This is a genomic window from Bradyrhizobium sp. LeoA1Lang, assembly GCF_055413685.1.
Window position 1 is genome coordinate 1 of record NZ_JBVAPG010000050.1, and the last position, 52,381, is coordinate 52,381.

67 protein-coding genes and 1 pseudogene are annotated in these 52,381 nt (G+C 64.3%); 16 read left to right on the plus strand and 52 right to left on the minus strand.

All coding sequences use genetic code 11. The features are described 5' to 3' along the window. Positions 1-124: 124 nt before the first annotated feature. The 3 genes from ACZYOF_RS18450 to ACZYOF_RS18460 form a co-directional block, all read right to left on the minus strand. Positions 125-655, minus strand: coding sequence for a dihydrofolate reductase family protein (locus ACZYOF_RS18450; protein ID WP_463716631.1), 531 nt, complete (start codon positions 653-655; stop codon positions 125-127). 310 nt (positions 656-965) lie between these two features. Next, positions 966-1,394, minus strand: coding sequence for a hypothetical protein (locus ACZYOF_RS18455; protein WP_394570207.1), 429 nt, complete (start codon positions 1,392-1,394; stop codon positions 966-968). A 187-nt stretch (positions 1,395-1,581) separates the two neighbouring features. Further along, positions 1,582-2,247 carry an O-methyltransferase gene (locus tag ACZYOF_RS18460; RefSeq protein WP_463716632.1) on the minus strand — a complete coding sequence of 222 codons (666 nt, stop codon included), beginning with the start codon at positions 2,245-2,247 and terminating at the stop codon, positions 1,582-1,584. 93 nt (positions 2,248-2,340) lie between these two features. Between ACZYOF_RS18460 and ACZYOF_RS18465 the strand changes: the two genes are divergently transcribed. Beyond that, a complete protein-coding gene (locus ACZYOF_RS18465; RefSeq protein WP_463716633.1) occupies positions 2,341-2,973 on the plus strand; it encodes a TetR/AcrR family transcriptional regulator in 633 nt (210 codons plus the stop codon). 77 nt (positions 2,974-3,050) lie between these two features. Here ACZYOF_RS18465 and ACZYOF_RS18470 read toward each other — a convergent pair whose 3' ends face one another. From ACZYOF_RS18470 to ACZYOF_RS18505, 8 genes are all read right to left on the minus strand, one after another. Next, positions 3,051-3,317 (minus strand): hypothetical protein, encoded by a 267-nt coding sequence (locus tag ACZYOF_RS18470; protein ID WP_130579610.1) that lies wholly within the window; start codon positions 3,315-3,317, stop codon positions 3,051-3,053. Between the two features lie 1,350 nt (positions 3,318-4,667). Further along, positions 4,668-6,152 (minus strand): Asp-tRNA(Asn)/Glu-tRNA(Gln) amidotransferase subunit GatB, encoded by a 1,485-nt coding sequence (gatB, locus tag ACZYOF_RS18475; protein WP_130579609.1) that lies wholly within the window; start codon positions 6,150-6,152, stop codon positions 4,668-4,670. Positions 6,153-6,275: 123 nt separating this feature from the next. Then, positions 6,276-7,673, minus strand: coding sequence for a patatin-like phospholipase family protein (locus ACZYOF_RS18480; protein WP_394569415.1), 1,398 nt, complete (start codon positions 7,671-7,673; stop codon positions 6,276-6,278). 266 nt (positions 7,674-7,939) lie between these two features. After that, positions 7,940-8,218 (minus strand): hypothetical protein, encoded by a 279-nt coding sequence (locus tag ACZYOF_RS18485; protein ID WP_463716634.1) that lies wholly within the window; start codon positions 8,216-8,218, stop codon positions 7,940-7,942. A gap of 1 nt (position 8,219) precedes the next feature. Beyond that, on the minus strand, positions 8,220-9,695 hold the full coding sequence (gene gatA, locus ACZYOF_RS18490; protein WP_282530779.1) for an Asp-tRNA(Asn)/Glu-tRNA(Gln) amidotransferase subunit GatA: 1,476 nt from the start codon (positions 9,693-9,695) through the stop codon (positions 8,220-8,222). Beyond that, positions 9,696-9,908, minus strand: a complete 213-nt coding sequence (locus tag ACZYOF_RS18495; protein ID WP_028166674.1) for a hypothetical protein — start codon at positions 9,906-9,908, stop codon at positions 9,696-9,698. A gap of 32 nt (positions 9,909-9,940) precedes the next feature. Beyond that, positions 9,941-10,228: an Asp-tRNA(Asn)/Glu-tRNA(Gln) amidotransferase subunit GatC gene (gatC, locus tag ACZYOF_RS18500; RefSeq protein WP_028166675.1), complete on the minus strand. Its 288-nt coding sequence runs from the start codon at positions 10,226-10,228 to the stop codon at positions 9,941-9,943. 214 nt (positions 10,229-10,442) lie between these two features. Further along, a complete protein-coding gene (locus tag ACZYOF_RS18505) occupies positions 10,443-11,519 on the minus strand; it encodes an NAD(P)H-dependent flavin oxidoreductase (protein WP_463716635.1) in 1,077 nt (358 codons plus the stop codon). Positions 11,520-11,852: 333 nt separating this feature from the next. Here ACZYOF_RS18505 and ACZYOF_RS18510 point away from each other — a divergent pair, with 333 nt between their 5' ends. From ACZYOF_RS18510 to ACZYOF_RS18525, 4 genes are all read left to right on the plus strand, one after another. Beyond that, a complete protein-coding gene (locus ACZYOF_RS18510) occupies positions 11,853-12,743 on the plus strand; it encodes a LysR family transcriptional regulator (RefSeq protein ID WP_282530780.1) in 891 nt (296 codons plus the stop codon). 189 nt (positions 12,744-12,932) lie between these two features. Beyond that, complete coding sequence (locus ACZYOF_RS18515; protein ID WP_130579603.1) at positions 12,933-13,868, plus strand: cyclase family protein; 936 nt, start codon at positions 12,933-12,935, stop codon at positions 13,866-13,868. A 218-nt stretch (positions 13,869-14,086) separates the two neighbouring features. Continuing rightward, positions 14,087-14,569, plus strand: a complete 483-nt coding sequence (gene ruvX, locus ACZYOF_RS18520) for a Holliday junction resolvase RuvX (RefSeq protein ID WP_463716636.1) — start codon at positions 14,087-14,089, stop codon at positions 14,567-14,569. A 3-nt stretch (positions 14,570-14,572) separates the two neighbouring features. After that, positions 14,573-15,505 carry an AEC family transporter gene (locus ACZYOF_RS18525; protein ID WP_463716637.1) on the plus strand — a complete coding sequence of 311 codons (933 nt, stop codon included), beginning with the start codon at positions 14,573-14,575 and terminating at the stop codon, positions 15,503-15,505. Here the strand turns inward: ACZYOF_RS18525 and ACZYOF_RS18530 are convergent. The 4 genes from ACZYOF_RS18530 to ACZYOF_RS18545 all read right to left on the minus strand — a co-directional run bounded on the left by ACZYOF_RS18530 (position 15,502) and on the right by ACZYOF_RS18545 (position 19,715). Further along, positions 15,502-16,260 (minus strand): lysostaphin resistance A-like protein, encoded by a 759-nt coding sequence (locus tag ACZYOF_RS18530; RefSeq protein ID WP_463716638.1) that lies wholly within the window; start codon positions 16,258-16,260, stop codon positions 15,502-15,504. The two genes, ACZYOF_RS18525 and ACZYOF_RS18530, sit on opposite strands and share 4 nt — an antisense overlap. An 88-nt stretch (positions 16,261-16,348) precedes the next feature. Further along, a complete protein-coding gene (locus tag ACZYOF_RS18535; protein WP_463716639.1) occupies positions 16,349-17,122 on the minus strand; it encodes a lysostaphin resistance A-like protein in 774 nt (257 codons plus the stop codon). 77 nt (positions 17,123-17,199) lie between these two features. Beyond that, positions 17,200-18,846, minus strand: coding sequence for an acyl-CoA dehydrogenase family protein (locus ACZYOF_RS18540; protein WP_463716640.1), 1,647 nt, complete (start codon positions 18,844-18,846; stop codon positions 17,200-17,202). A gap of 122 nt (positions 18,847-18,968) precedes the next feature. Further along, positions 18,969-19,715 (minus strand): M15 family metallopeptidase, encoded by a 747-nt coding sequence (locus ACZYOF_RS18545; RefSeq protein ID WP_463716641.1) that lies wholly within the window; start codon positions 19,713-19,715, stop codon positions 18,969-18,971. A 268-nt stretch (positions 19,716-19,983) separates the two neighbouring features. On the opposite strand from ACZYOF_RS18545, the gene ACZYOF_RS18550 reads away from it, so the two are divergent. From ACZYOF_RS18550 to ACZYOF_RS18565, 4 genes are all read left to right on the plus strand, one after another. Beyond that, positions 19,984-20,937, plus strand: coding sequence for an aspartate carbamoyltransferase catalytic subunit (locus ACZYOF_RS18550; protein ID WP_130579598.1), 954 nt, complete (start codon positions 19,984-19,986; stop codon positions 20,935-20,937). 4 nt (positions 20,938-20,941) lie between these two features. Further along, entirely contained in the window at positions 20,942-22,243 is a 1,302-nt protein-coding gene (locus ACZYOF_RS18555; RefSeq protein WP_463716642.1) for a dihydroorotase, read from the plus strand. 20 nt (positions 22,244-22,263) lie between these two features. Further along, positions 22,264-22,860 carry a glycerol-3-phosphate 1-O-acyltransferase PlsY gene (gene plsY, locus ACZYOF_RS18560; RefSeq protein ID WP_463716643.1) on the plus strand — a complete coding sequence of 199 codons (597 nt, stop codon included), beginning with the start codon at positions 22,264-22,266 and terminating at the stop codon, positions 22,858-22,860. Positions 22,861-23,015: 155 nt separating this feature from the next. Next, a complete protein-coding gene (locus tag ACZYOF_RS18565; RefSeq protein WP_463716644.1) occupies positions 23,016-24,227 on the plus strand; it encodes a patatin-like phospholipase family protein in 1,212 nt (403 codons plus the stop codon). Here ACZYOF_RS18565 and ACZYOF_RS18570 read toward each other — a convergent pair. Then, complete coding sequence (locus tag ACZYOF_RS18570) at positions 24,222-25,463, minus strand: amidase (RefSeq protein ID WP_463716683.1); 1,242 nt, start codon at positions 25,461-25,463, stop codon at positions 24,222-24,224. The genes ACZYOF_RS18565 and ACZYOF_RS18570 overlap by 6 nt on opposite strands. A gap of 115 nt (positions 25,464-25,578) precedes the next feature. On the opposite strand from ACZYOF_RS18570, the gene dprA reads away from it, so the two are divergent. Then, positions 25,579-26,694, plus strand: coding sequence for a DNA-processing protein DprA (gene dprA / locus ACZYOF_RS18575; protein WP_463716645.1), 1,116 nt, complete (start codon positions 25,579-25,581; stop codon positions 26,692-26,694). 113 nt (positions 26,695-26,807) lie between these two features. Here dprA and ACZYOF_RS18580 read toward each other — a convergent pair whose 3' ends face one another. Then, the gene (locus ACZYOF_RS18580; RefSeq protein WP_130579592.1) at positions 26,808-27,209 is read right to left on the minus strand and encodes a winged helix-turn-helix transcriptional regulator; all 402 of its coding nucleotides are present in this window, start codon (positions 27,207-27,209) and stop codon (positions 26,808-26,810) included. Between the two features lie 100 nt (positions 27,210-27,309). Here ACZYOF_RS18580 and ACZYOF_RS18585 point away from each other — a divergent pair, with 100 nt between their 5' ends. Continuing rightward, complete coding sequence (locus ACZYOF_RS18585; RefSeq protein WP_282530788.1) at positions 27,310-27,918, plus strand: FMN-dependent NADH-azoreductase; 609 nt, start codon at positions 27,310-27,312, stop codon at positions 27,916-27,918. A gap of 49 nt (positions 27,919-27,967) precedes the next feature. Here ACZYOF_RS18585 and ACZYOF_RS18590 read toward each other — a convergent pair whose 3' ends face one another. Continuing rightward, on the minus strand, positions 27,968-28,126 hold the full coding sequence (locus ACZYOF_RS18590) for a hypothetical protein (protein WP_282530789.1): 159 nt from the start codon (positions 28,124-28,126) through the stop codon (positions 27,968-27,970). A gap of 166 nt (positions 28,127-28,292) precedes the next feature. Further along, complete coding sequence (locus ACZYOF_RS18595; RefSeq protein WP_463716646.1) at positions 28,293-29,081, minus strand: SDR family NAD(P)-dependent oxidoreductase; 789 nt, start codon at positions 29,079-29,081, stop codon at positions 28,293-28,295. Between the two features lie 104 nt (positions 29,082-29,185). Here ACZYOF_RS18595 and ACZYOF_RS18600 point away from each other — a divergent pair, with 104 nt between their 5' ends. Continuing rightward, complete coding sequence (locus ACZYOF_RS18600) at positions 29,186-29,659, plus strand: winged helix-turn-helix transcriptional regulator (protein ID WP_463716647.1); 474 nt, start codon at positions 29,186-29,188, stop codon at positions 29,657-29,659. Between the two features lie 491 nt (positions 29,660-30,150). Here the strand turns inward: ACZYOF_RS18600 and ACZYOF_RS18605 are convergent, their stop codons facing one another. From ACZYOF_RS18605 to ACZYOF_RS18760, 32 genes are all read right to left on the minus strand, one after another. Continuing rightward, the gene (locus ACZYOF_RS18605; protein ID WP_463716648.1) at positions 30,151-31,038 is read right to left on the minus strand and encodes a DNA adenine methylase; all 888 of its coding nucleotides are present in this window, start codon (positions 31,036-31,038) and stop codon (positions 30,151-30,153) included. 181 nt (positions 31,039-31,219) lie between these two features. Next, a complete protein-coding gene (locus ACZYOF_RS18610; RefSeq protein ID WP_463716649.1) occupies positions 31,220-31,987 on the minus strand; it encodes a phage head morphogenesis protein in 768 nt (255 codons plus the stop codon). Further along, the gene (locus ACZYOF_RS18615) at positions 31,980-33,617 is read right to left on the minus strand and encodes a DUF935 domain-containing protein (RefSeq protein ID WP_463716650.1); all 1,638 of its coding nucleotides are present in this window, start codon (positions 33,615-33,617) and stop codon (positions 31,980-31,982) included. Before ACZYOF_RS18615 ends, ACZYOF_RS18610 begins: the two co-directional genes overlap by 8 nt. Beyond that, positions 33,610-33,828, minus strand: a complete 219-nt coding sequence (locus tag ACZYOF_RS18620; RefSeq protein ID WP_463716651.1) for a ClpX C4-type zinc finger protein — start codon at positions 33,826-33,828, stop codon at positions 33,610-33,612. The genes ACZYOF_RS18615 and ACZYOF_RS18620 overlap by 8 nt, the downstream gene beginning before the upstream one ends. Continuing rightward, positions 33,825-35,453: a terminase large subunit domain-containing protein gene (locus tag ACZYOF_RS18625; RefSeq protein ID WP_463716652.1), complete on the minus strand. Its 1,629-nt coding sequence runs from the start codon at positions 35,451-35,453 to the stop codon at positions 33,825-33,827. The genes ACZYOF_RS18620 and ACZYOF_RS18625 overlap by 4 nt, the downstream gene beginning before the upstream one ends. A 106-nt stretch (positions 35,454-35,559) precedes the next feature. Further along, complete coding sequence (locus ACZYOF_RS18630) at positions 35,560-36,045, minus strand: hypothetical protein (RefSeq protein ID WP_463716653.1); 486 nt, start codon at positions 36,043-36,045, stop codon at positions 35,560-35,562. Continuing rightward, a complete protein-coding gene (locus tag ACZYOF_RS18635) occupies positions 36,042-36,482 on the minus strand; it encodes a hypothetical protein (RefSeq protein WP_463716654.1) in 441 nt (146 codons plus the stop codon). Before ACZYOF_RS18635 ends, ACZYOF_RS18630 begins: the two co-directional genes overlap by 4 nt. A 259-nt stretch (positions 36,483-36,741) precedes the next feature. After that, positions 36,742-37,371 carry a phage protein Gp27 family protein gene (locus ACZYOF_RS18640; RefSeq protein ID WP_463716655.1) on the minus strand — a complete coding sequence of 210 codons (630 nt, stop codon included), beginning with the start codon at positions 37,369-37,371 and terminating at the stop codon, positions 36,742-36,744. 6 nt (positions 37,372-37,377) lie between these two features. Further along, a complete protein-coding gene (locus tag ACZYOF_RS18645; RefSeq protein ID WP_463716656.1) occupies positions 37,378-37,674 on the minus strand; it encodes a VpaChn25_0724 family phage protein in 297 nt (98 codons plus the stop codon). Next, entirely contained in the window at positions 37,674-38,027 is a 354-nt protein-coding gene (locus ACZYOF_RS18650) for a DUF2730 family protein (protein ID WP_463716657.1), read from the minus strand. The genes ACZYOF_RS18645 and ACZYOF_RS18650 overlap by 1 nt, the downstream gene beginning before the upstream one ends. Positions 38,028-38,165: 138 nt before the next feature. Then, a complete protein-coding gene (locus ACZYOF_RS18655) occupies positions 38,166-38,726 on the minus strand; it encodes a hypothetical protein (protein WP_463716658.1) in 561 nt (186 codons plus the stop codon). Next, positions 38,723-39,607 (minus strand): glycoside hydrolase family 108 protein, encoded by an 885-nt coding sequence (locus ACZYOF_RS18660; RefSeq protein ID WP_463716659.1) that lies wholly within the window; start codon positions 39,605-39,607, stop codon positions 38,723-38,725. The genes ACZYOF_RS18655 and ACZYOF_RS18660 overlap by 4 nt, the downstream gene beginning before the upstream one ends. A 73-nt stretch (positions 39,608-39,680) precedes the next feature. Continuing rightward, positions 39,681-39,923 (minus strand): hypothetical protein, encoded by a 243-nt coding sequence (locus ACZYOF_RS18665; RefSeq protein WP_463716660.1) that lies wholly within the window; start codon positions 39,921-39,923, stop codon positions 39,681-39,683. 67 nt (positions 39,924-39,990) lie between these two features. Continuing rightward, positions 39,991-40,416: a helix-turn-helix domain-containing protein gene (locus tag ACZYOF_RS18670; RefSeq protein WP_463716661.1), complete on the minus strand. Its 426-nt coding sequence runs from the start codon at positions 40,414-40,416 to the stop codon at positions 39,991-39,993. Continuing rightward, positions 40,413-40,670, minus strand: coding sequence for a hypothetical protein (locus ACZYOF_RS18675; protein WP_463716662.1), 258 nt, complete (start codon positions 40,668-40,670; stop codon positions 40,413-40,415). The genes ACZYOF_RS18670 and ACZYOF_RS18675 overlap by 4 nt, the downstream gene beginning before the upstream one ends. Then, positions 40,667-40,834: a hypothetical protein gene (locus ACZYOF_RS18680; RefSeq protein ID WP_463716663.1), complete on the minus strand. Its 168-nt coding sequence runs from the start codon at positions 40,832-40,834 to the stop codon at positions 40,667-40,669. The genes ACZYOF_RS18675 and ACZYOF_RS18680 overlap by 4 nt, the downstream gene beginning before the upstream one ends. Further along, the gene (locus ACZYOF_RS18685) at positions 40,831-41,319 is read right to left on the minus strand and encodes a GcrA family cell cycle regulator (RefSeq protein ID WP_463716664.1); all 489 of its coding nucleotides are present in this window, start codon (positions 41,317-41,319) and stop codon (positions 40,831-40,833) included. The genes ACZYOF_RS18680 and ACZYOF_RS18685 overlap by 4 nt, the downstream gene beginning before the upstream one ends. Next, positions 41,316-42,011 carry a regulatory protein GemA gene (locus tag ACZYOF_RS18690; RefSeq protein WP_463716665.1) on the minus strand — a complete coding sequence of 232 codons (696 nt, stop codon included), beginning with the start codon at positions 42,009-42,011 and terminating at the stop codon, positions 41,316-41,318. Before ACZYOF_RS18690 ends, ACZYOF_RS18685 begins: the two co-directional genes overlap by 4 nt. A gap of 2 nt (positions 42,012-42,013) precedes the next feature. Further along, the gene (locus ACZYOF_RS18695) at positions 42,014-42,487 is read right to left on the minus strand and encodes a helix-turn-helix domain-containing protein (RefSeq protein WP_463716666.1); all 474 of its coding nucleotides are present in this window, start codon (positions 42,485-42,487) and stop codon (positions 42,014-42,016) included. After that, the gene (locus ACZYOF_RS18700) at positions 42,484-42,852 is read right to left on the minus strand and encodes a LexA family protein (protein WP_463716667.1); all 369 of its coding nucleotides are present in this window, start codon (positions 42,850-42,852) and stop codon (positions 42,484-42,486) included. Before ACZYOF_RS18700 ends, ACZYOF_RS18695 begins: the two co-directional genes overlap by 4 nt. Next, complete coding sequence (locus ACZYOF_RS18705) at positions 42,849-43,415, minus strand: host-nuclease inhibitor Gam family protein (protein ID WP_463716668.1); 567 nt, start codon at positions 43,413-43,415, stop codon at positions 42,849-42,851. Before ACZYOF_RS18705 ends, ACZYOF_RS18700 begins: the two co-directional genes overlap by 4 nt. Positions 43,416-43,417: 2 nt before the next feature. Beyond that, entirely contained in the window at positions 43,418-43,771 is a 354-nt protein-coding gene (locus ACZYOF_RS18710) for a hypothetical protein (RefSeq protein ID WP_394569803.1), read from the minus strand. Then, a complete protein-coding gene (locus ACZYOF_RS18715; RefSeq protein ID WP_463716669.1) occupies positions 43,768-44,031 on the minus strand; it encodes a hypothetical protein in 264 nt (87 codons plus the stop codon). Before ACZYOF_RS18715 ends, ACZYOF_RS18710 begins: the two co-directional genes overlap by 4 nt. Continuing rightward, the gene (locus ACZYOF_RS18720; RefSeq protein ID WP_463716670.1) at positions 44,024-44,401 is read right to left on the minus strand and encodes a transcriptional regulator; all 378 of its coding nucleotides are present in this window, start codon (positions 44,399-44,401) and stop codon (positions 44,024-44,026) included. The genes ACZYOF_RS18715 and ACZYOF_RS18720 overlap by 8 nt, the downstream gene beginning before the upstream one ends. Further along, entirely contained in the window at positions 44,398-45,021 is a 624-nt protein-coding gene (locus tag ACZYOF_RS18725) for a hypothetical protein (RefSeq protein WP_463716671.1), read from the minus strand. Before ACZYOF_RS18725 ends, ACZYOF_RS18720 begins: the two co-directional genes overlap by 4 nt. 3 nt (positions 45,022-45,024) lie before the next feature. Continuing rightward, on the minus strand, positions 45,025-45,804 hold the full coding sequence (locus tag ACZYOF_RS18730; RefSeq protein ID WP_463716672.1) for an AAA family ATPase: 780 nt from the start codon (positions 45,802-45,804) through the stop codon (positions 45,025-45,027). Positions 45,805-45,829: 25 nt separating this feature from the next. After that, complete coding sequence (locus tag ACZYOF_RS18735) at positions 45,830-47,962, minus strand: transposase (RefSeq protein ID WP_463716673.1); 2,133 nt, start codon at positions 47,960-47,962, stop codon at positions 45,830-45,832. 2 nt (positions 47,963-47,964) lie between these two features. Then, the gene (locus ACZYOF_RS18740) at positions 47,965-48,240 is read right to left on the minus strand and encodes a hypothetical protein (protein ID WP_463716674.1); all 276 of its coding nucleotides are present in this window, start codon (positions 48,238-48,240) and stop codon (positions 47,965-47,967) included. Continuing rightward, complete coding sequence (locus ACZYOF_RS18745; RefSeq protein WP_463716675.1) at positions 48,237-48,683, minus strand: hypothetical protein; 447 nt, start codon at positions 48,681-48,683, stop codon at positions 48,237-48,239. The genes ACZYOF_RS18740 and ACZYOF_RS18745 overlap by 4 nt, the downstream gene beginning before the upstream one ends. Next, positions 48,680-48,940, minus strand: a complete 261-nt coding sequence (locus ACZYOF_RS18750) for a hypothetical protein (RefSeq protein ID WP_463716676.1) — start codon at positions 48,938-48,940, stop codon at positions 48,680-48,682. The genes ACZYOF_RS18745 and ACZYOF_RS18750 overlap by 4 nt, the downstream gene beginning before the upstream one ends. After that, the gene (locus ACZYOF_RS18755; RefSeq protein WP_463716677.1) at positions 48,930-49,163 is read right to left on the minus strand and encodes a hypothetical protein; all 234 of its coding nucleotides are present in this window, start codon (positions 49,161-49,163) and stop codon (positions 48,930-48,932) included. Before ACZYOF_RS18755 ends, ACZYOF_RS18750 begins: the two co-directional genes overlap by 11 nt. Continuing rightward, positions 49,160-49,471: a helix-turn-helix domain-containing protein gene (locus ACZYOF_RS18760; protein ID WP_463716678.1), complete on the minus strand. Its 312-nt coding sequence runs from the start codon at positions 49,469-49,471 to the stop codon at positions 49,160-49,162. The genes ACZYOF_RS18755 and ACZYOF_RS18760 overlap by 4 nt, the downstream gene beginning before the upstream one ends. 209 nt (positions 49,472-49,680) lie before the next feature. On the opposite strand from ACZYOF_RS18760, the gene ACZYOF_RS18765 reads away from it, so the two are divergent. The 4 genes from ACZYOF_RS18765 to ACZYOF_RS18780 all read left to right on the plus strand — a co-directional run bounded on the left by ACZYOF_RS18765 (position 49,681) and on the right by ACZYOF_RS18780 (position 51,865). Beyond that, a complete protein-coding gene (locus ACZYOF_RS18765) occupies positions 49,681-50,376 on the plus strand; it encodes a S24 family peptidase (protein ID WP_463716679.1) in 696 nt (231 codons plus the stop codon). 22 nt (positions 50,377-50,398) lie between these two features. Further along, the gene (locus ACZYOF_RS18770; protein ID WP_463716680.1) at positions 50,399-50,872 is read left to right on the plus strand and encodes a hypothetical protein; all 474 of its coding nucleotides are present in this window, start codon (positions 50,399-50,401) and stop codon (positions 50,870-50,872) included. A 232-nt stretch (positions 50,873-51,104) separates the two neighbouring features. Next, a complete protein-coding gene (locus ACZYOF_RS18775) occupies positions 51,105-51,548 on the plus strand; it encodes a hypothetical protein (protein ID WP_463716681.1) in 444 nt (147 codons plus the stop codon). A gap of 137 nt (positions 51,549-51,685) precedes the next feature. Beyond that, the gene (locus ACZYOF_RS18780) at positions 51,686-51,865 is read left to right on the plus strand and encodes a hypothetical protein (protein WP_463716682.1); all 180 of its coding nucleotides are present in this window, start codon (positions 51,686-51,688) and stop codon (positions 51,863-51,865) included. Between the two features lie 406 nt (positions 51,866-52,271). On the opposite strand, the pseudogene ACZYOF_RS18785 reads toward ACZYOF_RS18780, so the two are convergent. After that, positions 52,272-52,381: pseudogene (locus ACZYOF_RS18785) on the minus strand (IS5/IS1182 family transposase); the annotation flags it as partial.

Consider the following 52,381-nt stretch of genomic DNA (forward strand, 5'->3'; position numbering starts at 1 on the left):
TGATCTCCCGAAGCGACGCCGCCCACAACGCAAGCGTCTCCTCAATCGACGCTGCCTGCGTCCACGATCTTCGAATCATGGTTGCCCATGGATTCAGAAACCCACTAAAAAAACAACTGTAATGCTAAGCAGGAACGTATGTCAGCCTGACCGTGTCCTCGCCAACGAGATCGGTGGAAACAAGGCGGAGCGGCGGTCGGGGACCGGCGAAGAATGGCTTGCCGCGACCAAGCACGATGGGGTGGAAGTAGAGTCGATACTCATCGATAAGACCAAGGTCGGTTAGGCTTTGTGCTAGGTCCGGGCCGGAAACTGTAATCTCTCCAACAAGCCGAGCCTTCAGGCCACGTATCACCGCCTCGATGTTATCCTCGACAAGTGTGGCGTTGGGGCCGACTGAGTTCAACGAGCGCGACACGACCCACTTCGGTTGGCGCCGCCACGCCGCCGCGAACTCGTGATGCTCCGCATTCCACTCAGGACGGTCTTCGTCCCAATAACGCATAACCTCGTACATGCGGCGACCGTACACACTGCCGGTCAGGTCGCGCACGTGCTCTATCCAGTGACGAAAGAGTGCGGGACTTGGCGCAAATTCCTGGTGATCGACATAACCGTCCAAGGACTGGTTCATTCCGAAGACGATCTTTGCCATGCTGCCAAATCTCCATCCCAAGATCTTCACGATAGTATGAACAGAGTGATGCAGAAAGTGGAGTTGGCCGCAAACTGCGTGCCGCGTTGTCGATGCCGGTAAGATATGTGATCGGACAGAGCGGCTACATCCTGTATGCAGAAATCAATTCTGATTACACCCGCCGACCCGAGCCGGAGAACTGCTGCCCGCGCTCAAGAAGGCGGCGAACGTCTCCGCTTAAGATCGTTCGTGCAGGGCGCCGGCGCCGGCATCACGCTGCAGGTGCCCTCGCCGTCTGGCTAACGTGCGGCCCCTCCCGCTCGGCTTTTTACTTGCGATACTGCGCCGGAGGCTGCGGATTGTTCGCCGGATTGGTGTCGTGCTTGGAAAGTCGCGTGATCAGCTTGCCGCCGACAAGGGGCTGCAAGTCTGCTTCCAGCGCGTCAGCGAGCGGCTTGGCATAGACTTCATTACCGTCAACATAGAGCGTGAACGACTTGACGTATTTCGCCTGCTTTTCAGGATCCTCGATCGTCGCTTTGGTCCATGCGTAAAGCGGATAGTTTTCGGTGCCCCGCTTCTCAGCTTCAGCCACATAGTCGGCGAAGGCATCGAACTGAGACTTCATCGTCGCATGATGTCTGGCGAGGATGTCCGCCAGCGGCTTGATTGCCGGATTGTCGGGATCGCGCCGCGCCACTCCGGCAAGCTCGTCGCCGAGATAGATCCGCACCTGGAATTCCCATTGCTTGTTCATCGTTGGCTTCCCCGAGGCCGTCACGAGCTCGCCTCGTCGGCTATCTAAACAGATGTACGCTACGGACCATCGGCCAAGCTCCCGACCAATCGCCCTTGATGCGACGCCGTCCTCTCGCGGTCCAGACAAAAGTGGTTGAATACCTTCGTAGAAATCGCCAAGCGGGATGCATCTCCGCAAACACCGGTCAGCCGATCCGCATCGAAAGCTCGACGTCCCCACCGAATGGCGTGGACATGTAACCGTTCGCGGGCGAGCGAACATGCGCCAGGTAGTCAGGGCTGCAGTCGGCGTTGTCGGCGACGATGAAGGCGCCCGGCCTGAGACGGCTTTCCACCAGGCTCAGTATCTCGGGATAGAGCGCCTTGGCGCCGTCGAGCAGCAGCAGGTCGATCGTTTCGGGGAGATCGACGCTCAGCGTCTGCAAGGCATCTCCTTCTCGGATCTCCACGAGGTCGATGAGACCGCCGGCGGTCAGATTGTCGCGGGCCCGTGCGGCCTTGGACGGCTCGAACTCGCTGGAGATCAGGCGGCCACCGCCATTGTCCCGCAGCGCTGCGGCGAGATGCAGTGTCGAGATGCCGAACGAAGTCCCGAACTCGACGATCACCCGCGCGCCGCAGCCTCGCGCCAGCATGTAGAGCAACGTGCCGGTTTCTCGCGAGACCGCGAGCGGAAAATCTTTCAGGCGGCCGTAGAAGTCGCGGTAATCGGTCTTGCTTCGCATCAGGCGCGAATGCTCCTCGCTGGAGAGATCGGCCACTGCAGGATTGGCCGCGGGCGAAGCCGCATCGGCCTCTTCGAATAAGCGATCCAGCAAGGGAGCAAGCGGGATGGTGGTCAGGGTGGTCATTCAGGTCTCCGCTCTCGGATGAGCGCGTTCTTGCGCCGGATCAGAAATACGACTAATCCCTCGCATTTCCTATTCGCATTGCCAGGCCACTCCATGACCGATCGGCGAAGTACCCGGATTTCCTCACGAAAACAGCCCAAGCAGGCGCGCTCGGCGGAGCTCGTCGCCGCGATTTTGGATGCTGCTGTTCAGGTTTTGGCGAAGGAAGGCGCGCAGCGCTTCACCACGGCGCGCGTGGCCGAGAAGGCCGGAGTCAGTATCGGATCGCTGTATCAGTATTTCCCGAACAAGGCGGCGATCCTCTTCCGACTGCAGAGCGATGAATGGCGGCAGACGACCGACGTGCTGCGCGGAATCCTTGAAGACGACCGGAGACCGCCGCTCGAACGGCTGCGCACCCTGGTCCACGCCTTCATCCGCTCGGAGTGTGATGAAGCCGCGATGCGTGTGGCGCTCAATGACGCCGCCCCTCTCTATCGCGATGCGCCCGAAGCGCAGCAAGCGATGGCGTCGGGCGAGCGCATTGTCCAGGTCTTCATGCAGGAGGCGCTGCCCGAGGCATCAGAAGCAACTCGCGCGTTGGCTGGCGACCTGATCACGACGACGCTGACCGAGGTGGGCAAGCAGTTCTCGGAGACCCCTCGCTCGCCCACAGAGATCGAAGCCTATGGCGACGCCATGGCCGATATGTTCTGCGCGTACCTTAAAGATCTCGGGCACTGCTGAGATCGGCGGCAGAGCCGATCGCAACGGACCGATCAGCGCCGCGGCCAAGGATGATCGCGGCGACGAGCTCCGCCGGCTTAGTGCGCCGTCATCCAGGCGCGGGCTTCGCGCTGCGCCGCGGCGATCTCGGCTTCCGTCATCTGCTCGGCGATCTCGCGCCGCATCACCATGGCATCCGTACGGCCCTTCAGGGCGGCAAGGTTGAACCACTTGTGCGCCGCGACCAGGTTGACCACGCCGGAACGGCCGCTCGCCCAGTAGAGACCACGCTCGAACAGCACGTCCGAGATCGCGGTCGCGTCCACCGGAATGGCCGTCTCCAGATTGATATGTCCCTGAAACATTCTCGTAGCTCCCCTTTTTTGTTGTTGGCCGCTCTCCCCCGAGCGCGGCCCCCGTCCACATCTAACGCCTTACTTCCCCAACGCCGTTTGCCGGCTTGTTGAGGGAGATCATGACGGGCAAATTTGAAAAGCAGTTTAAGTATCGCGATGAACGGGGTGTAAACGCGGGGGGCGCGGCGAGTTCCCGAAATCCGAGAAGTGCCTGCAGCACAATGGTTTATGCGCAATGGTGAAGTCTGGTTTACCCTGGCGGTTGGCGGAACGATAACCATCGCGCGCAAACGCCAACTGGACGCGGCAGCACCGCCGCCCGCCATACGGCAGCGGAAGCCAACCGGTCGTCATGTGGGAGAGATCAGGCAATAAAAAAGCCGGCACCAAACGGCCGGCTATTGGAACGAGGGCGTCGGCGAACACGTCAGGATCAGATCTCACGATGGGCCTTGGGCCCTGTGAAATTGCGGAGCCGAATAGAGGTCCGCACCGAACGAAGAAACCTGTTTCTTCTGCCGGATCGACTTCGAAGGGCAAGCCCTTCTTATAAGGCGATCCAGCCGTTTGACCTGATGTCTCGCCGACACCCTCTTTCGTCAACCGGATCCGCCTGAGTGGATTGCTCCAAGGAAGCAGATCGTCCGAAGGTCCGGGTGACGGGCCGGCGTCAATCCGCCGGCATCCTCTCTCGGGCGAGAGTTACTTCTTCTTCTTCGCGACCTTCTTGGTCTTCTTCGCAGTCTTCTTCACTGCGCTCTTCGCCTTCTTCGCCTTCTTAGCTTTCTTCGCCATGTTGCCCTCCAATATCGTGAGATGGCTATACTTCGCTGCGTGCACTCGGGAATCGAGATGCACTGCATCCCGAATACACCAACACATCGAAAAAAACAGCGTCCAGCTTAAGGAAGTGTTGATGTTACGAGGCGCGAGAAGTATGCGCGCGCCAAGCGCAAGCGCGACGTTGCGCTGACGCGGTGATGCAGGAAATGCAGAGTCGATCGACATCGACACTCATCGCGAATGCAGAAAGTGCCTGTGCCACAGGCATTTCTTGAATTCTCGTTTCTTCGCGCATGATGCGACGGAGATGTCGGCGCAACTCACGAGGCCTGCCGAGAAGGCGTTGCGCAGGCGTTGAGACGCCAATTCCGGCTACAAAAAAAATTTCGTGGGTAAGCCGTATCGGCGGCATCTCCGCCCGCCGAAACGGCCTTTTCGGACGAATCTCGGCCGACCGATTCGGTGGAGGGACGATCCCGACGCGGTGATTGAAGGCGTGAGAAGCGAGCCGCGGACGCCTTCGCGCATCGCACAGAGCGCCTGCTGCGATGCCGTTCGCGTCCGCGAGCGATGCGTTCAGAGGCCGAGCTTCGACTTCAGGAGATCGTTCACAGCCTGCGGGTTGGCCTTGCCGCCAGACGACTTCATCACCTGTCCGACGAACCAGCCGATCATCTGCGGCTTCGCTTTCGCCTGCGCCACCTTGTCCGGATTGGCGGCGACGATGTCGTCGACCACCTTCTCGATCGCGCCGAGGTCAGTGACCTGCTTCATGCCGCGCGCTTCGACGAGCGCACGGGGATCGCCGCCTTCCTGCCAGACGATCTCGAACAGGTCCTTGGCGATCTTGCCGGAAATCGTCCCCTCGCCGATCAGGTCGATGATCGCGGCAAGCTGCTCGGAGGAGACGGGCGAGCCCGTAATATCCCGGCCTTCCTTGTTGAGGCGCCCGAACAGTTCGTTGATCACCCAGTTGGCCGCGAGCTTGCCGTCGCGCGCACGGTCGGCGAGGCGGGCAAGCACCGTCTCATAGAACTCCGCGCTCTCGCGCTCGGCGACCAGCACGCCGGCGTCATAGGGCGACAGCGCGAAGTCGGAGATGAAGCGCGCCTTTTTCTGATCGGGCAGCTCGGGCAGCTCGGTCTTCAGCTCGTCGACGAACGCCTGGCTGAACTCCAGCGGCAACAGGTCGGGATCGGGAAAATAACGATAGTCGTGCGCCTCTTCCTTGGAGCGCATCGAGCGCGTTTCGCCCTTGCCCGGATCGAATAGCCGCGTCTCCTGGTCGATGCTGCCGCCGTCCTCGAGGATCTCGATCTGGCGCCGCGCCTCATACTCGATCGCCTGGCCGATGAAGTTGATCGAGTTCATGTTCTTGATCTCGCAGCGGGTGCCGAGCGGGCCGCCCGGCTTGCGCACGGAGACGTTGACGTCGGCGCGCAAGCTTCCCTTCTCCATGTCGCCGTCGCAGGTGCCGAGATAGCGCAGGATCGAGCGCAGCTTGGCGACGTAAGCCTTGGCCTGCTCGGCATCTCGGATGTCGGGCTTGGAGACGATCTCCATCAGCGCGACGCCGGAGCGATTGAGGTCGACATAGGACATCGTCGGCGACTGGTCGTGCAGCGACTTGCCGGCGTCCTGCTCCAGATGCAGCCGCTCGATGCCGACGGTGACGCTGCGGCCGCCTTCGAGCTCGACCAGCACCTCGCCCTCGCCCACGATCGGCGACTTGTACTGGCTGATCTGGTAGCCCTGCGGCAGGTCGGGATAGAAATAATTCTTGCGGTCGAACACCGAGCGCAGGTTGATCCTGGCATTCAGCCCGAGCCCGGTGCGCACTGCCTGCCGCACGCATTCCCCGTTGATCACGGGCAGCATGCCCGGCATCGCCGCGTCCACCAGCGAGACATGGCTGTTCGGCTCGCCGCCGAACGCGGTCGAGGCGCCCGAGAACAGCTTTGAATTGGAGACGACCTGGGCATGGATCTCCATGCCGATCACCATCTCCCAGTCGCCGGTCGCGCCCTTGATGAGCTTGTGTGATGTGACAGGTGCGTTCATTGGTCTCGGTTTCCGGACAATTGATATCTGGGACGGCTTTGGGCTTCGCGCAACGGACCGCGGCAGTCAAGCCGGAGAGCATGATCCGGAAAAGATCATGCTCAAACAAAGGGATTCGGGTGGTCAAAGCCCGCGTCGAAACGCCTGGTAGGACTTGCTCAGGCGGAGTGCGTCGGCCCCGCCCGCGATCAAGAGGTCGACCTGTTCCGGCGGCAGCGCGAACCGCGTCGGGATCGCGTTCAGGATGCCGGCGCGCTCTTCGCCCAACTGATCGAAGCCGAGCCGCTCGACATAGATGTGGACGTCACCGCATTGCCAGTTGCCGCCGACGCCAAGGCGGGCGCGATCGGCCGCCGACAGTCCGCACCGCCACCGCTTCAGCTTGCCCGACCATTCGGTGGCAAGCCCCGAGAATGCCGCGTAGCTCGAGCGCACGCTGGCATCGATGGCGGTGTCGGCCGCCGCCGCAACCAGCTCCGCCCCGCTCGGGCCTTCGAGGCGCTGCGCGAAATCGCCGGATATGCCGCGCCCGGCATCGACCACCATGAACAGGATCCGCTGGAGCTTCACCGCCTGCCGCTCCGTCAACGGCTGGTACGGCCGCTCCGCTGCCAACAGCCCGATGGTGAGACCGGACAGGCCAAAATTGTCGACGAGCCCGCCGTCCAGCAGCTTCACGTAGCGCATGGAGCCGTCGCGGTAGCGCGCATTGGCCTCGGCGAACGAGCGCAGCAATGGCTGCGCGTTCGGGTCGCGCCGCACGCGTTCGAGCCAGGCCGGCAGCGGCTTCGAGCAGCCGCCGGGATAGGTCTCCAACACGATCGGCGCGAACGCGAGCGGCACCGCGGCCGATGCGGCAACCGCTTCGGACACACGGTAGGAGCGGATGTCGCTGCACAGTGCGTCAAAGGAGGTCTTTCCGAACACGAACGGCGTGCGGTTATAGATGTCGGAGGCGTTGATCCAGACCTTTGGCCGCCGGTCCTCGCGCAGCGCATCGAACCGCGCGCCGTCGAACAGGTTCTGGTCCAGCCACTCGGTGAGCTGGCTGTTGTTGACGCCACCGGCGAGCGCACGGCCGATATTGCCGAGCGAGACATTGGTCCTCAGCCCCTCCTCCGCATTCCGCAACAGGAAGCGTTCGCGGAAATCGTCGAGCGCGGCGCGCTTCTTCAGACCGAAATAGGCGGCGGTGATCGAGCCGCCGGACACGCCGGAGACGAAGTCGACACGATCGAGCAGGGTCTTCGCTTGGTTAGAACCGCCGTGAGAGCGATCGAGCTCCTTGAGCACGCCGAACGAGAAGGCCGCCGCGCGCGTGCCGCCGCCCGAGAAGGACAGCGCGACCAGCACGTCGTCGTCATAGCTTGGGATGTCGCGCCCGAGATTGCTGTCGGCGAGCGCATTGGCAAGCGGCACGTTGCTCGGCAGGTTGTAGACGGTTGCGCATCCGGCAAGCGCCACCGCAAAACTGGCCGCCAGTATCGTCGACAGCCACGCCCCTATGCCCGATCTACGCACAAACACCCTCTTGCCGCGCCCCCGCCACGCTTCCCTATCGCGGGCAATCTGGGCGCCCGCGTGGCGCGCAAAGACAGGGCCAATGTCCATCCGGGCGAATTGAATTGCGGTCAAGTAAAGAAACCGCGTCAAAATGAACCACGAAAGCCTTCACAACTTGGAGAGGTTAGAGCGTTTTCGAGCGAAGTGGACACCGGTTCGCGTAGCAATCAAGTTTACGCAGATTGCGTAGACTTATCTGCGCAGAAAACGCGTCAAACAACAATCTAGAGCAGCGCAGAGACGATCCGCTCCCACTCGGCATCGAGGGCATCCTTGGCCACCGGTTGGCCCGCCCGGCGGTACCAGTAGCCGGCATTGCCGACATCGCCCTCGACGCGATGTAGATAGGCGTGCACCCAGGCGGCCTCGGCGGTGCTTTCGTCCTGCACGATGCGGTGCGCCTTGTCCCAATTGCCTTTCGCCGCCCACCACAGCGCCGCCAGCGGCGGCGACAGCGAAGGCTCCGGCGCGGCGTCGTTGAGGCTGGTGCGGAAATCGGCCATCTCACCACCACCTCGGCGGCGTAGAGCGTCCGGCCGCCTGCTCGATCACTTCGCCGAGCGAGAACAGCGTCTCTTCATCGAAGGCGCGCCCGATCAGTTGCAGCCCGAGCGGCAAGCCCTGCGCATCCTTGCCGGCGGGGACCGCGATGCCGGGCAGGCCTGCCATGTTCACGGTCACCGTGAAGATGTCGTTGAGATACATCTCGACCGGGTCAGTGCCGCCCTTCTCGCCGACGCCGAACGCCGCCGACGGCGTTGCCGGCGTCAAGATCGCGTTCACGCCCTTGACGAAGCAGTCCTCGAAGTCGTTCTTGATCAGCGTGCGCACCTTCTGCGCGCGCAGGTAATAGGCGTCGTAATAGCCGGCCGAGAGCACATAGGTGCCGATCATGACGCGGCGCCGTACCTCATCGCCAAACCCTTCGGCGCGGGTGCTTTCATACATCTCGCCGATGCTGCGGCCGGGCACGCGCAGGCCGTAGCGAACACCGTCGTAGCGCGCCAGGTTCGACGAGGCTTCCGCCGGCGCCACGATATAGTACGCCGGCAGTGCGTATTTGGTGTGCGGCAGCGACACCTCGACCAGCTCGGCGCCGGCGGCCTTCAGCCATGCCGCACCGTCACTCCAGAGCTTCTCGATCTCCGCCGGCATGCCGTCGAGACGGTACTCCTTGGGGATACCGATCTTCATCCCCTTCACCGACTTGCCGATCGCAGCCTCGTAATCGGGCACGCCAATGTTGACCGAGGTGGTGTCCTTCGGATCATGCCCCGCCATCGAGCGCATCAGGATCGCGGAATCGCGCACCGTGCGCGCGATCGGGCCGGCCTGGTCGAGCGAGGACGCGAATGCGACGATGCCCCAGCGCGAGCAGCGGCCATAGGTCGGCTTCACGCCGACGGTTGCGGTGAACGCGGCCGGCTGGCGGATCGAGCCGCCGGTGTCGGTCGCGGTCGCGCCCATGCAGAGCAATGCGGCGACGGCGGACGCCGAGCCGCCGGAGGAGCCGCCCGGCACCAGATGCGTGTTGGAGCCCTCGCGCCGCCACGGATTGACCACCGGGCCGAAGCACGAGGTCTCGTTCGACGAGCCCATCGCGAACTCGTCATTGTTGAGCTTGCCGAGCAGGATCGCGCCGTCGCGCCAGAGCTGCGAGGTCACGGTCGATTCGTAAGGCGGCACGAAATTGCCGAGGATCTTCGAGCACGCCGTGGTGCGGATATCGCGCGTCGCGAACAGGTCCTTGATGCCGAGCGGGATGCCGGCGAGCGGACCGCCATCGCCCTTGCCGATCTGCTCGTCGGCGGCTTTGGCCATCTCGCGTGCGCGGTCGGGCGTCTCCAGCACATAGGCGTTGAGCACGCGCGCCGCTTCGATCGCGGCAAGATGCGCGTCGGTGAGCTCGCGTGCGGTGAAGGATTTGCTCGCCAGGCCCTCGCGGGCCTCGGCGATCGTCAGCGATGTCAAATCGGTCATCTATTTATTGATCGGGCTGCAGAAGAACGGAGACAGGGTCTTGTCGTCGGCGGGGTCGTCCTTTTTGGCGCGCGCCTTGTCGGCGGCCTCGAGCTGATCCAGCACGGTTTGCATCACCGCATTCGGATCGGCGGCCTTGCCCTGCCGCTCCATCACGTCGAGATAGTTCATGTAGGCCTGATAGGCTTTTTCATCGTCGCAGAGCAGACACATCGGACTTCCCGCAAAACAACAGAGAGAGGAGCTTACTCGACGACCTTCGGCACCAGGAAGAAGTGATTCTCGGTGGCCGGCGCATTGCGGACGATATCATCCGCAATCTCGCCGTCATTGACCACGTCGGCACGCTTCTTCATCTCCATCGGAGTGACCGAGGTCATCGGTTCGACGCCCTCGACATTCACCTCCGAAAGCTGCTCGACGAAGGCGAGCATCGCGTTCAGCTCGCCCTGCAGATGGGGAACTTCAGCCTCGGAGACCGCGATCCGCGCAAGCTGCGCGATGCGGCGGACGGTCGTGGCGTCGACTGACATTATATATGGCCTTTGGGCAGCAACATCAGCCCGCCGTATAGCAGACGCCGGTTTTGCGCCGCAACCCGCAGGGAACGTAGCCGTCTCTCCAATGAGAGAGCCCCGTAGCCCGGGTGGAGCGTCAGCGTAACCCGGGGCCGCCCGTAAATATTGATGCAGGTGTCCCGGGTTGCGCGTTCCGCTCCACCCGGGCTACGAAGCAAGCGATGTGGCGCTAGCGGGCCAATTTGCCCATCCGCGCCAGTGCCTCGCCGGCCAGCGTCCGGGTCAGCTCGGCCGCCGGCATTTCGCGGCCCAATGGCAGCGCCTGCCCGGCCCACATATTGGTGAAATCGACCCTGCCGAGTTTTTCGGCAGCCATCTTCAACGGCGCCAGCGCGGTTGCGGCATGCGGAAAGGCCGGCGCATCCGGCGAGATTGGCCCGATCTCTGACATCACGCGGTTGGCGACCCCGCGCGCCGGCCGCCCCGTCATCACATTGGTGATCACGGTGGAATCGTCTCTCGCCTGCGCCAGCGTGGCACGCGCCGCCGGGCCCACCCTGGATTCCGGGCAGCGCAGATAGGCACTGCCGATCTGCACGCCCGAGGCGCCCAGCGCGAACGCCGCCGCGATCCCGCGTCCGTCCGCGATGCCGCCGGCCGCGATCACCGGCACCTTCACCGCATCGACCACCTGCGGCACCAGCGCGAAGATGCCGGGCTGCTCGGCAATATTGTCGGTCAGGAACATGCCGCGATGGCCGCCCGCCTCCGCGCCTTGCGCGATGATGACATCGGCGCCGTGCTCCTCGAGCCAGACCGCTTCCTTCACGATCGTCGCCGACGACATCACGATCGCGCCCGCTTCCTTGACGCGCCTGAGCAGCCGCTCCTCCGGCAGACCAAAATGGAAGCTGACGACTTCCAATTTCAATTCCTCGACCATCTCGCACATCGCATCATCGAACGGCGCGCGATTGGCGGCGTTGACGGGCGCCGCGGAATCCAGCCCAAGCTCCTTGTAGTACGCCGCAAGCCGCGCCTTCCAACGCGCCTCGTGCTGCGGATCCGGATCGTCCGGCTGGTGGCAGAAGAAGTTCATGTTGATCGGCGCGGAGACACGCTGGCGGATGATGTTGACCTGCTCGCGCGCCTTCTCCGCCGTGAGCATCGCGCAGGGCAATGAGCCGAGCGCGCCGCCTTGCGCGGCTGCGATCACGAGATCTGCATCCATCACGCCGGCCATCGGCGCCAGTACGATCGGAAACTCGGTCTTGAACAAATCGATAATTCGGCAGTCCGGCCACATGATTCAACTCTCTCGTTGGCTCGTTGCTAGTAACCTTCTCCCACAACGGGAAAAGACGAGATGCGCCGAATGAGGGGTTCTCTCCACGGGCGCACGTGTTCGTGGAGAGAACCCCTCACCCAAGCGAATTCGGTCGCAGCCGCCAGAGATGCCCTCTCCCACAAGGGGCGAGGGCGCATCAACCGGCAGCATCGAGCCACGATCAATTCAGCGCGAAAGCGTTTATTGCCCGAAAACCCCCATCTCGACAGTCAGATTAGGCAGCGCTACCATTCTCTCGAAATGAATACTTGAGAACGCTGCCATCTCAATAATGAAACGCAGGCTGCGATCATGGAACTCACCGACCTCCAGACCTTTGCAACTGTCGCCCGTCTCGGCGGCATCACCCGCGCCGCCGATGAGCTGCACACCGTGCAGTCCAACGTCACCCAGAGGATCAAGGCGCTCGAAGCCGAGATCGGCACCGCGCTGTTCGAGCGGCACAGCCGCGGCATGACGCTGACCGGCGCGGGGCGACGGCTGCTCCCGTATGCGCAACGAATGGCCGCGCTCTCACGCGAAGCGATGCTCGCCGCGCGCGATGATGGCGAGCCGAAGGGACCGCTGGCGATCGGCTCCATGGAGACGACAGCCGCCGTCCGCCTGCCCGTGCTGCTTGCCGAATTCCATCGCCGCTTCCCCGCGGTGCGACTGACCCTGAAGACCGCGACCACGACCGATCTCGTCACTGCCGTGCTTGATGGCACGCTGGACGGCGCCTTCGTGGCCGGTCCGATCGATCACGCCGAGCTCACCTCCACCCTCGCCTTCCGCGAAGAACTGGTGCTGGTCACCGCGCGCCGCTGGGCCAACCTCGCCGCCTTGCGTGCGGGCACGTCGGAATCCGGACCGACCGCGCTGGTGTTCCGCACCGGCTGCACCTATCGGCAGCGGCTCGAGCAGATCTTCACCGACTTGGGCTGGCCGTCGGCCGCACGCTTCGAGCTCGGCACGCTCGACGGCATGGTCGGCTGCGTCGCCGCCGACATGGGCGTGACGCTGTTGCCGCGCGTCGTCGTCGAGCGCAACGCGTTGCATGCCAGCGTCAGCATCCACGCGCTCGATCCATCCTATGCGCGCGCCGAAACGATCTTCATCCAGCGCCGCAGCGCCCATCAATATAGCGCTCTGCAGAGTTTTGCCGCCTGTCTCGACAAGGACGATCAGGTCATCGCGGCCTGACCGCTCGTTCCGCTCCGCGAAATCCGGAAAGCCTTATTTCTGTGACGGAGCCATCACAGGTTTCGCGCGTGCGGGCACCCGTATGGTGCGGGCCCGCCATCAAAAATTTTTGGATCGTGCCCCGCGTCTACGTTAGTATGTGGCGCTTTCTACCAACAACCATAACGTCAACATCTGGGAGGGACTGCGATGCGCACCGCATTCGTGTTGTGCTGTTCTGTTGCTTTGTTGGTTACGGTCGGAACGGCAAGCGCACAAGACTGGACCAAGTCGAAATGGGGGCCGAACGACGAGATCGGCGCCGCCAACTACATGACGCCAGAACTCGTCGTCAAAGCCGCATCATTGGTGAAGACCGGCAAGACCTACGCGCTCGGCATTCCCGTCGATACCAAGACGCCGGCCTATCCGCCGCGCAGCTTCAAGATCACCATCGTTCAGCCCGGACAGGCCGGCAGCTCCGGCATCGGTCCGAACAAGGCGACCTACAATGACGATATCATCGATACCTGGGTCGGCATCGGCAGCCAGCTCGACGGGCTCGGCCATCTCGGCATCGAGCACGTCTACTACAACGGCAACAAGCTCGCCGATTTTGCCGATCCTACGGGCTTGAAGAAGCTCGGCATCGAGAAGGTGCCGCCGATGGTCGCCCGCGGCGTGCTGCTCGACATGGCCGCCTATTACAACACCGACGTGGTCAAGGAGGGCACCGCCTTCAACGTCAAGGAGATCGAGGAAGTCGCGAAGAAACAGGGCGTCGAGATCCGCCAGGGCGACGTCGTGATCTTCCACACCGGCTGGCTTAGCCTGATCGGCAAGGACGACAAGCGCTATTCCGCGGGCGAACCCGGCCTCGGGGTCGAGGGCGCCAATTATCTCACCGGCAAGGGCGTGGTGGCCGTCGGTGCCGACACCTGGGCCGTCGAGACCATCCCGTTCGAAAGCCCCAACGTGTTCGAGGTGCACCAGATCCTGCTTGCCAAGAACGGCACCTACATCCTGGAGAACATGGACACCGCCGAGCTCGCCAAGGACAAGGGGTATGAGTTCCTGTTCGTGCTCGGTCAGCCGCGCTGGCGCGGCGGCGTACAGAGCATGATCAACCCCATCGCGATCCGCTGACATCAGCCGCGAACGCGCTTCCACCTCTCTCCGCTGGGGAGAGGTGGCCCCGTAGCCCGGGTGGAGCGGAGCGCAACCCGGGGGCATTTGCGTCAGCGTCGGCGAGCGTTCCCGGGTTACGCTGCGCTTCACCCGGGCTACCGATCTTCGCCTTCCCGCTGGGGGGAGGTGAAGGGCGGCTTTGCCTCCGCAGGGCACCACGTGTTAATCGCATCCTCATGCCCGCCCCTGTCCTCCCCCTGATCGAAGCTGTCGCGCACTGGCCTGAACGTGGCGCGTTGATCGGGCTCGATCTTGGAACGAAGACCATCGGCGTCGCCGTCTCCGATCCCGATCGCCGGCTGGCTACTGGCGTCGAGACCATCCAGCGCAAGGCGTTCAAGGCCGACGCGGCACGGTTGATGGCGATCGCCGGCGAGCGCAACGCGGTCGGCTTCGTGCTTGGGCTTCCCATCAACATGGACGGCAGCGAGGGGCCGCGGGCGCAATCGACCCGCGCCTTTGCCCGCAACCTCTCCAACCTGACCACGCTCGCGATCGGGCTCTGGGATGAACGGCTCTCGACGGCGGCGGTCGAACGCGAATTGATCGGCATGGATGTCAGCCGCGCCAGGCGCGCTGAAGTGATCGACGAGCACGCCGCGATCTTCATCCTGCAGGGCGCGCTGGATCGGCTGGCAAAATTGCGGGGCGAGCGCTGAAGCATGGCCGTCGTCATCGCGGCGCTGTTGCCGACATTCCTCTTGATCGTGCTCGGCTTCATCCTGAAGCGGACGCTACTCAAGCCGGAGACGCAATGGCACGGCCTGGAACGGCTGACCTATTACGTGCTGTTCCCGGTGCTTTTGATCCAGACGCTGGTGAAGGCCGACCTGACAAAGGTGCCGATCGGCGGCGTCGGTGGCGCGCTGTTCCTCTCGGCGCTGGCGATGTCGCTACTGTGCCTCGCACTTCGCCCGCTGCTAGCACGCAGCGGCGTCGACGGCCCCGCCTTCACCTCGGTGTTCCAGGGCGCCACCCGCTGGCAGACCTATGTTGCGCTCGCGGTGTCAGGCAGCCTCTACGGCGAGATCGGGCTCGCCCTCGCCTCCGTCGCGATGGTCGCGATCATCCCGCTGGTCAATGTGTTCAGCGTCTCCGTGCTCGCACACTACGCCGCGCCGCAAAAGCAATCGGCCGGCACCATCGTCATGACGGTGGTGAAAAACCCGCTGATCTGGGCCTGCGTCGTCGGGCTCCTCTTGAACGTGACCCACTTCCCGCTGCCAAAGCTCTGGCACGACGTCGCCGACGCGCTCGGCCGTTCCTCGCTTGCGATCGGCCTGCTCGTCACCGGCGCCGGCCTGCACCTCGAAGGCATGTTCCGTCCGAGCCTCGCCGCCAGCGTCACGGTGTTTCTGAAGCTGATCGCCATGCCCACGATCGCCGTGGCGCTCGGCCTCGCGTTCGGCCTTTCCGGCCCGAGCCTCGTGATCGTCGCCGTCGGCTCGGCGGTACCCACTTCCTCTTCGGCCTATGTGCTCGCCCGCCAGATGGGCGGCGACGCACCGCTGCTGGCGCAGATCATCACGCTGCAGACGATATTGGCGGCGATCACAATGCCCGTTATCATCGCGCTCGCGGCAAGCGGGCTTTAGATATAAGGCCCTATCAGGAAGAAGTAGACGGTGTTCATGGCTGAATGAAGCACCACCGTCAGCCAGGTTGAATTGCTGCGCCAACGAAGGTGGCCAAGCACAAGGCCCACGACGAAGATCTCCAGCCGTCCAAACCAATCATATTGAGTGTGGTACACGGCCCATACCGCGGAGGTCAGCACGATGGCCCCGATCGGACCAAGAAACGATTGCGACCAGCCACGGAACATGAAGCCGCGGAAGACAAACTCTTCGAGTATCGGCCCTGCAATGCAGCTGCCGATCAGCAAGGCGAGCAAACCGCTCGCGTCTCCGACGACGAGAAGCGGAGCAGCCGTAGGGTCTTGTGGGACGTCTTGGCCAACAGCATATGCGACGAAACTTTCGGCTACTAAGACCATCGTCACAATGGCCACGCCGCGCCACAGTTCGTCCGCACTCGGCCACTTCAACGCAAGATATTCCGCGAAATCTCTGCGGATCATTCGGATCGCAATCCACAACACGGCGACGGTAGCCGGAGCTGCCGCGATTGTGCCGGCGCCTTGCCAGCGCCCCTGCATCCACACCGCCTCAAATTGAGCTGGCGATAAGCCCGTCGTCCCCCCGTCCGTGGCCAGCATGATGCTGATGGTTAATTGCCCTGCCAGAACGAACACGCCGGCAGCGATCAGACTGACGAACGTCGTCTCCATGAAGTCCCACGTTCGCGGCGAGACCGAGGCCGGCGATTTGGCATTTTCGAAGTCCGACATATCGATTTTTTCCGCGACAACGTCGCAGCGTGGGCTAAGCCTCTACCTAGCATGCCCGGCGATCATCCTGCCAGTAGGGTGCGAGCAGCTACGACTGCCCCGTCAGCCACAACGTCTGCAGCGTCGCCGCCAGATTGTTCAGCCCGTGCAGCACGATGGTGAGCCAGGTCGAATCAAAACGGTAGCGCAGATAGCCGAACACGAGCCCGATCGAAAACACCTCGCTCAGGAAGAACCAGTCATATTGCAGATGCAGCACCGTCCAGACGAGCGACGACAGCAGGATCGCGCCTCCAGGCCGCAGGGCCGTTTCGGACCAGCCGCGATAGAGGAAGCCGCGGGCGAAAAGCTCCTCTGATACCGGCGCGGCAATACAAAACGCGATGACGAGCAGCCAAAGCGCGCCTTCGGCCTGCGCCGACTTCAACACCTCGCCCATGAAGCCCGGCGAGGATTCCCGGCCGACCACGCGCGAGACCAACTCCCACACGCCAGCCAATAACGCCAGCGCGGCCACGCCGATGGCGAAGTTCTTCCAGGAGGTCCAGTGCAGCGCGAGGTAATCGGCGAACGAAATCCGGGTCGGACGGATCGCGATCCAGAGCGCCAGCAGCGCCCCTGGCAGTCCCGTGGTGACCGAGAGCGCAATCGTCCATCCACCGCCCAGAACTTGGATGGCGGACGCGATATCGGGCGCCTCCCGTTTCAGCATGAAATAGATGACGACGGCGAGCTGCCCGAGAAACAAGCCGCCGAACACGAACAATCCCCAGAGCGTCGTACCCCAGAATTTCCACACCCGCGGCGGCAGCGGCGGTGGAGCGGTGGCGGGCGGCGGATTTTCGGAACTGAGGACATCCATCAGCTAGCTCTCGATCGAGGTGGCACGAGAGGCGTGGATGCCCGGGTCAAGCCCGGGCATGACGAGATGTGCGGCATTCAATGCGGCAGCGCCCGCTCCAGCAGCGCGCGCATATCGCTCTCGGCAAGCTCCACCGCGCCGTACATGCCGGCGTGCGTGGTGGCGAGCCGCGTCGCCGCGAACAGTTCGGCGTGACGCGGCATCACGCCATTGAGCGCGGCGCTCGCGGCCAGCAACGCCAGCTTTTCGACAGCGAGCCGCGCAACGCGCTCGCTGTCGGGTCTGCGGAACGCCTTGCCGATGAAAGCCACCGCCTCGCCCGCACCTGATAGCCCGTGGGTCTCCGCGGCCAATTCCTGCAGGATGGCCGCTGCAGCGTCGGCCTCGCGCGAGAGCGCGCGCAGCACGTCAAGGCACATCACATTGCCCGAGCCTTCCCAGATCGCATTGACCGGCGCCTCCCGGTAATGCCGCGCCAGGATGCCCTCCTCGACATAGCCGTTGCCGCCGAGACACTCCATCGCCTCGTAGAGGAAGCCGGGTGCGCTTTTGCAGGTCCAGTATTTGATCGCGGGCGTGAGCAGCCGCATATAGGCCGCCTCCTTGGCGTCATCGGGCGTGCGGTCGAACGCGCGGCATAGGCGCATCACCAGCGCGATCGAAGCCTCGACATGCAGCGCCATGTCCGACAGCACCGCCTGCATCAGCGGCTGATCGGCGAGATGCTTCTGGAACACGCTGCGATGGCGCGCGTGATGCAGCGCATGCGCAAGCCCCGAGCGCATCAGCCCGGCGGAGGCGATCGCGCAATCCTGCCGGGTCAGTTGCACCATCTGGATGATGGTACGGATACCCTTGCCCTCCTCGCCGATCCGCTCGGCATAGGCGCCGTGGAATTCCACCTCCGACGACGCATTGGAGCGATTGCCGAGCTTGTCCTTCAGGCGCTGGAAGTGGATGGCATTGACCGATCCGTCAGGCGCAAAGCGCGGCATGAAGAAGCAGCTCAGGCCCTCCTCGGCCTGCGCCAGCACCAGGAACGCGTCGCACATCGGCGCCGACATGAACCATTTGTGCCCGGTGATGCGATACGCATCGCCATCGCGCGCCGCGCGCGTTATGTTGGCGCGCACGTCGGTGCCGCCCTGCTTCTCGGTCATGCCCATGCCGAGCGTCATGCCGCGCTTCTCCCACCAGGGCATGAAGCTCGGATCATAGGAGCGCGTGGCGATCACCGGCATCGTCCTCGCCAGGAGATCCGGCTGCGAGGCCAGCGGGGCGACGGCGGCGCGGGTCATCGTGATCGGGCAGAGATGCCCGGTCTCGACCTGCGCGGCGATATAGAATTTCGCTGCGCGCACCACCTCCGCCGCCCCGCCCGCGGGCTTGCCGTCCGTGGTCCAGGTCGAGTTGTGCACGCCGGCATGCGCGCTGTGCGCCATCAGTTCGTGATAGGCCGGATGAAACTCGACCACATCGCGCCGGTTGCCGCGGGAGTCGAAGGTGCGCAGTTTCGGCGTATTCTCATTGGCGATGCGGCCCCGCTCCGCCATCGCAGACGAGCCCCAATGCTTGCCGAATTGTGCCAGCTCGCCCTGCGCCGAGCCGCCGCCATTGGCGGCCACCGCCGCCACCAGCGGCTTGTCGAGTGTGAACAGATCGACGTCCTCGAACGGTGGCGACTGGTTGAAGACCTCGTGGGTCGAGAAGGTGGGCTGGGTCATGGCGCTTCCTGAAAGCCGGAACTAAAGCATGATCCGGAAAAGTGGACACCGGTTTTCCGAAAAGATCATGCTCAAACAAGGAGCTAAAGCGGGATGACGATTCGAAGAAAAGTCATCACGCTTTAGCGGCGCGGCGGAATCGGGAAATCATAGGCCTGACCACCCGCGCCGGGCAGCGAAAAATGCCACCACTCCTTGGAATAGTTGACAAAGCCCTGTCGCGCCATCGCTGCGACGAGCATCCTGCGCCACCGCCGCTGCGCCTGATTGATCGAGGGTGCGGCGGTATGCGCCTTGACGTCGGAGCAGTCATAGCCCGTGCCCATGTCGACGCTGCCTTCCGGGGCCCGCTTTTCTGCTGAGGCCGTGCAGTCGGCATAATCTCTTGCGGGATCGAACTTGCCGGAATTGTCGGCGGCAAGATCGACCAGCGTCAGGTCGAGCGCGGCCCCGGTCGAATGGCCGGAGCGGGTGGCGATGTAGCCGAGCCGGAACAGATCGACCTTCCTGAACGCCGGATTGTAGCGCTTGCCGGCGGCCGTCTCCTTGCCATCCCTGGACCACGCAACCATGTCGGCGACCGCCCGCGCCGGCCGATAGCAATCGAACATCTTCAGCGACAGCTTTTGTCCCGCGAGTTCCCGCTGCACGGCCTTCAGCCTGAGCCCGACGTCGCGCTTCACCACGCACTCGCGCGCGCCGTAGCCCCTGAGCGGCCGGCCGACAAAATTGTTCGAGCCGGCATAGCGGATGTCCTGGATGATCGTCGGATCGATGTCGCGCAGGAACACGAAGCCGCCGGGCAATTGCTGCGCGCGGGCTACCGAAACCGAGGTGGCCGCCACGAGCGCAATCACAACAATTTTCACGATTGTCGCCCCATCGTCATGGCCGGGCTTGCCCGTCTTCGCTATCGCTTCGCCGTGCTTACACCAGAGTGCCCGGCGAAGCCTCGGCGTAGCCGGGTCCCGGCCATCCACGTCTTGTTCCGGAAGATGGAGCAAAGCAAGACGTGGATGCCCGGGACAAGCCCGGGCATGACGGCGAAAGATGCAGCGGCATCTAGCCGGGGATAACTCATCCGCCCCCTATTCCCGCTTGCCCCGCCGGCCATCCCCGCCTATAGCTCTGGCTTTAATGACCCCATCATTGAAATCGACCTTTGTCCTCGGTCACCGGCACTTGCTGGGCATCGAGGGGCTTTCCGCTGCCGACATCACCGGGCTGCTCGACCTGTCCGAGGAATATGTCGAGCTCAACCGCCAGGTGGACAAGAAACGCGCATCCTTGCGCGGCCGCACCCAGGTCAACCTGTTCTTCGAGGCTTCGACCCGCACGCAATCCTCCTTCGAGATCGCGGGAAAAAGGCTGGGCGCCGACGTCATGAACATGTCGGTGTCCTCGTCCTCGATGCGCAAGGGCGAGACCTTGATGGACACCGCAGTGACGCTGAACGCGATGCATCCGGACATCCTGGTGGTGCGCCACCACGCCTCCGGCGCCGTGGAACTGCTGGCGCGCAAAGTTGACGGTTCCGTGATCAATGCCGGCGACGGCGCGCACGAGCATCCGACCCAGGCCCTGCTCGACGCGCTGACGATCCGCCGCAACAAGGGCCGGATCGAGGGGCTCGTGATCGCGATCTGCGGCGATGTCATGCATTCCCGCGTCGCGCGTTCCAACATCCTCCTGCTCAACACGATGGGCGCCCGCGTCCGCGTGGTCGCGCCCTCGACGCTTCTGCCGCGCGGCATCGAGCGGATGGGGGTCGAAGTGGCCCGTGACATGCGCGAGGGGCTTGACGGTGCCGACATCGTGATGATGCTGCGCCTGCAGCGCGAGCGCATGAACGGCTCCTTCGTGCCGTCGTCGGGCGAATATTTCCAGTATTTCGGCCTCGACCAGAAGAAGCTGTCCTACGCCAAACCAGATGCGCTGGTGATGCATCCGGGGCCGATGAACCGCGGCGTCGAAATCGACTCGGCCGTGGCCGACGGCGCGCAGTCGGTCATCCGCGAACAAGTCGAAATGGGAGTGGCAGTGCGCATGGCGGTGCTCGAAGCGCTCGCCCGCAACCTGCCGAACGCGTGAGATCATGCTGACCGATCGTCGCCCAATCCTGCTTGCCAATGCCCGCGTCGTCGATCCCTCCCGCGATCTCGACGGGCCCGCCGACGTCCTGATCGCCGACGGCATGATCCGCGACTCCAAGCGCGGCATCGGCACAGCCGGCGTCCCTGAAGGCACCGACATCGTCAATTGCGCCGGCAAGATCGTGGCTCCCGGCCTGATCGACATGCGCGCCTTTGTCGGCGAGCCCGGTGCGAACCATCGCGAAACCTTTGCGTCGGCGAGTCTTGCCGCGGCCGCCGGCGGCATCACCACCATCATCTGCCAGCCGAACACCTCGCCGGTGATCGACAATTCGGCGACCGTCGATTTCGTGATGCGCCGCGCCCGCGACACTGCGATCGTCAACATCCATCCGATGGCGGCGCTGACCAAGGGCCTGCGCGGCGAGGAGATGACCGAGATCGGCCTCCTCAAAGCCGCCGGCGCGGTCGCCTTCACCGATGGCGACAAGAGCGTCACCAACGCGCAGGTGATGCGCCGCGCGCTGACCTACGCGCGCGACTTCGACGCGCTGATCGTGCATCACACCGAGGATCCCGACCTCGTCGGCGAAGGCGTGATGAACGAGGGCGAGTTCGCGACGAGGCTGGGGCTTGCCGGCATCCCGAACGCCGCCGAGTCGATCATGCTCGAGCGCGACGTGCGGCTCGCGGCGCTGACCGGCGGGCGCTATCACGCAGCCTCCCTCTCCACGGCGGAGTCGCTCGAGATCCTCAAACGCGCCCGCGATTCCGGTGCCGACGTCTCCGCCTCAGTCTCGATCAACCATGTCACGCTGAACGAGAACGACATCGGGCCTTACAGGACGTTCCTGAAACTGTCGCCGCCACTCCGCACCGAGGACGACCGCCAGGCATTGGTCGCCGCGCTGGCCTCCGGTCTCATCGACGTCATCATGTCCGACCACAATCCGCAGGACGTCGAGGTCAAGCGCCTGCCGTTCGCCGAGGCCGCTTTCGGCGCGGTCGGGCTGCAGACCATGCTGCCAGCGGGCCTGCGTTTGATCCATAATGGCGAGATGGACTTCAAGACCTTGATCCGCGCGATGTCGACCCGACCCGCCGAACTGCTGGGCCTGCCCGGCGGCTCGCTGCGCGCCGGTTCGCCGGCCGACGTGATCGTGATCGATCCGGAGACGCCCTGGGTGCTCGATCCCGTCGACCTCAAATCGCTGTGCAAGAACACGCCCTTCGACGAGGCCCGCTTCTCCGGCCGCGTCGTGCGCACCATTGTCAGCGGCCGGACGGTGTATGAACATGTCTAACACCCGCGGGAGCGCCGGCCATGTCCTCTGACGCCTTCCTGATCGTCGCCTTCCTGATCGGCTATCTGTTCGGCTCGGTCCCGTTCGGCCTGGTCCTGACGAAGATCGCCGGCACGCAGGATCTGCGCTCGATCGGCTCCGGCAATATCGGCGCCACCAACGTGCTGCGCACCGGGCACAAGGGGCTTGCCGCCGCAACGCTGATCTTCGACATGCTGAAGGGCACGGCCGCGGTTGTGCTGTCGGGCTATCTCGGCGGCCCGAATGCGGCGATGGTGGCCGGGCTCGGCGCCTTCCTCGGCCATCTCTACCCGGTCTGGCTCGGATTCAAGGGCGGCAAGGGTGTTGCCACCTATATCGGCGTGCTGATCGGCCTGTTCTGGCCGGCTGCGGCCGTCTATGGCGCGGTCTGGCTCGCGACCGCCTTCACCACGCGCTATTCGTCGCTGTCGGCACTGGTGGCCGCCGTCGTCACCCCGATCTTCCTATGGTGGTTCGGCCACGCCGCACTCGCCGCGCTCGCCGCGGTGCTGGCGCTCATGCTGTTCTACACCCATCGCGAGAACATCAAGCGGCTGCGGGCGGGAACCGAGGGACGGATCGGCCAAAAGGCCTAGAATTCGCCATCAACCTGTTGAGGGCAGGTCACATCTGTTCGAAATTCTCGGGCGGTACTGGCGAACAGTGACCCAGGCTGTCATCCTGCGAGTCAACAAACGGCGTCATACGGTTGCGTCAGATAGACGGGATCGAACAGGATGGAATCGACGGAATGAGCGCGTCGTGTCCGGTGAGCACGTCCAGTGCGAGCGCCCTGCTCGCTGCCTCCGATATCTGGTCATTCTCCGACGACACGCCGAGTGCCGTCAGTTCAGCAGCCAAATCCAACGCTGAAACCGAGCGGCGTGCCGCCCCGCCACTGCCGGACGCCATCCTGAATATGCAGTCGGCGCGGGCCGATCTGCCGGCGCGCGCGCCGGTCGATAAGCCGAAAAAGACGGATGCGGGCGAATCGCTCGTCTGGCCCCCTCGAAAATTATCGCTGGCGCTGCAAGGCGGCGGCACCTTTGCCGCCTTCACCTGGGGCGCGCTCGAGCGGCTGCTGGAAGAACCAGATTGCGCGTTCGACACCATCAGCGGCGCCAGCGCCGGCGCCGTCAACGCAGCGTTGTTCGCTTGCGGCCTGGTGGAAGGTGGCCGCGAAGGCGCGCGCGCCGCACTCAAGCGGTTCTGGATGCGGATGATGCATGAGGCCTCGTTCCGCTCGCTGATGCTGGTCGGAGGATTCTCGCCGGCCGGACGGTCGGTCGCGTTCGGGCCGACGCTGCGGTCCGGCCAGTTCGATCCATTCGATCTCGATCCGCTGCGTCAGGCGCTGGCAAGAGACATCGATTTCACCGCGCTGCAGAGCCCCGCCTGCCCGAAACTTCTGGTGGCGGCGACGCGCGTCCGCGACGGCCGGCAGCAGGTCTTTGGCAATGCCGAGATCACCGCCGACGTGCTGCTCGCCTCGACCTGCCCGCCATTGATCCATTGCGCAGTCGAAATCGACGGCGAGTCCTATTGGGACGGCGGCTTTGGCGCCAATCCCCCGCTGGTCCGATTGGTGCAGGAATCCGAGACCTCCAACGTGCTGGTCGTCCAAGTCACGCCGGCGCGCGACAGCTATGTCCCGATCACGCCCGCCGCGATCGATCGCCGCCTCGACCAGATCACCGCCAATTCCGTGCTCAATGCCGAGATCGCGGCGCTGGAATGGGCGCGTCCCGCGGCGGCACCCTCGCTGCGGCTGTTCCGGATTGCGGCGGAAGACGAGATCGACGGGCTCGCCCAGCGCAGCGCCACCGATCTCGGCCCGGGTTTTATCCGCCTCTTGCATCGGAGCGGCCGCAAGGCTGCCGAACGTTTCCTGGCGCAGGACGCCGGCTCCACGCGGATCGAGACGCCGCGCAAGTCACCCGTCGCCGAACCCGCGCTGCTATAGTTTCGCCAGCGCCATTTCGACAAAGCGCGCAGCCGCCAGCGCCTTGGCATCGGCGCCGAACGGCGCGATCACCTGCACGCCAACAGGCAAATTGCCCTCGGCGACATAAGCGGGCACGTTGACGCAAGGAACGCCCATCAGCGTCCACAGCCGGTTGTAGCGGGGATCGCCGGTCGACGAGAGCCCCTTCGGCGCGGCGCCGGGCGCCGACAGGGTCAGCAGCACGTCGACATCCCCAAACGACTCAGTGAGCGCCTGCCGCGCGCGGCCGGCGATGTCGATCGCGTCGTCATATTGAGCCGCGGTCACATCCTTGCTCTCGTCGAGCCGGCCGCGCAGCAATGGCGGCATCGCGTCATAGTTCTCGCGATATTCCCAGGCGAACGACCGATGCGCTTCAAAATCCTGTACCACCGGATGAATGCGCCAGGCCTCCGCGACGATCTCAGACAATGGCAGCGCACGAACCGAAGCGCCGGCGCGCTCGGCCGCCTGCCCCGCGATCCGTAATGCCTCCGCGCCTGACGCATCAGGTGCACCGGCAAAGTCCTGCGTCACGATGCCGATCCGCGGCGTTGCGATCGTGTCCGGCAACCGCAGCGCCGGCCGGCCCGTCATCGCCGCCAGCGCCACCGCGAGGTCGCTTACGCCAGCCGCGAACAGGCCGACAGTATCGAGCGTCCAGGAGAAGCATTTGACGCCGACGGTCGGCAGTAGCCGGTAGGACGGCTTGATCGCAGCGACGCCGCAAAACGACGCCGGCCGGATCACCGAGCCTGCCGTCTGCGTCCCCAGCGCCAGCGGAATCATCCCGGCTGCGACGGCAGCGGCCGATCCGGCTGACGATCCGCCCGGCGTGTGGCCATGATTGCGTGGATTGAGCGTCGCCGTCGGATCGTTCGCGGCAAACGCCGTCGTCGTGGTCTTGCCGACGACGGTGGCGCCGGCCTGCTTCAGCATCATCACGACAGACGCATCGGCGCGCGGGCGATGTCCCCGGTAGATCGCCGCCCCCATCTCGGTCGGAAAATCCGCGGTGTCGATGATGTCCTTGATCCCGACCGCAATCCCGTGCAGCGGCCCCGACGCCTGCGCACGCGGCTTCTCCGCTCGCGACACGAAGGCACCGATCGTTTTCTCCTCCGCATCGATCGCCGCGAGCGATTGGGCGAGCGCTGCGTCAGGCGAGAGTTCGCCCTGCTCGATGCGACGGGTGAGTTCGGCAAGCGAGATCATCGGGAATTTCCTCCCCTCGTTGGTCGGATTGGTTTTAAGGACCGCCTCGCGATCGGGCAAGGCGCCCATCGCCGGGACCGTTGCCTGCGCGCTCCGGTTGTTCCATGTTGGCGCCATGCACGACCGGACGCCCAAGCACGAACTCACCGATTCCGAACGCCTCGACCGCCTGCGGCTGATCCGCTCGGAGAATGTCGGGCCGCGCACTTTTCGCTCGCTCCTCAACCATTTCGGCGACGCGCACACCGCGCTGGAGCACCTTCCTGAGATGGCGCGCCGTGGCGGCGGTGGCGGTGCGGGACGCATCTGCACGGTCGAGGAGGCAAAGGCCGAGCTTGCAGCCTGCAAGAAGCACGGCGTCAGCCTGGTCGCGCCGGGCGAGGCCTCCTATCCGGCGCGACTTGCCACGATCGATGACGCGCCGCCGCTATTGGCCGTGCGCGGCGCGCTTGACGTGCTGGCGCGGCCGATGATCGCAATCGTCGGCTCGCGCAACGCCTCAGGTGCCGGGTTGAAATTCGCCAGTACCCTCGCCCACGATCTCGGCGATGCCGGCTTCGTCGTGATTTCCGGCCTTGCCCGCGGCATCGACCAGGCCGCCCATCGCGCCACCGTCGAGACCGGCACAGTCGCGGTGCTCGCCGGCGGCCATGACAGGATCTATCCGCCCGAGCATGAGGACCTGCTCGCGGCCTTGCTCGAACAAGGTGCTGCGATCTCCGAAATGCCGCTCGGCCACGTCCCGCGCGCCCGCGACTTCCCGCGCCGCAATCGCCTGATCTCGGGTGCGGCGCTCGGCGTCGTCATCGTCGAAGCCGCGCACCGCTCGGGTTCGCTGATCACCGCGCGCATGGCGGCAGAACAGGGCCGCGAAGTCTTCGCCGTGCCTGGCTCCCCGCTCGATCCGCGCGCCGCCGGCACCAACGATCTGATCAAGCAGGGCGCGGCGCTCGTGACCAGCGCGAGCGACATCATCAACGCGGTCCAGCCGATCATGGAGCAGCCGCTCGCGCTCGCTGCACGCGAAAGCGACGACGAGCCGCTTGATTTCGACACCGACCCGAGCGAGCGCGAACGCATCGTCGCGTTGCTCGGCCCGAGCCCGGTCAGCCTGGACGACCTGATCCGGATGTCGGGCCTGTCAGCCACCATCGTTCGCACGGTGCTGCTGGAGCTTGAGCTCGCCAGCCGCCTCGAACGCCACGGCGGTGGATTGGTGTCGCTGGTCTGAAGCGACCTCTCGTAGCCCGGGTGGAGCGCAGCGCAACCCGGGACCGCTCTCACCGTTGACACAGATGCCCCGGGTTACGCTTGCGCTTCACCCGGGCTACGAATTCAATCTCTTCATCCGCGATCGTTCCGCGCATCGAACTCGCCTCGCGCGCGCTCGATCTCGGGCAAATGCTCGAACGCCCACTGGCCGAGCGCCTGCACCGGCTTCGCCAGCCCGCGGCCGAGATCGGTCAGCTCATAGTCGACCCGCGGCGGAATGGTCGGAAACACGGTGCGCGTGACGAGCCCGTCGCGCTCCAGCCCGCGCAGCGTCAGGGTCAGCATCCGCTGCGAGATGCCACCGATCGTACGCTTGAGCTCGTTGAACCGGCGTGGGCCGTTGCCGAGCAGCATGATGACGAGCACGCTCCATTTGTCGCCGACCCGCGCCAGCACCGAGGCCACGCCACGGCAGTCGCCGCTGGTATGCGGAATCGGTTCCAGGACAGGCACATGGATGTGCTCGGGTTTCACTGATGTGCTCCGGTTAGAAAAATGTGCGTTCTTGCGGGTTTTTGCCACGGTCACTCATATAGCGCCAGTTACAAACCTATACCAAAGGGTGACACCAACCATGAAACTCCTGCATCTCGACTCCAGCGTGCTGGGCCCCCACTCCGTCAGCCGTCAGGTCTCCGCCGCCATCGTCGACCGGCTGCGCAAGACCCATCCCGGCATCGACGTCGCCTATCGCGACCTGACGACGACACCGCTCGCGCATCTCTCAGGTTCCCATCTGGCCGCAAGCCAGGGCGCCGCTCCGGATGCCTCGCTGCAGCCGGACATCGCCGCGGGCCAGCAGATGCTGGAGGAGTTTCTCGCCGCCGACATCGTCGTGCTCGGCGCGCCCATGTACAATTTCACCATCCCGAGCCAGCTCAAGGCCTGGATCGATCGCATCCTGGTTGCCGGCAAGACGTTCAAGTACGGCGCCGCCGGCGTCGAGGGCCTCGCCGGCAACAAGCGCGTCATCGTCGCGATCTCGCGCGGCGGCTTCTACGGCCCGGGCACGCCAGCCGCCGTCGGCGAGCATCTGGAGACCTATTTGCGCTGGGTGTTCGGCTTCATCGGAATCACGAAGCCCGAATTCATCTCCGCCGACGGAATCCAGGTCGGGCCGGAGCATCGGGAAAAGGCTGTCTCAGGCGCGCTGCAAGCCGCTGGTAATCTCACCGCGGCGTAACGACATCGATCTACACCATGGCCAGCGTCCACCGGCCATGGTGTCGCAGCTAATGCCAGACGCCCTGCACCTCGCAAATCACGGCGACGAACGAAATCAGCATGCCGATCCCGCAAAACAGCGCGATTGAAGCAAATTGCGCGTCGGCTGAATCCTGCGGGACGCGCGAAAGTGGGGCAGAGCGACGGGTGCGGATGACTGTCGGCATTGCTGCTCTCCAGTTCCAATAAGCCAAGGAAGGTCCCTGCCTATAAGACTGTCTTGGCAGCACGACGAAGGTTCAACGACTCATGCCCGGCCCGGTGAGACAAGGCGTCACGTGAACCGGCACCGCCGGCGGCAACGGCTTGCCGTCGCTCTGACCGGATCGCCACTCACTGCCGCGGGCTCTGCCCCCGATAGATCGGAGCGCCGGCGGGCAAAGCAGTTGCGCCGCCATCGACGAACAGTTCCTGCCCCTGGATGTGGGCGGAATCGTCGGAAGCCAGGAACAGCACCGTTTTCGAGATGTGGTCGGGTTCGCCGAGCCCGCGCAGTGGCGTCGATCTGGCGATGCGCGCCTCGAAGGCCTTTTCTGCTTCAGGCGTTGCCGTCGCCGCACCCCAGATCGGCGTGCGGATGGCGCCGGGCGAGATGACATTGACGCGGATGTTGCGGGGCGACAGTTCGGAAGCCATCACGCGCGCCATCGCGCGCACGCCGCCCTTGCTGGCGGCATAGGCCGAATAGCCTGGATTTCCCTGCACCGAGATCACGGAGCCGTTGAGGATGACCGAAGCGCCGTCATTGAGATGCGGCAGGGCCGCCTGCACCGTGAAGAACACGCCCGTCAGATTGGTGCGGATCACCTGCTCGAACGCCGCGAGCGTCGTACCACCGAGCGGGGTTTGACCGGGAATGCCGGCATTGGCGAAGACGATATCGAGCTTGCCGAACTTCTTCGCGGCCTGCGCGACTGCAGCTTCCATTGCCGCGACATCGGTGGCATCGGCGACGATCGCGAGCGCATTCGGTCCCAGTTCCTGCGCGACAGCTTCCAGCGTCGCCTGGTTTCGCCCGGTTATGGCAACCTTGGCGCCTTCCTGAACGAACAGACGTGCGGTCGCAAGACCGATGCCGCTGTTGCCTCCTGTGATCAATGCCGTCTTGTTCGCCAGTCTCACGATAGCCTCCAGTGGTTGCATTATTAAACTTCATTGGACAACTAGGCGATCTGGTTTTATAATGCAACTACACAAGCCTGTGATGCATTTCGGCGGAGATCTTGATGGTGAAGCGGACAAGCCTTGAGGGCGCGGAATGCCCGATCGCGCGCTCGCTGGATGTGCTGGGCGACTGGTGGTCGCTCTTGATCATCCGCGATGCACTGCTGGGCCACCGCCGCTTCGGCGAATTCCAGAAGAGCCTGGGGCTCGCGAGGAACATCCTCACCGTGCGACTGCGCGCGCTGGTGGACCAGGGCATCCTGGAACTGGCGCCCGCCTCCGACGGCAGCGCCTATCAGGAATATGTACTGACCCCAAAGGGTTTTGGGGTCTTCCCGATCCTGGTGGCGCTCCGGCAGTGGAGCGAGGAATTCGACGATCATCCGGAAGAGATCGGCACCACCATGGTCGACCGCGAGAACAGCAAGCCGGTGAAGAAACTCGCGCTCTGTTCGCAGGACGGCCGGCGGCTCTCGTTCGCCGACATCACCCTGAAGCGCGGCGCGCCCAAGCGCGCAAAACGTGCTGGGGCGTAGCTCCGTCATTGCGAGCGGAGCGAAGCAATCGCATTCCTCCGCTTGCGCCGCTATGGATTGCTTCGCTTCGCTCGCAATGACGATGTGGCTACTTTGGGTGCGACATAACAACCCGACGGGCAAATCACCGAAAGTCTGTCCAGCCCTCGCAGAAAAAACATTCCGCTTTCGCCGTCGGGCAAATCAGTGATTTAACTCCGCGCGTCTCACCCAGATGATGTGACGCGCAGTTTCTAGTGACACCTCCGGGAATATCCGGGATCAGCCGGGCAATTCCGGGAAGTGCTTGGAACGGCGGGGCTTTTCTGCACTTCGGCGGGCGGCGGCGTCGGCGGCTCCGCGCAGGATCAAATGTCACCCTTGGCGGCGGCGCTGGGCGACATCGTCGAAATATCCGGGAAATCCATGGGCGACGCTGGGAGAATCCGAACGGAACCGGCCCGGCGGCTGCCGGGATTCGGATTCGGGCGAATTGCGCAGAAATGCCCATTTTATCGGGGTTTCTTCGCAATGACGCGGCGGCGGGGCGGCCGGGAATCCGAAATCGAATCCGAATCCGAACCGTGCCGTTTGTGCGGTCCCGTGATGATCAGTTCGCGGGCCGGCCGGGCGTTGGTCGACCTCGCGACGGAGTACGTCAGCCGCACCGGCCGAAGGCGGAAGCCGGTGAAGGTGCGACGGATCTCCGGGACGTCGTTTATCGACAGGATGAAGCGGCCTTTTACGCCCCTTAAAACCTCCGCCATCCGCGCATAATCCGACCGCTGAAACACGCCTGTGCCGTAGTCGGCCTCGCCGCCGAAATACGGCGGATCGAGATAGAACAGCGTGCCCTCGCGGTCGTAGCGAGCGATGAAATCCGCCCACGGCAGGCACTCGATCACGACGCCGGCGAGCCGATCGTGCAGCTCGTCCAGCATCGGCATCAGCTTGGCGACGTTGAAGCGACCGCCCGCCGGATCGACGCCGAAGTTGCGCCCCGCAACCTTGCCGCCGAAGGCGGTGCGCTGCAGATAGAGGAAGCGCGCGGCGCGCTCCAGGTCGGTGAGCGTCGCCGGATTCGATGCCTTCAACCGCTCGAACTCCTGCCGTCCCGTGAGCTGCCATCTCAGCATATCCATGAACGGCACGTAGTGGCGCTGCAGGATGCGAAAGAACGTCGCCACGTCGCCCGAGATATCGTTGATGATCTCGCCCTTGGACGCGCGCCGCCGACGCAGGAAGACGCCGCCCATGCCGACGAACGGCTCTGCATAGGTCTCGTGCGGGATGCGGTCGATGCACTCAATGATCGTCTTTGCAAGCTGCTTTTTTCCACCGATATAACCTGCTGCAGGGCGCACCGGCGCCACTGGCCTGTAGAGAACTCCCTTACCCATCTACTCAAGATACTCCGGCCTGCCTACCGTCGCGGCGCTGTGCATTCCCTTGCGTAGCCAGCGGCGGGTCGGCGAGAACCTTACCTTCGTCGAGCGGGTCCCTCAGCCAAGATAGGCCCGCGGTTAGCAGCGTCAGCGCGCTGCTGCCCCCGCCACTGTCAGCGGGAGCGATCTCGTCAATTCAGTACGCGTCCTCCGCTACGGGTTGCTCGCCTGGGCGATAGGCGAAGCCGGGATCGATGCCTTCGGGCACCTCGATCGTGCGACCGTCGACGATGTACGCCACCGTCTTAATCTGCGGCGCGGTGCCGAGCTTGTAGCCGTAGCGCTTCAGATCATCGTCGGAGAGCGATTCAACCCAGCAATGGCAGAACCAGCCGTTCGGCGGAAAATGCGTCTGCCACCATGGATCGTCGGCGAGCAAGACCAGGCCGTCCCAGGCCTGGTGCTCCGGCCGCGGGTTCTGCTGGCCCGGCAGATGTTTGTACATCAGGTACGGGCGGCGCGCCTTGACGCGCTGGATCTGCTCCCAGCGGCCGGCGCTGTAGGCCATGCTGACGTTGGTGTCGAAGATGACGGCGCTGCGCCAGTTGCGCGACCCGTTGTAGCTCCAGCCGTGATCTTCGACGATGCGATCGAAGTCGCGGCGGAAGTCTTCCAGCGTGGTGCCTTCGGAGATCGCTTTGTCGACGGCCTCATGGAAGTCCGCGACCAGGTCGTTCGTCGTGGCGCCGGCGACGGTGAAGGCGATCGAGTGCTGCTGTTGCCACAGATCGAGCCAACTCCACGACGGCACATCCAGCTTGCGCCGCAGGAAGTCGATCGCTTCGACGGGTTTGACGCTGAATGCGGACACGTCGACCGCCTGCAGCGCCGCGCGAGAGACACCGCAGCATCCGCAGGTGCGGAAGTTGAGATCGCGTGGCAGTCGCAGCGTCGGCTTATGCATCGGCGTCGGCGATATCGGCGCGGCCGGCGAGCTTGGCCATCACCAGCGCGAGCTGCATCGCGCGGGTGAGATTGTCACGATCCAGCTTCAGTCGATCGAGATGGGCGCGGACGTCCTCGATCGACGTCGCGCTCTGCAGCGCGGTGCGGATCTCGGCGATGATCTCGTTCATCGCCGGCTGCGCGAGCTGCTCGGCCGCGGCGGCGAGCTGGGCGATCTGGTCGGCGGTACGCCGGCCCGATCGACGCGCCTGCAGTGCGCGACCAATTTGTGGATTCGGCAAATTGCCGGTCGGATCGGTACCATCGCCGCGTGCCGGATCGCCGAACGGCGACGGCACGCGTGCCGGTGCAACCAGCAATTCCTCTTCCGGCTTCGGCTCTGGCAGGCCAAGCTTCTGGCGCATCACGGCAGCGCCAACCTTCAGGCCCATGGGCACGAGCTTGACGACGCCTTCGATCGTCTGGGTGACGTCCTCTTGCTCCTCGCGGCCGATCCTGATCCGCGGATAGGCCTTCTGTGGGCCAAATTCGAGCTGGATCCACGGCTGGATCAGATCGCGGTTGAGAATCGCCGACATCGCCTTGGCATCGGCGCGCTCGATGTCCTCCTGCACCTGCCGGTGCTCTTGACCGACCGCATGGCCGCCCGCGATCGCGTCTGTGGTCGCGGTCTGGCCGAGGACGGCCTTGCTCATCTGCTGATCGAGCCAGTCCGCGCGCTTCTGGTAGAGATCGGAGCCAGAGCCGACGTTCTTGCTCTCGACGAACTCGATCAGCATCGACTCCGGGATGATCGCGGCGCAGTCTCCGGCGATATTCGCCACCGCGCGAAACAGCGTATCCTTGTCGGCGTCGGAGGAGCCCGCCGGATATTTGCCGACGCGCACCGGCTGGCCGAACGTCTGCGAGAAGATCGCCCAATCGCGTTGCGTGAACGCCTTGAACATCCACCACCATGCCGCCAGCCGCGCGATGCCGGAGCGGATCGGCAGGCCGCTCTTGGCGCGGATGACGGAGGTGATGAACTTGAACGCCGGGAACGGCGATTCGCCTGACGCATTGAGCAACGTCGCAGTGCCGAGCGAATCGTAGCTGCCGATGATCAGCGGTGTCTCGCCATCGTTGCGGTCGAAGCGGAACCAACGCTGGTCGCGCCGCACCAGCCGCTTGGGCTGCCATTGGCCCTCGCTCGTGTCCCAAACAATCTCGGTGAAGCTGATGCCCTTGCCGATGGCATCAAGCATGTCGAAGATCTCGTCTTCCAGCTCATCACGCTTCAGCCATGCGCGCACCGTCTCGGCCTGCGCCTTCGCCGCCTCGGTCTCGTCGGCGGCGTCAACCTGGACCGTGAGCTGCGAGACGCTGCGCTTCCGTGTGCCGAGCACGCCGGCATAATGCAGGTCGCGCTCCTCAATCTGCTCGGCCAGCTCGAAGAAGCGCAGCGGATCGGCGTTGTCGGCCGCGCGCAGGATGTTGGCGAGACGGATTGGGTTGAGGCCGTCGCCGGGATAGCCAGAGATCGGCGAGCGCACGCCGGTGACGGACGGCCCGGCGATCTCACGCGTCAAGGTTTCGCGGACAATGGGCCGGCCGTACTGATCGACCAATGACGAAACTCGATCAGCCATGCGAGCGCTCCAGTTTCAGTGGCGTCGGGATACAGAACGCACAGCGCACCGCCTCGGCCACCATCGCGTCATCGCGGCGCTTTTGCGCGATCTGCTCTGCGGCCGTCTCGACGCAGACGTCGCAGATGAACACGAGCACGGGACCCGCGAGCATGATCTCCACCTCGTGATTTCCGATGCCGCAAAACGAGCAATAGACGCGATCGCTCACACGCTCCCCCTCAATCCAGTGCCGAGCGGCTGGCGCCACCAGGCGCGGCCTTCGTCCTCGTCGCCAAAGATGCTGCCGGTCCGGCCTGCCGCATCCGTCGACGCCGAGCGGTAGGCGAACTCGACGCCGCCGGATCTCGTCTGCGCATAGGCGAGCACGAGCGACACCGCGAAGTCACCATGGCGTTTCTTCCCGTCGCTGCCTTCGGTCTTGGCGGCCGGGATTTGCGGGATGCCGCGCACTGTGGTGACCAGCGCGAGATCATCAAGAAGATCGGCATCCTTCGGAACGAACAGCGAGTTGTCCTCGAAGGCCGCCTTCATCGGCGGGAAGTTTTCGAGGTACCACTGCGCGGACATCTTGACCTGTTCGACGCGCAGGCTGCCGTATTTCTGCGCCGCGACTTCGGCGAGATAGGCGCCATTGCCAGTCGCATCCATCTTGCCGCCGATGAAGCGCGGCAAGCCATCGCAGACATAGAACAGCACCTGCCGCTGCTGTTCGAACGGAACGTTCCGCATCTCGACCACGAATGGCACGGTGCGCTTCAGCGTTTTTCCGATCTCGATCGGCGTGATGATCGAGAGGTCGGACACGCGGCCGAAGTCCTGACCGAAGGCGTGCTGGCGATCCTTGTCGAGGCCCTTCAACGCGGCTTGAAGGTTGTCTTTGCACCACGCGGCAATGTCACTCTCGCGCTGTTCTTTCGGCAGGAACGTGAACTCCGCGTTGCGCTCCAGCCGGAACACCTTGAGGTCGCCGAGCATGCGGCCCTCGATCAACGGCCGCGGCAGATAGGCGCCGCCGCCCTGTGACGGGACACAGAACAGCTCTTCGTCCGCGTGTTCGCCATAGAAGGAGATGATGCTGCCGCGCCACTCCGCTTCCGCTTCGACTGACCACGGCTTCTTGGTAACCAGCGCGATGCGTTGGTAGAGGCCGTCATGGAGAGCCTCGTCCAGCGTGCAGCGGATGACGTGAAAAGGATTACGACCGCCACGCGCGTCCTCGATCAGCTTGTTGAAGTGGTTGTCGGCGCCGAGATGCGTCGAGATCACGAGCACCTTGCCGCCCCACATCAGCAGGGCCAGCGCCGCCTTCATCACGCCGTCGAGATCGTCATGGAACGCCGCTTCGTCGATGATGACGTAGCCCTGCCGGCCGCGTAGCGAGCGCGGGCGAGACGCCAGCGCCACGATCTCGAAGCCGGACGCGAAGCGAATGCGGAATGCCTGGATGCCTTTCTCGGCATTGTCGTCGTCGAAGACAAATTCTTCGATCTGGCTGGCGGCCTCGCTGAAGTTGCGCGCCCACATGCCGCAGACGTCGATGAACTCGCGCGCCATATCGAGGTTGAAGCCGATATAGAACGTATCCATCCCGCCGGCGGAACGTGCCGCAGCGGATGTCAGCACGGCATCGGCTGCGACGCCCCAGGTCGCGCCGATGCGGCGGGACTTTTCGACGATGGTGACCGGGTGGACCGCCGTCGATCGCAATATCCGCTTCTGGTAGCCAAGCAGGATGTCGTCGATGCCGCCGAAATTCAGCGCCAGCTCGGCGCCGGAGGCGATGCCGGCACGGCGGATCTCGATCCATTCCTGTTCAGAGAGCTGGTGCGACATCAGAACGCTCGCACGCCGGCATAAGGCCAGATGCCGGCAATGGTTTGTGCCGCGACCAGGACCATGGTGATGGCGGTCACGATCAGGCCGATGTTGAGGATCGTTCTCATGCCGGCGCGAGCTCCGGCTTGAGCACCCGCGCGACAAAGCGGCAGATGCGATCGGCGGACTGACCGCGGACGCCGTCCCACTCACCGGAGAAGTCCGGCCCTTCGTGGCGCGTACCGGTGTGGAAGCTCACCTGTCCGGTCGGCAGCTCGACATAGATTATGTGATGGTGCGGATCTCCGCGTCGCCGCAGCTCATCATCTATTCCCCAGCCCCAGTTCAGCCCGAGCAATTGATTGGCGTGCTGCACGTGCAAGGCGCGCGCAAGATTGCCAATACTCCAATCCTTTCTGTCGTAGGCGGCCGTCTTGTGGCCGAGACCTTTTCGATAGGCCTTGGCGCGTTCGGAACATTTGCAGGCGCGAAACAGGTTGACGCCGATCACTCCGATCGAACCGAGCCGGTCCAGCTCGGCATAGAGCGCCTTGGTGGCGTCGCCGTTCGAGCCCTGGTAGATGCGGATGACGTCGGCGATGTCGGTCATGACCAGTTCCAGAAGCCCTGTGCACCGGATGCCGGAATCGGCTCCGCGAACGCTTGGACGTCCGACATCGGCCACGCGTACATCTGCTGATCGAGACGATCGCTGTCAGCCACGATATCCTTGAAGAGATCGAACGAGCGCTGCGGCGGCCCCATGACGACGGTGCCGAGAGCAACGCCGAGCGGTGCCATATGAAGGACCGCATCACGGCCTCTCGCTTTGAGAGCAGCCATCATTTGGCTGACCAAAGGTTTTGCGACCTTCGGATCGAGAGCACTTTCGCCTTTGTCGATCCGGTACAGCACGTCTTCCAATTCGCTCAGGCTTGGACGTCTGGACCCGGCATGGACAACGATGCGCTGCCCGACAAGCCGAGCGAGGTGCGGCTTGTCCGTGAAACTCCAACGGCGGAACTCATAGGGCTTCGCGCCGATCATGATCAGCGATGCCCATGGCTGCCAGATCGTCAGCGCCTTGGTGCCGGGCGGGAGCCCGACGCTGTTGCGGCCAGCTTCTGCAGCCTGCACGACACGGACAGCTTCGCGGTGATTGTCGCTTAGCCGGCCGGTCGATCGATAGGATTCATACACCCCATCCTGCAACGGCTTCGGTACCATCCGCCAATGGCGCGCGCACATGAAGACGTGAGATGGCACCTGCATTTGGCAGTTGGCGACCGGACATTGGTGACCCACGCTAAGCTTCCTTCTGCTGCAGCGGCGGCTCGATGCCGAGGATCTTCGCCTTGATGGCGGCGACGGTGTCGTTGGTGAGGCCCTTCACCTTCGCGACCTCGTCGACGGCCTTCGCGGCACGGGTGTTCAGCTCCACCTCGATCTTGCGGCGGCCATCGGCGCTGATGCGCTTGGCTTCCTCGGCGTGCTTGAGCGCGCGCGAGGTCATCATCAGCATTTCGGCGGTTCCGCCATCGGCCGATAGCTCGCCGGCATTGGTGAGCATTTCCGCGATCAGGGCCTTGAGGGTTTCTGCGACCATCAGCGTCAGCGAGTTGTCGCCTTCTTCGTCCAACTTCGGTGCGATGACGGCGGCGATCTCGCGGGTCTCCTCGAGGCGGCGGCCGAGGATGGCGATCTTGATGGCGGTGCGGTTGAACGCCGAGCGCGAGATCACGGGCGGTTCGGCCGCGGCGTCATGGGCCAGTGAAGCCGCGCTTAAACGCCCGTTGAAGCCGTCGAGGATTTCGAGCTGCGAGAGCTTGCGCTCCTTCAGTTGCTCGAAGGCCCAGACCTTGGCTTCATCCGCCCAATCCGGAAGCCGGTCGATCTCCGACAGCCGGCCGCGGCGGGTCTTGTGCGAACCGGCCATGGCTCATCAGCTTTCCGGCGGCGACGGACGCTTGACGCCTTCAATCACCAGGCGCCGTTCCACGTGCTCGATGCCTTTCGGCTCCAAGGTCGCGACGACAACGCTGCCGACGGCGTTCTTTTTGACGGCGCCGACATTGGCGAGGTAATTCAGCTCCTCGCGAATCCACTCGCGCGACCTGGCAATGCCGAAGCTTTCCAGCACCGGCTGCAACAACGAGTCGCTCGCCGAATAGTTCGACTGCGCATGCAGCTCGCGCAGGATGATAAGACGGGATTCTTCCCGGATGATGTCGCGTGCCATCAGAGCTTCACCTTGTCGATAAGCGCTTCCTGTATCCGATCTGCCATCGCGCCGATCGGCTTCATACGTTCGGCCAGCCGCCCGAGCTCCGCCGACATTTCTCCCATCTTGATCTCGAGACGGTGCGTCTGGTCCTTGTCCGGCAGATGCTTCAGTTCGCCTTCTACGGCCGCAACTCGCCCCTTGATCAGATCGTTCTCCGCGACCAGGACGCCAATCTTGGTATCCTGCTTAGTGAAGCGATCATTGATCTCCTCTTTTCGACCGTTGAAGATCGTGTAGAGCAGCGAGCCCATCGAGATCAGAAGGCTGCCCAGGGCAATCCACGGCACCAATGCACTCATCTCAGGCATCACTTACCTTTTGCCAGACGCTCGCGCTGGCGCTGTTGACACGACCTCGTCGCGTCGATGTTGCTGTTGGCCTCGCCGAGCGCGACGGCGTATTCACCGATCGTGCGCCAAGGATCGGGTTTGTCGGCGATGACGGGATCATTGACGTTTTGCGCCAGCCGCTCGCACTCGCGCGACAATGCCACGCTTTGGTTGATCGGCGCCGCGGGCGCGGCGCTCTGGATGGCGCTGGAGTGAGAGCAGCCAATCAATAACGCCGGGAGGAGGATCAGAAGGATTCGGACCGAAGCGCGTTTCGTATTCATTGAGCCTGCCTTTCGCCGTTGCCGTCTCTGCTTCGGCCTGCTGTTTCAGTTGGTCCGCCGCTGCGGCCGTCTGGCGCTGGACGTCGGCGTTGAATTCCGCCCAGGCGAGATCGCTCTTCAGCCGCTCGATCTCGGCCCGGCCATCAGCGACGCGGTAGCCGATGGCGAATAGCAGGACTCCGCATGACACGGTCGATGCGATACCGGCTGCGCGGACATAGGCATTGAGCCACGGCAGCCAATTGACCAGCGGCAGATTGGCGACCGCGAAGCCAGCCGCGGCGACGACGCCGAACAGCGTGATCGAGGGATAGGACGTCAGCGCGCCGAAGAAGACGTCGCCTGAAAGATCGCGAGCCCAATCGATTACCGCTGAAATGCGATTGAGGATCATGCCGGCTGGCCCTCCGGCACGACAACGCTGATGTCGCCGTCGATCGCCCGCCGCGCGCGCTTGGCCTTACGTGCCGACCAGATCGAGTAGCCGAGCGCGCCCAGCGCCACGACAACACTGGCGAGCGTCAACGCGGTGAAGACGTGCATCACCCACTCGTTGTTGTAGGCGAGCGGCGCGATGGCATCCTTGGCGCCGTCGATCGTCGCGGCGAGCGCGCCGGAACCGACGCCGCCCTTGACCGCGTCGCCGGCATCGAACGCCGGCTGTGCGATGTCGCTGGCATAGGCCTTGGCGGCGCCGCCCTCTTCCTGCACCTCGACAGGTTGCGGTCCGACCGAACCGGTGGCCCAGGCCTGCGCGATCTGCTTGACGTTGGCGATGCGGGCGCTCCAACCCTTGCCGAAGTCCTTCCAGGTCGAAAGATGCTGCAGCATACCGAGCCGGCGCGCCGCCATGTCAGCGACGAGCGCATCGTGATCGGGATGGTTCTTGACGGCGGCGAGCGTGGCCTCGCCGATATGGCCGTCGACGTCGTTCATGCGCAGGGCGCGCTGCAGCCACTTCGCCGCCTGGAACGGGCCGGAGTTGACGGCACTGTCGAACAGGAAGAGATCGATGCCGGCCGGCAGCTCGTCGCCGCGAATCGCATTCCAATATTGAGTCCGGTAGATATCGTCGCGCTCGGCCTTCCACTCGGCCGTGCCGCGCATCGCCGCGGTCAGCGGCCGGCGCTTCAATCCCTTGCGGTCGCGATAGCCGTCATAGACGCGCTGGATGACGCCTTCGAGCGTGACACCGCCAGGGTCGCGCGGATGGTTGCTATAGCCGCCCTCGTAGCGCAGTTCGAGCGGCATGCACTTGACGAAGTTGCGCTTCAAACGAAAATTCCCCCGATGCGGTGAGCATCGGAGGAATCCCGTAATTTCCCGAAATCAGTAACCCTGACAGGTGTCAGGGCTCCAGCTTCTTTTCTATGTAGGCGTTCACTGCGTCGGCAAAGCTGAGATGATTTCCTGCAAACGCATCCCGCTGGAATAGCATTTGTTGGAGAAATCGCAGGCCGCTCTTTTGAGCTGAGGTAGGCGTCGCGGCCAAATACTCGTCGATGGCCCTTTCAGCCAAGGGAATCCCGCTCAGGTCTCCCTTAGCTATGAGCGGGCGCACTGTTGCCAAACAAGTATCAATATGTCCCATTCCGCAAATATTCGCTCAGAACCCGTCGCGGAGAGCAATAACCTATAAGAACCGCCCCCTCAATACATCAAAGCAGCTTGCCCTGTTTGTCATCCTTCCGCTGCCCGTGCCTGGCGCGATGGCGATGCACCGTGCGCTGCGTCAGGCCCATGCGCTGGGCGATCTCGGCGGAAGATTTGCCGTCGTTGTCCAGCTCATGGATGCGCTCGGCGATCGAGCGGACAAACTGGCGATAGGTGCCGCCGACGTGCAGCGGAATCTCGATGCGCTGGCCGCGGCCGTCGACCTCGAAGTGCTTGCAGATCTTCTTTGCGGCTTCGATGCCGACGCAATCGACCAGCCAGTACGTGTTGCGAGGATCGTCCAGGAAGAGCCGGCTCTCGGCCGGGATGTAGACGCGGCGGCCGCCCTGGCGCGCAGCGATTGCGAGCGCAGCGGTCTCGCCCGCCACCTCCGCGATCTCCTGCAGCACGCCGGGCAGCATCCTCGTCATTGGCGCCGGCCCTTGATCCGCTTCGGCGCCATCGTCGGATCCAGCACGGTGACGACGGTGCCCTTGACGATGACGTACTTGTTGCCGTCCGCGACCACGACCACTTCGTGCGCGCCGATCGTGCCGGCGGCGATGACGGCACGGTTCAACGAGGCTTCAAGGCTGGCGCGCAGGGCCTCGGTATCGAGGCCGCCGACGCGTTCGATGAAGCGCAACAGCGCATGGTCGCAGACGCGGACGGGGCGGTGGGTCATCGGTTCGCCTTCCTGATCCGGTCGCGTCGTTCGACTTCTTCGCGCAGATTGTGCGCGAACCCGTCTCCATATTCGCCAGCGATTTCCCGGTACAGAACGTCGCGCTGATAGGCGTCCAGCCGTTTGAGACGCTTCAGCAGATCCTCAACCAGCGACTGTTTCATCGGCGCGTCTCGCCCGCCGGCGCATAGGCCATCCGCGCGTGGTGGGCACAGTACGGGGAGACGGTCAGCGCCTGGTTGCCACAGAAGACGAAGCCGGGCTGCGCCGGATCGCCGATCGGCCACCGGCACGTTTCGTCGGTTAGCTCGGGCAACGAGACGCCGCGGCACGCGAATGATGTCGGTGCCGAGGAGTCCGACGCCAGCGGCTCCGGGATCTCGGCCAGCGCCGCCGCAACCTTTGTAACCCGCCTTGCGTCACAGGCCGCACGGCGGAGACGCACGCGGGTCGGTCGCTCGCGTTTCGGCGCGAGGCCGTCCTTGACCTTCACCCGGCCGTCGAGGCCGAGCCGATGGACCTTTCCGATGACAGCGTTGCGCGTGACGTTGCCCAACTCGCCCGCAATCTGGGCCGCGCTGTTGCCGGCGGCCCAGAGCCTGGTCAGTTCGTCGACGCGCTCTGGCGTCCATGCTACGGCGGTGCTCATTGCGCGTCTCCCGCGTGCTGCGCGAGTGCGGCGCGAAGCTTGCGGCCGAGCGCCTTCTGCACTTCGTCGTAGTTGGCTGACTTGAACGTCTCCCAGCGGTTCTGCCGCACGATGCGGCCGGCGTAGTGCTGCAGATCCCCCATCGGATCGACGGCGCCGCCGATCGGCTTGACGGCGCCGATCTCGATCAACCGGCGCCACTGCGCGTTCAGCACCGCGCGCTTGGAACCGATGACGTCCTCGCTGTCATCAGGCCATTCGACGTTGCCGATCCGGCCCAGCCACGACTTCAGGCCCTCGATCGCGGCCGAGCCAGCGCGCGAGTCTTTCAGGAACCGGACATGCGACACGCCGGTCTGCCGGTACAGGAACGACAGCATCGCCTGGTCGCTGCGGTCGCGGACGATGCCGAGATTGTAGCCGGAGATCCAGAGCGCGCGCAGCTTGGTGCCGATCGGACCGTCCAGGCCGACGACGGCGCCCTTGGCCGCGCCGGCGCCGCCGGCGAGCTCGCGCATCCTCTCGATCACGCGCGGGGCCGTGGCCACCGACAGCTCCTTGGCGCTGCGCACGCCGGCTACACTCTCAAGGAAATCGCGATAGGTCTCCTCATCGCCGAGGCCGGCCTTCAGCTTCAGCGTATGGATCACTGAGATCATGCTCGTGGTGGCAGGACGTTCCGTCAGTTTCATCGTCACTCTCCTGTTGAAGCCTTGCGCCCTCTTGTCGGGGCGAATCCGTTCTGGTCACGCGTGCCGATCGGCACGATCGCGAGTTCAAAACCGAATTGGTTGAGGGTCTGATCGAAGGCGAGCACGGCGCCTGGCATCCGGGAGCGCCACACGCTCTCGGCATGCCGGCAGGCCTCTGCCTTCAGCGTGGCAATTTCAGCGGCGAGCGCGGGATCCTTGTCGAGCCGCGCGCTGATCGTCTTGATCGCCCGCAGGACGCCGCCGTGGTCACGCTTGCCGAACAGGCGGCCGATCGCACTCACCGTAAGCGGCGTCAGGATCTTGGCGAGGTAGATCGCGATATGTCGTGGCTGGACGATTTCGGGAGCGCGGCGGCTTGAGCGAATATCCGCCACGCTCACGCCGTAGCAATGCGCAACGGCGCGCTGGATGTCGGCGACGGTCACCTGACATGCTGTCGTCGCCGGCTCGGTCATGCCGCGATCTTCCCGGCCGCCTCGTCGAGGAACAGCGCCACCGCGTCGCTGACAACGGCGCTATGGTTGAGTTCGCCATGTCGCCGGCAGTAGGCGTGCAGCGCCGCTTCCACCTTCGGCGCGAGTTCGTAGCCGGGCGCCTCCGTCGCGCCGACAATCGCAATCGAGCGGGCGCGATGGTCGTAGTATGTGATCCAACCGCGCTCGCGGAGCCCAATCACAAGACGATTGACGACACCCTTCGAACTGACACCGAGCGCCACGCGCAGTTCGTCGTAACTCGGCGCGATGCCATGTCGCAAAAGATGCTCTTGGATGGCGTTGAAGCAGTCCCGCATGCGGGGTGTGATGCCGAGCCTGGTCATTCCGCGGCCTCCGAAAGCGTTGCGCCGAACGGCTCGATCTCGAAGGTCTCGCCGCCGCTGCCGATGCGGACGCCGCTGATGGTGCGGGCGAGATCCGGATTCTTCAGCATCGAATCCTTGTCGATCTCGCGCTTGAGCCGGAGGAAGTTGGCGTAGTTCTCGCCGGTCTCACCGCGCGCGAGCGCATCGGCCTGCTTTTCGAGGATGCGGTTGATGATGTCGTCGTGCTCGCCCTTCAGCGTCACCTTGGCCGGCTTCCAGCGCCATGACACATTGCCGGTCGGAAACTTGGCCGTCTTGAGTCCGGTATCGCCGAGCAGCGTCTGCCGGTTGGCCTCGCAGTAGATCTGCAGACCATTGAACAGCTTCACCGCAGCCATCTCATGCGGCGCCGATTCCTTCTCCGCATCGGCCTTCACCTTGGCGAGGTTTTCGTTCATCGCAGCTTCGATCAGGACGAGTTCGCGCAGCTTGGCGCCATACTCGGCTATCATTTCCGCGGCTTCCTCACGGCTCTGCGGGATGCGCATATCCGCCGCCGCGGCCTTGCTACGCTTGGCCATCGTTACTTCTCCTCTGGTGCTGGTGATGTGGGCTGACCGTAGCCGAGCGCTTCCAGCGCGGCGCCGAGCACGGAAATCTTCTTGCTGAGTTCGGACATGAGCGCGGCCCGGGTGTCGCGGTCGCGCTGCGCCGTGACGATGTCGGCGAAGGCGAGCATGTCGTAGGTGAGATCTGCGATGGTCCGCAGGCGGCCGATCAGGACCGCCATCGCGATGATCTCGATCGTGGATGCCTGTATCGCAAAGCGCGGACCCGACGATGCGATGCGGGTTGCGACCGCATCGACGTCGACCAGGGCGACCTGGTCGGCGAACGTCATGGGGCGCGTCGCGGCGGTTTCGGTGTCGGCGCTCACTTGCCGTCTCCGTTGCCGATCGGCACGAGCACGGGCCGGCGCTTGTGCAGGTAGATGATCTTGCCGTCCGGCGCCGGCGCCGGCGCCTCGTTCTCGAGGTCGAGCACGCGAACGCTGACGCCGAGTTCGAGCAAGGCGGCGCGAGCCCAGGTATCCTTCAGGTCGCGCTCGAATTGCCGCCAGCCATCGAGCGTGACCGGCTCGCCGCGTGCCCATCCGGTGAAGGTGTCGTGAAGGCGCTTTAAATCGGTGCTAAGCATCGCTGTCCTCCTTGATGCGGGAATGCGGGCAGCCGCTGCGGCAGGCGCGATAGAGCCGCGCGCGGATCGAGGACGCGCCGGTGTTCTCCATCTTCTGCTCGTTGAGGCAGCGGTCGGTCCCGATCTCGCCGACGATCGGGCACATCACGGTCTCGTTCATCAGCGCGCCGCGGATCTTCGCCTTCACGCGGTCGATGTCGCCGCCGTAGTTGTTGCCCAGGAGATAGGACACGACGGCATTGGAGTAACCGATGCGCTCCGCCGCCTTCCTCTGCGTGATGCGGTCCGCCAAGCGTGCTAGGGTTTCCACCTCGGCCGGAATCGCGTCGCCCCAGGCCTTGCGGGCCTTCGCAAGCATGGCCTCTTTCATCGGGACACCTCCGATGCGATCGGCGGCGTGCCGACGAGCACGCGCTTGTTCGGGTCCCACATCAGCTCGGCTTCGAGCTTGCGCGCCTCCGGCGGTTTCGGCCCGGTGTCCATGCCGGGCTTGAGGCGGTAGACGGCCTTGATGGCGCCGCGGCTCTTTTGTTCGACCAAGTAGCCCGCGGTGGTCAGCCTGCAGACGTAACGCTTGGCGGTCTGATAGCCGGGCGCCACTTCGTCGGTGGTGGCGGCGAAGACGAGTTCGGTCAGGCCGAAGATCTTGAGATTGCGAATGGTGCGCCAGAGTTGCTCCTGCGCGGTCGACGCGATGATCGAGCCATCGCGGCGCACGCGCGGCGCTTCCTTCTGCCGCTTGACCAGGCGGAAGACCGCCGACACGTGGTTCGGCGCCCCGCGGCTGATCATGTTGAGGAAGCCGGCCTTGTGCAACGACCACACATAGACCTGCACGTCGCTGCGGCCGACATTGCTTTCACCATCGACGTCATTGATGGTGAAATCGCCCTGCCTCTCTGCGAGCTGGCAGATGATCTGCCAGAAGCCTTCATGGCCGCGCGGCACGCGGACCGAAAGCTGTGTGTTATGAAAGTGCTCCGGCCGCATCGATCAGGCCACCTTGTGCGCGCGGCGCGAGTACGGCTCGACGTGACGCGGTGTCGGCGGCTCGCCGGTGAAGAACTCGCCGGTCCAGGCCTTCAGGTCGAGTGCGCGGAGGTTGCGGTTGCGCGCGATCTCCGCAGCGTGATCGAGATTGACCACAATGCGCCGGGCGCGACCGTTCGAGCGACTGCAGATCGCTTCGAGCAGATCATCCTTAATGTCGACCTTCGGTGCGAACGCTTTGGCGAGGATCTGCGTATCTTCGAGATCGCAGGGCTGCGCCGGAAACCAGTGCAGCACGCGGTTGTGCATGCGCTCAACGGTGAGCAACTTCGCCGGCAGTTTCTCTTCGCCGATCAGGATCACGGACGCGCCGGAGGATTCCTGCAGCTCGCGCACGATCTCGATCATGCCCTTGTCGACGAGCTTGTCCGCTTCGTCGATGATCAGCGGTCGGCTGGGATTTTCGCCCAGGGCCGACTTGGCGAGATCGGACAGATCCGAGATCGGCCATTTGTCTTTGACGGTCTCGCCGCATTCGCGAAGGATGTTGCGCAGAAGCGTGCGGCGGGTCCAGCTATCACCGACCTCGACGCGGACCGCCTTGGTGCGGTTCTGCCCGAAGATCGATGCGTAGGTCTTGCCGTAGCCGGATGGGCCGTGACAGACGCCGAAGCCCGGCAGATGGGGCGAGCGCTCGATCAGGCGCGTGGTCATCGCCATGAAGGCGGCAACGTTCTTCAGTGCGACGGGGCCTTGGACGATGGGCGTGGTTGAGGCGTTCATTGGATTCCTGACTCTCCAATTGGGGTTAGGGATTGCCGGCTTCTCCGGCGGTGGCAGCGGGCTCGCCGTAAGTGGCGAGGAAACCGCGGTACTCGTGACCTTCGCGGTAGCCGCCGAGCCAGATCAGCTCGTCGGGGTCCACGTACTCGTTACGCTGGATGCGGGCTTCGATCGCGCGCGCACGATTCCAGCGCTGATGCGCTGTCTCGGCCGGGCGAAGCGACTTGACGTTGGCGGGCGCCGGCTCCTCGCGGAGCTGTGCGGCCAGCTCGGCGATACCTTCGGCGTGCGACGCCGTATGCTCGCGGTGCACTTCCCGCGCGGCGGCGAGTGCCGGCGAATCGTGGGCAGTGGTCGGCTTCGGAAACTCGATCAGCTTGCCTTGGTCGGCGAGCGCCTGGCGGTGGATCGCGCCTGCGAAATCCTTGGCCTTGATGCGGCGGGCTTCCTTCTTGACGTCCGCCATGCGCTCGTTGATCAGGCGCTTCTGCTCGGCGCGGGCCTTGGCGATCGCTGCGGCCGGATCGACGCCGGCAAGCTCCGGCGCGATGGCGGTGCCGAGGAAGGTTTCGCCATCGGCCTCGTACACATAGGCGGTGCCCATATCGTGTTCGTCCATGCGCACGAACACGGACGCACCGACAGTGAGGAAGCCGCCGATATAGTGTGCGCCGTCGATGCGGATGCCGGTCTTGGTGACGGTGCGCAGGCCATCCCTGCCGGCAACCGGCGCCAGCAGCATGTCGAGCGCGCGGACGTCCTCGATCCGGCGAATCGTGCCCGGTGCCATCGCGGCCATCGCGAATGGCGTCTGTCCGTTGAGGCCTGCATGCGGGTGGCGGCCATAGACATCGGCACACCATTCGTCGACGCGCTGCTGCAGCTCGGCCGCCGAGAGCGCGACCTGGAACATATCCTCGGGCGATTCGCCGAGCCGCTGGGCGAACGCCTTGCGGTTCTCAATCACCTTTCGGTCGGCGACGCTGTGGCCGATGAAGCCTTCGAGCGTCCGCATCAGGCCACGCTGCATGGTACCGATCGCGCGTTCGACGTGTCCCTTTTGTTCCGGCGAGAACGGCGCCGACTTCTCGTGCTCGATCAGCAGCGAGGCGAACAGACGCTGCGTCGTGTGCGCGATGAAGTCAGAACCGTTGTCGCTCTTGATCCGCTCCGGCACGCCCCAGGCGAGGATGGCCTTGCGAACTAACAGACCAACGGCGGCGGCGCGCGCGGTCTTGGAGACCAGCGCGACCAGGCGCCGCGATAAGATGTCCTCGCAGATATAGATGGCGTAGCGGCCATCAGTTGTGAGCACGTCCGCCGGCGAGGCGTCGATCTGCCAGACTTCGTTGAGCCTGGTCGCCGGCAGCGCGACGCGCGCGGCGAAGCGCATCTTGCTCTTGAATCCGTCCGGGTTGCGGATCGATTCCAGCTCGACGCGATACTCGTCTCGCCAGCGCTTCAGCGCCTCTTGAAAGGTGCGGATCGGCGGCAGGTTGACGACGCGATCGCCGACCGCGATGCGCGGGAAGCGATCAGCGACCAGGGCGCGGATATGATGCGCGGTGAGCTGCGGCTGCTTGGCGACCAGCGCGAGGATATGCACCTTCAGCCCGCCATCATTGGCGCGATCGAGCACGCCGGTGCCGCGGCGCGCGGCGGCGCGGTCGACGGCAAGGCGGGACTTCTGCCCGGCCTTGGCGTGTGCGCGCCAACGGGCCAGCGTGCGCGGGGTGACGGACCTGATCTCCTCCGAGATCCAGCCGGCGAGTTCAAGCTGGCCGGTCGCGTAGAGATCGCAGAGCTGCCGGTCAGCGCGCTTGTGCCCGATGCCGGCGCCGCGAGCGATCTTGTCGGCGAGCGCGAGCACCGCCAGCCGCGCATCGCGCGCGGTCGCGGCATGGCCCTTGACGTTGACGGCGTCCGGCTCGCTGGCGGCCTCGCGTGCAACGCTGGTGGGGATCTCGATCGCGTCGATGTGACGGCCAACATAGGCGGCGCGCGCCGCCGGCGGCATGACGTCGATCGGATACTCGGTCGCCTTGGTGCCGGCGCGCCGCTGTCCGGCCCAACCGCTGCGGCGTGCGAGCAACTGCACGCCGCGCTCGGTGCCCGGCATTTCCGGCAGGCCAGCCATTTCGGATGCGGAAAGGAACATCTTCACTTCCCGCGCTTCCGCTTCGTGTCGACCAGCGCCGCGATGCCGCCGAACCTGTCGATGATGATTTTCCTGCCGAGCCTGGTCGGATCGGCTGCGCCCATCTCGCCGATCGAGCGATGGATCCTGCAGAGCCCGCGTCGGGCCAGCGCCAGCATCGTGCCGTGGCTGTGCACGATCGAGCCGTCATAGCCGGCGGCGATGCGGAAGAGACCGCCGCGGCTGACGATGTCGATCAGTGCGAGCTGCTGTGCGCGCGTGAGGTCCGCATACTTCATCGCGCGGCCCTCCATTGCGTATCGGCGTCGCTGATCGCGCGATCGAGCTGGTCGCGGGCTTCCTTGGCGAGTTCGCGCCTGAGCAGCGGCTCGTAGGCGGTGTCGATCGCGACAAAGGCGGTGTCCTGCAGCGCGGCGTTGAGAACGCGGATGTCGCCGGTGACGGCGACCAGCGCGATCAGCCGGTGCGCGGGCATGTTGTTCCGCTCGTTGGCGGTCGACGTGTACTGATCGAGCATCCCTGTCGTGATGCTCTCGCCGAGATGTTCCGACATCGCCCTGGCGATATCGGCGCGCGACATCTGCGAGTGCTTGATCGCCTCGGCGACCGCGCGGGCGATGCGCGCCGCGCAGGTGGCGGCACGGATGCGATCCGCCGGAAACCGGTTGACCGGCGTGAGGCCGCCGAACAGATCCATCGTGTCGTGGCCGTTGCCTTTCACGGATGGGCCTCCGGCACGGGCATCGGCACCCAGGCAACCGCGTTGCCGCTGGCGTCGGTGCGATGGAGGACGTTGAAGATGCGGGCGACGGTGTCCGCGACGATCTCGTCGTAGAGCCGCGCGTCCGGGCTGCCCGTCGTGACCGGCACCATCACCGCCAGTTCCCCGCGGCCCTCGAAGCGGCCGGTGAACATGCGCGGCTGCGTGCCCTGCATCCGGGCGACCGCATATTGCGCGGCTGGGCGATCAGACGGCATCGGCGATGCCCTCCATCCCCAGCGCTTCCGCCATCGAGCGAGGCAGCGTCAGCTCATAGCAGTCGCCTGACGGCGACGAGCCGAGCCGGATCGGTGCGTCGTAGATGAAGCTGTGCTGCCGGCGCGTCGCGCGATCGCGCAGCAAGAGGAAGAAACGGCCGACTGCGATGATGTCGACCTGGACGACGACATCGCCGGAATGGGCGGGAAGCGGCTGCGTCATGAGCGCGCTCCCGTCAAGCTCAGTTTTGCATTGCGAATCTGAGTCGACCGGTTCCGCCTTGCCCGGCTAGTTCTACGGGACCGGAGACGGCCGTGGCGGTCGAACCACTCCGGCCAAATATCGTGGAGGTCTCTGCCGAGGAATTTTGCGATGATCGCGTTCGACGGCGTTCTTGGGTGCGAGAGCGCCACGCGCAGAGCGGACTCGTTCCTGCCGCTCTCGCGCGCCAGTTCAGCGAGGTTGCTGCCGAGCTTGTGAACCTCAGCTACAACGTCAGCCCGGTGCCAATTGGTGAGTCGACGCGCCATTGGTCGCTTTCGAAAGAGTGGGTCGCCCTGCCAGGCGGCCTCATTTCGGGACGTAAATGTAACGAACGTGACGAGAATGTACGTATATGTCTAAAAAATCAACTACCGAAACGCGCGACACGGTGTTTTCGGCGTCTGATTTTGCGCCGAAGCGTGAAAAACTTTTGGATATTAAGCGGATACGTACACTTTCGGAAAAGCTGGGGGAGTTGCCCGACGGGGCGCCGCTGCCCGATTGGTCGGACCTTTCGATCGGGGATCGCTTCGCAATTGCGCTCCGGCTGATTCCCAAGGAGCAGCGTGAGTCGCTGCTCGGAAAGTCATCCGGGCACATTCGGCGTTATGAGAGGGGCGTTGATATTCCGCTGACCGTGGTCGCGGCGCTCGCTGCCGAGACCGAGATCCCAATGGAATGGATCGTTTCCGGCAGAGCGATGGAGCGGCTCGCCCCCGTCGTTTACATCACGCCGCAAGAGCCGGCCGCAGATGCGCAGGACGTGCCGATTCAGAAACTCGCGTTCAAGGTCGCCGCGGGACGCGGTGAGATGATCCTTGACGAGTCTGCGGACTATGTCCGCTTCCCGCGTGCGATTCTGCAGCACCTCGGAGCGCTGCCGCAGAACGTCAAGCTGATGGAGGCGAAGGGAGAGAGCATGAAGCCGACCATCAATGACGGCGACCTGATGCTGGTCGACGTATCCGAGAGCGCGCGGCAGATCGTCGAAGGCAAGATCTTCGTGTTCTCGATCTGGGATGATGCGCTGGTGAAGCGACTGCGCCGCACGGCCGAGGCCGTGATCATGATGATCTCGGATAATCGAGATGTGTTTCCGCCGGAGGCGGTGCCTGCGAATGCGCCGATGCGGATCTTCGGCCGCGTCATGTGGGCGGGCAGAAATCTATGAGACAGGACGCAGGGGCTGGCGAATGAGAGCGATCGCGCTGTTGGTGCTGTTCATGAGTTCGCCGGCGATGGCGGATTGGTCGATCACGTCCCGAAAGGATCGCATGACCGATAAGGAGACCAAGACCGCGACGCTCGCGGCAAAGGGGCCGGACAATGGTATTTCAGCTAGGCTCACCGTCCGCTGCCTTGAAGACAAGCTGGTCGGCGGCCTTAAACTCTCGATCGACACCACGGCGACCTTCCATCCCGGCCGCATGGGATTAGTTTTCCGGATTGACCAAGGCGAGGTGCAGGGCCGTTACATGCCGGTCGATTCGTCGGGGACCGGGATGTCACTATGGGCGGATCCTGAGGAGCTGCGCGGTGCGAAACGGATCCGGGTCACGCTGGAGCCCTATCGCGCAAGAAATCTCTTTTTCGATTTTGACCTAACGGGGGTCGATCGGGTCCTCAGCTCGATCCCCTGCGTTAGTGGAACAGCGTTGACCCAATAGGAAGCCCGGTGAGCGGCCCAGGCCTGAACCCGGTCTTTCCGGAGCGGGAATTTATTTAAACTGAAATTCAAAGCCCTCTGGCCCATCTGGCAGCCTTCCTGACCCATGGCGAAGGTCCCGAGTGCGCCCGGGCCGTGAAACCGGACGTTTCACGTGGAATTGCGGTAATTAGATACAATAATCCGCCTTGGGGCCAATTGCGCCGGCCGCCCAGGCCGGCTTTGATCGGCCCATGCCCGAACTCAGCCGCCGCCGCGACCGCCACCGCCCCGAAGAGTGCTGGCACGTCGACTATGGCGATGTCCGGGTCGGCTTCATCGGCCGGCGCACCGGCGCGCCGGTCGATACCCCGCCATGGGAATGGAGCTGCGGCTTCTATCCCGGGACCGAGCCGGGCGAGCACCAGACCGGCATCGCCGAGAGCTTCGAGATCGCCCGCGCTGAATTCGAGCGCGCCTGGACGGTGCTGCTGGCGCGCCGCACCGAGGCCGACTTCCGGGTGTGGCGGGAGCATCAGGCCTTCACCGCGTGGAAATACGCAATGTGGGACGCCGGGGCGAAGCTGCCGACCCAGGTGCCCTCCGACCGCTCGCACTGCTTCTGCGGTGCGCCGATCGACATCGACGGCACCCGCGATCATGTCCGCCAGGCGCACGGCGAGATGAGGCCCGCCTGACCTGGTCAACGACCTTTGAACAGCCGATCAACCTGCCTGACGGCAGGCAGCTCGTCACGTTTGCGGACGCCGCCGGATACATCCGGCGCCTGCCGGAGGAGATCTCCGATCGGCCGGAATGGCAGCTCGCGATCGAGATGCTGATCAAGGCGGCCGAGGGCCAGACGCTCCTGATGTTCGCCCGCATCGCGATGTTGCGCGCGATCAAGGGTCACGCACCAGGCGCGACGATCGTGCCGCCGGCGCCGGTGGCTAAGAAGGCCAAGGCCTACAAGATCGTCTCGAAAGGACGTCTCTGGCCGGAAGGTGTGAAATGAATTGGTGCGCCCGCTGCGACAACTGCCGCTGGGTTTGCGAGAACCATCCGACCAAGCCTTGGCTCGGCCGGCTCGCTTGCACCTGCGGCGGCGCCGGCATGCCGTGCCCGGTGTGCAATCAGAGTGATGACGGCACGCCGCCGGAGATGCCGGAGGGCTTTGAGGTGGATGTAAAAAAGGATGATGTCTAGAAGTGGAGCCAAGCGGAGGCGAGCATGTCCCAATCAGCGATAAAATGCGGAAAGTTCGAGTATGAGCAAAAAGGCAAGACGTTTCACGGCTCGTACACGATCGAGCAGAACTACATCAACCTCAACACTCCGCACGGTTCGGCCCACGGAGGTTTGAACATTCAGACTGTCGAGGGCGCAATTCACATGTTCCTAGCTCTAGGTCGCGTGGACAGTTATCTTAGCCAGAGCAGAGTTGCGGCGATAGCGACGACAGCGAAGTAATTTCGTGCGGTTTTTTCGTAGCGCGTAGCAACGCGCCTGAAACGCTTCAGTTTCGAGAAGC

Excerpts from the sequence above, each read along its gene's own strand:
- ACZYOF_RS18645 (WP_463716656.1), bottom strand. The coding sequence starts at position 37,674 with ATGGCACGCGACATCATCCGGGAAGAATCCCGTCTTATCATCCTGCGC.
- ACZYOF_RS18530 (WP_463716638.1), bottom strand. The coding sequence starts at position 16,260 with ATGTCGGACTTCGAAAATGCCAAATCGCCGGCCTCGGTCTCGCCGCGA.
- ACZYOF_RS18630 (WP_463716653.1), bottom strand. The coding sequence starts at position 36,045 with ATGACCGACATCGCCGACGTCATCCGCATCTACCAGGGCTCGAACGGC.
- ACZYOF_RS18715 (WP_463716669.1), bottom strand. The coding sequence starts at position 44,031 with ATGCTTAGCACCGATTTAAAGCGCCTTCACGACACCTTCACCGGATGG.
- ACZYOF_RS18675 (WP_463716662.1), bottom strand. The coding sequence starts at position 40,670 with ATGACCCACCGCCCCGTCCGCGTCTGCGACCATGCGCTGTTGCGCTTC.
- ACZYOF_RS18615 (WP_463716650.1), bottom strand. The coding sequence starts at position 33,617 with ATGGCTGATCGAGTTTCGTCATTGGTCGATCAGTACGGCCGGCCCATT.
- ACZYOF_RS18555 (WP_463716642.1), top strand. The coding sequence starts at position 20,942 with ATGCTGACCGATCGTCGCCCAATCCTGCTTGCCAATGCCCGCGTCGTC.
- ACZYOF_RS18565 (WP_463716644.1), top strand. The coding sequence starts at position 23,016 with ATGAGCGCGTCGTGTCCGGTGAGCACGTCCAGTGCGAGCGCCCTGCTC.
- ACZYOF_RS18650 (WP_463716657.1), bottom strand. The coding sequence starts at position 38,027 with ATGCCTGAGATGAGTGCATTGGTGCCGTGGATTGCCCTGGGCAGCCTT.
- ACZYOF_RS18590 (WP_282530789.1), bottom strand. The coding sequence starts at position 28,126 with ATGCCGACAGTCATCCGCACCCGTCGCTCTGCCCCACTTTCGCGCGTC.
- ACZYOF_RS18605 (WP_463716648.1), bottom strand. The coding sequence starts at position 31,038 with ATGGGTAAGGGAGTTCTCTACAGGCCAGTGGCGCCGGTGCGCCCTGCA.
- ACZYOF_RS18470 (WP_130579610.1), bottom strand. The coding sequence starts at position 3,317 with ATGTTTCAGGGACATATCAATCTGGAGACGGCCATTCCGGTGGACGCG.
- ACZYOF_RS18730 (WP_463716672.1), bottom strand. The coding sequence starts at position 45,804 with ATGAACGCCTCAACCACGCCCATCGTCCAAGGCCCCGTCGCACTGAAG.
- ACZYOF_RS18680 (WP_463716663.1), bottom strand. The coding sequence starts at position 40,834 with ATGAAACAGTCGCTGGTTGAGGATCTGCTGAAGCGTCTCAAACGGCTG.
- ACZYOF_RS18690 (WP_463716665.1), bottom strand. The coding sequence starts at position 42,011 with ATGAAACTGACGGAACGTCCTGCCACCACGAGCATGATCTCAGTGATC.
- ACZYOF_RS18770 (WP_463716680.1), top strand. The coding sequence starts at position 50,399 with ATGAGAGCGATCGCGCTGTTGGTGCTGTTCATGAGTTCGCCGGCGATG.
- ACZYOF_RS18510 (WP_282530780.1), top strand. The coding sequence starts at position 11,853 with ATGGAACTCACCGACCTCCAGACCTTTGCAACTGTCGCCCGTCTCGGC.
- gatA (WP_282530779.1), bottom strand. The coding sequence starts at position 9,695 with ATGACCGATTTGACATCGCTGACGATCGCCGAGGCCCGCGAGGGCCTG.
- ACZYOF_RS18700 (WP_463716667.1), bottom strand. The coding sequence starts at position 42,852 with ATGACCAGGCTCGGCATCACACCCCGCATGCGGGACTGCTTCAACGCC.
- gatC (WP_028166675.1), bottom strand. The coding sequence starts at position 10,228 with ATGTCAGTCGACGCCACGACCGTCCGCCGCATCGCGCAGCTTGCGCGG.
- ACZYOF_RS18570 (WP_463716683.1), bottom strand. The coding sequence starts at position 25,463 with ATGATCTCGCTTGCCGAACTCACCCGTCGCATCGAGCAGGGCGAACTC.
- ACZYOF_RS18585 (WP_282530788.1), top strand. The coding sequence starts at position 27,310 with ATGAAACTCCTGCATCTCGACTCCAGCGTGCTGGGCCCCCACTCCGTC.
- ACZYOF_RS18720 (WP_463716670.1), bottom strand. The coding sequence starts at position 44,401 with ATGAAAGAGGCCATGCTTGCGAAGGCCCGCAAGGCCTGGGGCGACGCG.
- ACZYOF_RS18640 (WP_463716655.1), bottom strand. The coding sequence starts at position 37,371 with ATGGCCGGTTCGCACAAGACCCGCCGCGGCCGGCTGTCGGAGATCGAC.
- ACZYOF_RS18725 (WP_463716671.1), bottom strand. The coding sequence starts at position 45,021 with ATGCGGCCGGAGCACTTTCATAACACACAGCTTTCGGTCCGCGTGCCG.
- ACZYOF_RS18755 (WP_463716677.1), bottom strand. The coding sequence starts at position 49,163 with ATGACGCAGCCGCTTCCCGCCCATTCCGGCGATGTCGTCGTCCAGGTC.
- ACZYOF_RS18535 (WP_463716639.1), bottom strand. The coding sequence starts at position 17,122 with ATGGATGTCCTCAGTTCCGAAAATCCGCCGCCCGCCACCGCTCCACCG.
- plsY (WP_463716643.1), top strand. The coding sequence starts at position 22,264 with ATGTCCTCTGACGCCTTCCTGATCGTCGCCTTCCTGATCGGCTATCTG.
- ACZYOF_RS18495 (WP_028166674.1), bottom strand. The coding sequence starts at position 9,908 with ATGTGTCTGCTCTGCGACGATGAAAAAGCCTATCAGGCCTACATGAAC.
- ACZYOF_RS18540 (WP_463716640.1), bottom strand. The coding sequence starts at position 18,846 with ATGACCCAGCCCACCTTCTCGACCCACGAGGTCTTCAACCAGTCGCCA.
- ACZYOF_RS18460 (WP_463716632.1), bottom strand. The coding sequence starts at position 2,247 with ATGACCACCCTGACCACCATCCCGCTTGCTCCCTTGCTGGATCGCTTA.
- ACZYOF_RS18550 (WP_130579598.1), top strand. The coding sequence starts at position 19,984 with ATGACCCCATCATTGAAATCGACCTTTGTCCTCGGTCACCGGCACTTG.
- ACZYOF_RS18775 (WP_463716681.1), top strand. The coding sequence starts at position 51,105 with ATGCCCGAACTCAGCCGCCGCCGCGACCGCCACCGCCCCGAAGAGTGC.
- ACZYOF_RS18670 (WP_463716661.1), bottom strand. The coding sequence starts at position 40,416 with ATGACGAGGATGCTGCCCGGCGTGCTGCAGGAGATCGCGGAGGTGGCG.
- ACZYOF_RS18695 (WP_463716666.1), bottom strand. The coding sequence starts at position 42,487 with ATGACCGAGCCGGCGACGACAGCATGTCAGGTGACCGTCGCCGACATC.
- ACZYOF_RS18705 (WP_463716668.1), bottom strand. The coding sequence starts at position 43,415 with ATGGCCAAGCGTAGCAAGGCCGCGGCGGCGGATATGCGCATCCCGCAG.
- gatB (WP_130579609.1), bottom strand. The coding sequence starts at position 6,152 with ATGAACGCACCTGTCACATCACACAAGCTCATCAAGGGCGCGACCGGC.
- dprA (WP_463716645.1), top strand. The coding sequence starts at position 25,579 with ATGCACGACCGGACGCCCAAGCACGAACTCACCGATTCCGAACGCCTC.
- ACZYOF_RS18625 (WP_463716652.1), bottom strand. The coding sequence starts at position 35,453 with ATGTCGCACCAGCTCTCTGAACAGGAATGGATCGAGATCCGCCGTGCC.
- ACZYOF_RS18750 (WP_463716676.1), bottom strand. The coding sequence starts at position 48,940 with ATGCCGTCTGATCGCCCAGCCGCGCAATATGCGGTCGCCCGGATGCAG.
- ACZYOF_RS18665 (WP_463716660.1), bottom strand. The coding sequence starts at position 39,923 with ATGGGACATATTGATACTTGTTTGGCAACAGTGCGCCCGCTCATAGCT.
- ACZYOF_RS18655 (WP_463716658.1), bottom strand. The coding sequence starts at position 38,726 with ATGATCCTCAATCGCATTTCAGCGGTAATCGATTGGGCTCGCGATCTT.
- ACZYOF_RS18740 (WP_463716674.1), bottom strand. The coding sequence starts at position 48,240 with ATGAAGTATGCGGACCTCACGCGCGCACAGCAGCTCGCACTGATCGAC.
- ACZYOF_RS18505 (WP_463716635.1), bottom strand. The coding sequence starts at position 11,519 with ATGTGGCCGGACTGCCGAATTATCGATTTGTTCAAGACCGAGTTTCCG.
- ACZYOF_RS18515 (WP_130579603.1), top strand. The coding sequence starts at position 12,933 with ATGCGCACCGCATTCGTGTTGTGCTGTTCTGTTGCTTTGTTGGTTACG.
- ACZYOF_RS18455 (WP_394570207.1), bottom strand. The coding sequence starts at position 1,394 with ATGAACAAGCAATGGGAATTCCAGGTGCGGATCTATCTCGGCGACGAG.
- ACZYOF_RS18525 (WP_463716637.1), top strand. The coding sequence starts at position 14,573 with ATGGCCGTCGTCATCGCGGCGCTGTTGCCGACATTCCTCTTGATCGTG.
- ACZYOF_RS18600 (WP_463716647.1), top strand. The coding sequence starts at position 29,186 with ATGGTGAAGCGGACAAGCCTTGAGGGCGCGGAATGCCCGATCGCGCGC.
- ACZYOF_RS18735 (WP_463716673.1), bottom strand. The coding sequence starts at position 47,962 with ATGTTCCTTTCCGCATCCGAAATGGCTGGCCTGCCGGAAATGCCGGGC.
- ACZYOF_RS18485 (WP_463716634.1), bottom strand. The coding sequence starts at position 8,218 with ATGGCCGATTTCCGCACCAGCCTCAACGACGCCGCGCCGGAGCCTTCG.
- ACZYOF_RS18780 (WP_463716682.1), top strand. The coding sequence starts at position 51,686 with ATGCTGATCAAGGCGGCCGAGGGCCAGACGCTCCTGATGTTCGCCCGC.
- ACZYOF_RS18450 (WP_463716631.1), bottom strand. The coding sequence starts at position 655 with ATGGCAAAGATCGTCTTCGGAATGAACCAGTCCTTGGACGGTTATGTC.
- ACZYOF_RS18635 (WP_463716654.1), bottom strand. The coding sequence starts at position 36,482 with ATGATCGGCGCGAAGCCCTATGAGTTCCGCCGTTGGAGTTTCACGGAC.
- ACZYOF_RS18685 (WP_463716664.1), bottom strand. The coding sequence starts at position 41,319 with ATGAGCACCGCCGTAGCATGGACGCCAGAGCGCGTCGACGAACTGACC.
- ACZYOF_RS18610 (WP_463716649.1), bottom strand. The coding sequence starts at position 31,987 with ATGCATAAGCCGACGCTGCGACTGCCACGCGATCTCAACTTCCGCACC.
- ACZYOF_RS18465 (WP_463716633.1), top strand. The coding sequence starts at position 2,341 with ATGACCGATCGGCGAAGTACCCGGATTTCCTCACGAAAACAGCCCAAG.
- ACZYOF_RS18760 (WP_463716678.1), bottom strand. The coding sequence starts at position 49,471 with ATGGCGCGTCGACTCACCAATTGGCACCGGGCTGACGTTGTAGCTGAG.
- ruvX (WP_463716636.1), top strand. The coding sequence starts at position 14,087 with ATGCCCGCCCCTGTCCTCCCCCTGATCGAAGCTGTCGCGCACTGGCCT.